The organism is Ruegeria sp. AA6 (assembly GCF_056542865.1).
Genome location: NZ_JBQGAN010000008.1, coordinates 115,343 through 156,062 on the forward strand (window position 1 = coordinate 115,343; position 40,720 = coordinate 156,062).

Sequence of the window (40,720 nt, forward strand, 5' to 3'; positions counted from 1 at the left end):
CCCACAGTCATTAAGTGGATGACGCTAAAGACCTAAAAAAATCATATTTCAAGTGCCGATCGATTTGCCAGTTTTGTTCAATCAACAGTATTCTGGCTCGTAACCACCAGACATTGCGGGTTGTCGGCTGCGTGCATATTCTACTTGTTTAGGGTCACCGATGGAGAGATCCCGTGAGAATTGTTGATTGCAGTAGTTGGTAGCAGGATGAGCGCCCAATGTAGCCAGTTGGCGTGGCGCGCTACTGGCGCTAGCGTCCACGGTGTTCTCGCGGTACCTTAACTTAGACTCAGTAGTTGGCGTGGTTCATAACTCGCTCGGCAGTCGATTTGTGATGTCGGAAGTGTCTCCGAAAATTCTTCGAAGGGCGCGCCAAGATTGAGATCATTGGTTGTCCAAATCTGCGCGGTCGATGCTCTTTTTTCGTCGATCGGAGATAATTGGCGCGAGAATCACGAGAAATGTCAGTGCCAGAATGGTTGCCGACACAGGTCGTTCAAGAAAAATGCTCCATGATCCCCGACTGATGATCAAGCTGCGGCGAAGGTTTTCCTCCATGATTGGTCCAAGGATCAGCCCAAAGACCAAAGGAGCGACCGGGATGTAAAGTCGAGTCATCACAAATCCCAAACCACCAATCAGCACCATTGCAATCATGTCGGTTATGCTGTTGCGAATGGCGTAGGCCCCGACCATGCAGAGGAGTGCAATGAGGACCATCATAAAGTGACTGGGAAGTTTCAACACCTGAACAATGCCGCGTAAAGCCAGCATCCCGACAATGAAAGTCAAAACGATTGCTAGTATCAAAGAGCCATAGATCGCGCCGACAATGTCTGGGTTTTGCATGAACATTGCCGGGCCCGGCTGAAGCCCGTGGATAATGAGCGCTCCGATCAGGATTGCCGACATCGAGTCGCCAGGTATGCCAAGGGTAATCATTGGGATTGTAGAGCCGCCTGTGACGGCGCTATTGGCGGCCTCGGGAGCGGCGATGCCCCTTGGTTCTCCTCGGCCAAATCCTTTAATCGGGCTTTTTGTGATTCTTCGCTCAAAAGCATAGGCGATTGCTACTGCTATTGCAGAGCCAGCCGCGGGGATCGCGCCTATCAGAGTGCCGATGGTGCTACCACGCAGCCAGCTTGGCCAAACGTTTCGCAATTCGGCGCGAGGCGGCAGCAACCCGTGAATTCCGGACATATTGGACGGTCGTCCGGTTTTGACCCCTGACAGATTGCAAAGTACCTCTGAGAACCCAAAAATTCCGATTGTGAGCGGGATCAGGTGAATACCGTTTTGCAGCACAGCCGTGCCGAACTCGAAGCGGGCTACTCCGGTTACTGTATCAAACCCGACCATTCCAAACATCAGCCCCATGGCACCTGCCAATATCCCAGCAAACATTGCGCCTTCAGCCGTATAGGCCAGAAGAACGATGCCAAAAATCGCAAGGACGGCAAACTCAGGACTTCGGAAACTCATCGCCGATTGGGCAATTATGGGGGCAATCAGCATAAGTGCGATGACACCCAAAAACCCACCCACGCTTGACGCGATGAGCGCGTGGCCGAGGGCGCGACCAGCCTTGCCTTGCTGGGCCATTGGATAGCCGTCAAATTGTGTCACGATAGCGCCGGGTGTGCCCGGAATATTCAGCAGGATCGCCGAGATGGAACCGCCATAAACGCTAGAGACCAGCACCATCAGCAAGAGCATGATCGCCACACTTGGCTCTAGTCCGAATGTGATGGGCAGCAAAATTGCGAGTGCCATGGTTGAACTGACGCCTGGCAACGCTCCCATCACGATACCAACTGCGACAGCAGTTGCCGCGACAAGAAACAACACGGGTTGGTCGAAAAAAATCGCAAATGACTGAAACAGTGCGTCGATCAACATTGCGCCTACTCCTTACGGCAGCGGAACTCGCAGTAATTCCGCGAAGACAAGCTCGATACCGCCGATAATTGCGGCAGAAACGAGGGCTGCAACAGCCAGCCGTTTCCAAATAGTTGACGACTTACTTGCCAGAAGAGCCAACCAAAGCGTCGCAAAGCAGAATGCAGGCAGAGTGAAGCCTGAGTAGGAAACCCAGAAGACCAGAGCGATTGCGCTGATGAGGAATACAGCGGGGATCGCAACCTCACGCAACTGGAACGAATCCAGTCCTGATCGCCTTCTGATCCAGCCGTTCACAAGAAAGTACACTCCGCCGAGTGTCAAAAACGCTGTAGAAAAAATGGGTAAGATGGCCGGACCTGGGTCTAGTCCTGGCATACTGAGGGTCGCAATAAGCGGGTCATTAGAAAGAATCCCAACCCAACCAATCATCGCCCATACAAGAAAAAACAATCCCGACGCATACCCTGCGGATGCGGTCGGGGTAACACTATCAATTTCCTGTTCTTGCATGAACTAATACCCTGAATGGAAGATGGCCCTGACGTGGGGCCACCAAAGAGCGCTGAAGTTCTATTTTGCACGGGCCGTTACCAGTCCACCCTTTTCAAGGATCGGATAGACAGTTTCATCTTGAGCTTTCAGAAAGGTGGCAAATCCCTCGCTTCCCTGAGGCGCGACGATCGAACCCGCAGTCTTTGCGGCGTCCAGGAAGTTGGGATCCGAGAGCACATTCATAACAGCCGTTTCCAGAATGGTGGCACGGTCTTCTGGTACGCCGACCGGCAGAAAATACCCAACAAAGTCTTCAAACACGAGCGGGTAGCCCTGTTCCGTAAAGGTCGGAACGTCCGGTGCGCGGAAATGGCGATTGCTCCCGGCAACGCCAAGGATGTTGACATCGCCACTTTCCGCTAAACTGATCATCAACGCCGTCGGAATTGTCGATGCATTAGTTTCGCCCGATGCAACAGCGGCGATTGCTGGTCCATAGCCCTGATAAGGAATGGTCAAAAAATCGACGCCAAGGGTTTGCTGAATTAACAATGCACTCATATTGGCAAAGCCCCCGGGGCCGTCGTTTGAGTTGAGTACTGCCTCCGGATCGGTTTTCACCACCGCAACCAATTCGTCGAGTGAAGTTATGCCGGTCTCGGTCCGGGCGCTAATTGCTGCCGGAGAGGTTTCGATCAGAGCGAGCGGGTGAATGCTGTCAAGCGCCGCTGCGTTTTCGTTCATGTAAGTCTGGGCAACGACATGCAAACCCATGACACCGATGGTATATCCGTCCGGATCTGCGCTTGCTGCGGCGCGTACGCCGGTTGTACCTGCCGCACCAGCCTGATTGATCACGACCACTGGTTGCGCTAGTTCCTCGGCAAGGTAGTCCGACATTAATCGGGCCACACGGTCATGCGATCCTCCAGCGGGCCAAGCCACTACGATATTGATGGGTTTGCTCGGGAATTCGTCCGCCAAACCAGAAGAAAGGGGTAAACCCATAACAGTGAGACCCGTAAGAATTCCCCGTACAGCACTGCCAAGGCATTTTCGTAGATTTTTCTTTGACACTTCAGCTCTCCTTTTTGTTTGGCCTGGAAATGCTCGATTCTCAAAAAATGGTTCTCCGATTATTTGTTAGCATACAAATAAATAAATCGCAATTAATCAGAAAAATGTTGAGTTTTTTGGTACAATGTGGCGATGTGCTGTGATTCTTTGTTAGATTGGACTTATTGATCTCGTGAACAAAACTGACGCAGAATACCGAATTGAACGGCATAGCCGAACCACCGACCTGATCTCCCACTTCGGCTTCCTGATCTTTGTTGAGCTGATACCAAGTTGATCAAACCGAATTGCCAAGATTTTTGCGTTGGAGCGTTGAGTAGAGGCGCTTGTGTGACTGCAACAAAAATCTAGAAAAAATATTTCGGCAAAAACCTATTGCGAAGTCAAAGACAATTCGTAGACCTTGCCGCCCAGCTGACTGATCTGTACTCTCACGATTGAGGGCCCTTCATGGCTCGTGCAATGCTGAATTCCAACTCGATTGTACTTTGTTCATCCTCCCGCGAATCAGATTGATCAGGTGAATGACAGGCGAGTCCACTCAAAGCAAAAGGGAAACTCATGTCGCTCCCCGAAGACTATCTTGAACGTGTCTACGCTGGAGTATTGGGCAAACTGATAGGCGTCTATCTTGGACGTCCGTTCGAAGGCTGGACCAATGAGCAGATCATGAAAAAGCTAGGGTTCATCACCAACTATGTACACGAAGAGTTTGGTCTTCCGCTAGTCGTAACTGACGATGATGTGGCGGGGACTTTTACTTTTCTGCGGGCGCTGGAAGATTATGATCTGACCGAGAATCTGAAAGCCGAAGATATTGGCCGGGCGTGGCTGAACTATATCGTCGAAAAACGATCGATCCTTTGGTGGGGCGGAAACGGAATTTCGACGGAACACACTGCCTGGTTGAACCTCAAACGCGGAGTCCCCGCGCCTGCCAGCGGTTCAATCGAAACCAACGGCAAGACTGTGGCAGAACAGATTGGCGCGCAGATTTTTATTGATGGCTGGGCCATGGTTGCACCAGGCAAGCCTAGGCTGGCCGCGAAACTTGCCCGCGAAGCGGGCAGTGTCAGCCATGACGGGGAAAGCGTTTATGCAGCAATGCTTTGGGCCGCGATGGAAGCCGAAGCATTTGTGTCCCGCGACGTGGATCACCTTATCGACACTGGGCTGGCGGCAATACCTAAAGACAGCCAAGTTGCAAGGCTGATTTCGGACCTGAGAACCTGGCACAAAGAGCTAGACAATTGGGAGGACTGTCTGAGGTGTATTCACAGCAACTACGGCTATGACAATTACCTAGGTCAATGCCATGTCATGCCAAACCACGCATTGATGATTATGACTCTTCTTTACGCCCCGCATGACTTTTCAAAAGCGCAAATGATCGTGAACACCTCTGGCTGGGACACGGATTGCAACGCAGGTAATATCGGCTGCCTGCAAGGGATCATGTTAGGTCTTGACGGTCTGAGTACGGAAACAGACTGGCGCGGCCCGATCGCGGACCGCATGCTAATTTCTTCAGCAGATGGTGGTAACTCTATTAATGATGCTGTCAGGGTCGCATATTACATCACAAATTTAGGCCGTCAACTAGACGGCAAGGAACCGATTCCGGCTCCAAAAGGCGGGGCACAGTTCCATTTCTCGCTACCAGGCTCGGTTCAAGGTTTTCAGATCGCCCTTGGACAGGGAACGGTAGAACCGTGCGATGGATGCCTGCGCATCATCGCGCATGAGGGCACTGCAACCGCGACGACCCCGGTCTTTGCATCGACAGATGTCCATCGTATGAAAACTTACGACCTGATGGCGTCGCCTCTGATCTATTCCGGGCAAATGGTGTCCGCAACCTTGATTGCCCCTTCGGGCAACACCGCCGCTGTGAAAGTTGAGCTCATTATAAGACACTTCGACAAGGACGACACCATGGCCGACGTCAAAAGCCATTCGATCAGCCTGCGACCAGGAGAATACGGAATACTAGATTGGAAACTACCCGACACTGGGGGACAACCGATTGCAGAACTGGGTCTGAGTTTGACGGGGGCGGCAGGCTGCAAAGTGAAGTTGGACAGCTTGGGTTGGACCGGGACGCCGGAGCTTTCCTTATTCAGGCCGACAGAGAATGGAGAATTTTGGCATCGTGCTTGGGTAAATAACGTCGACCATTTCTCCAAGGGTTACCCAAACAGCTTTCACATATCAAACGATTGTGGAGAAGGGATGATCCTGCAGGGAACACGAGATTGGCGCGACTATACCGTCGACGTGGATCTTGTTCTGCATATGGGATCAAGCGCGGGCGTCATAGTTCGATCGCAAGGCTTACGACGATACCTTTGTGCACGAATTGACCGGGCAGGCCTATTTGAAATCATTTGCCAATATGATGAAACCCGTGAAACACTGGCTGAGGCGCAGATTGAATTTGCTTTTGATGACGCCATTTCACTTCGCGTGAGGGTTGATGGACCTAACATCTGCGCTCAAACAGGGTCAGCCAAACTGTTAGCTCGGCAAGACAAGCTGACAGAAGGCGCGATCGGATTACTGGTGGAAGACGGCGCGGCATCGGCAGATAAAATTACAATCTCCGCAGTTTAAGGGGTGCACTAACAATGGTATTTCTCGGGCGGGTTGACGGGTCCATTTCTGAAGTGATTTGTAAAGCGCATTCGCGATTGTGACGAGCTTTCTGGCAGCAGCGGTGATGACAACCTTGTGAGGTTTGCTGTGGGGAATTGGGAAGAATGGTGACAGACGCGCCATTTGCCCGACACTTAGCCAGAAAAGATCAGACATGTTCGCCGTTCGTTTGAACGCGATGAAGCACGCAGCCAAACGGAAATTGATGGGTTCTGAGCTTATTGCGCCGGTTTGAAGTTTTGTGTAATCGGCGCCGCCGCCACCCTCTGTTAAGCTTGCGTAAGTCAGAAGCCGTTCCACATCGTGCTCATATCAGGCATAGCGGTGCCGCTTCGTGGATGGCCAGTGTTATTGAGCCGTGTTCGGGCTAACCGTCAGATACGTGTAAAAAACTCAGCTCTGACTCACAATCGAGGCGCCGCGTTCTGTAAATATTTTTAGATAGGCGAAAGTAGTTGCATTCTAGTCCAAAACTTGGGGAATAACTTCGGGCAGACGTCGAGCAGGTGGTGTATTGCGACTACGCATACTACGAACTTCACCATCGATAATCGTCATACCCACGCCAGGTAGGTTTCCAAGTTCAATCGATTCAAGAATGTCTTTTCCAGGTGCATGCTGTGCCTGATCCATTAGCACAAAGTCAGCAGCAAAACCTATTTCGAGCAGACCGACATCGAGCTCGCGTTGACGTGCGGTATTGCCGTTTGCGAAACAAAACGCAGTCGCTGCATCCAAATTGCCAATACTTGCCAGCATCGCAACCATGCGAAGAATTCCCAATGGTTGGACGCCAGATCCGGCAGGACCGTCGGTCCCAAGAATTATCTGATCAAGTTTGCCCAATTCGCGAGCGGTGTTCAGCGTAAGCAGCGCAGCCCGTTCATTGCCGTTGTGAACGATCTCTAAGCCCTTGGTGCAAGACTCACAGAGACAAACGATCTGATCATCTGGCAACGCAGAATGGCCGCCATTAATATGCCCAACAACATCCGTCCCGGTCTCGAGCACCATATCTGCATCAATCAGCCCTGACCCGGGAATAGATGGTCCGCCGGTGTGGATGGTGGATTGGATACCATACTTACGGGCCCAATTGACCATCTGGTTTGCTGTCTTACCATCCTTGACTGTTCCGAGACCGACCTCGCCCAAGAACTTAACACCAGCATCCGCAAGGTCTTTGAAGTCAGCTTCTTCCATGCCATGTTCGATCACCGGTGCCCCGGCTAGCACCTTTACTCCGCTAGGACGGAAGTTTTCGTACCAACGCTGCGCAGCAATTGCCATTGCCTTTAGCCCAACAATATCTTTGGGACGCCCAGGCATATGCACTTCACCCGCTGAAATCATCGTCGTGACTCCGCCATGCAGTGTGGAATCTATCCAATGGAGCTGTTGCTGGCGTGGGGTGTAATCACCGACGACCGGATGCACGTGGCTATCAATCAATCCCGGCGCCAAAGTCACACCCTTGGCATCTACAATAGTCGTGGCGCCCTCTGTATTAATGTCCTTTTCGTACCCAAATTCGGTGATCTTACCATCAACAGCGATGACGCAGTTCCCATCAGCTATTGGTTCTTCGATTTTGCCAGTAAGAAGTAAGCCAATATTATTCACCACCAGTTTCTGTGGAACTTTATCCATGCGGCTCTCCTATTCGCAGTCGTTAGCAGACTAACAAAAAAAAATGCCACCGCAACCTTGTATTTTGGTTAGTTCACATCGTATGTATTCTAACAGCTACCCAAGTCGCGGCATGTCTTAGGGCATCGCGCTAATGCAGCAATCTGTAAGAAAGAAAAGAGTGTTCTCTAATGACTCTGAAGTTTGTTGGCACTAGTGAGGCGACTTACAAATTGGAAAAGCAAGTTGGATTTCTACTTCGACTGGCAGGGCAACGACATGCGAATATTTTCCATGCTTTGAACCCGATTGACCTTACACCGACCCAGTTTTCGGCATTGGTCAAGCTGCTGCACCTTGGCAAGTGTTCGCAGAACGAGCTCGGTCGGCAAACAGCGATGGACGTTGCGACGATCAAAGGTGTGATTGATAGACTGCGGCGTCGAGGCTTTGTTGATGTCAGCACTGATCCAAACGACAAAAGGCGGTCTTTGCTGACTCCAACAGCGTCAGCGAAAGAGTTGGTGGACGAGCTTCACACGGCTGGCACAAACATTTCAGAGGCGACGCTTAAGCCACTCTCAAAAACCGAGCGCGCCAAGTTTCTCGACCTGTTGTCTAAGATTTCTTGAATATCTCTACCATGGTAATGGGGCATTAAGCCTTCCGACGTTTCAGTATTTGAATCCAGCTTTTTCGTCGGGAGGTATCAATAGCTGGGCTACAAAAAGGTACAAAACCACAAACTGTTTTGTTTTCAATAACGCGCTGAAAAATCAGAGAACTTTCGATCTGCCTTCACCCAATATGTTGTGGACCCCTAACCAATAGGCAAACACAATCTGCAGAAGCATTTCGAGGATGCGGTCATCTTTGCTTGCTTGACGCTGGAAGTGACTGGGATCAAAGAGACAAATCTAACAGTCCAGGTGACCAGAGTCAGCAGGAGCAATGCGACTGATACTTCCATGGCGCCCTGACTATGCACATCATCTTGCTGTCATTCAAGGTTGCCGCGCCTTGGAAGACAACAAACCGAGCAAACATCGTCCAAAACGAGGCAGTCTGTGCGTTGCTAGAATCAAGTGCCAAACCAGATCGACGAATGAAGCAACACCATCGCGCAACCGCTTCGAGTGCATGTCACATTGCTTCAATTATTTATGCCTCCACCTCATGGCAAACACTCCAAATGCGCAATAGGTGCGACGCTTCATTGATCTAGGAACTTCTGTCACAGTAACGGCAGGATGAGTCTGTATGTTAAGCGGAAACCACTAGCCAAGCCCGACTTTGGAAGCAGTCAATTCCTTGTCTTACTCATTGAATCGCGATGAAGCGTCTTACCCGCGAATCATAGCGCTTTTTCTGAATTATTCCTACCTAGACCAGTCTGAAACCATACCAAAAAAACCGTCTAAAAGGTTGTTAAGGTATTGTATTTTATTGCGACTACAAAGTGATCATATCGCTCACACAATATTCCTTGAAATACAAAAAATCATTAGTATGCTAGCGATAACAGTCAGGCTGTTTTGGAGTAGAATATCAATCAGAAGAATTCCAAACTTACGTCAAGTGATCGCTTCTAGGGCCAATAGTAAACCCGGTTCCACGGTACCAATCCGTGAAGTCGCCCTATTGGGAGTGCCAGATTTTTTGGCTCAAAAAGGAAAGTAATGATGTCGTTGGGCAGCGCACCCTTAACGCAACGACAGACTAAGAGAGCTATCGTCTCTGATTAAATCGAACTCACCCTTGGCAACACGCCGCGAATAGATTCAGCCCTGATTTTCGAATGCGTCGCGAGCACTTGATAATCTGGTGTGGGAAGGTCGGCCTTGCCGGACAAAAATTCTACGAGGAGGAAAACATGAAGAATACAATAAACTTGGGCATCTGGGTATCCGCTTCAATAATGCTTGCCGCAAGCACTGCAATGGCAGATGAAATTCGCGTGTTGAATTGGAAGGGTTATGGGACCGACTCACCTTGGGCGCTTGAAGCGTTCGAAGAGGCAACCGGCCACACTGTTTTGCACGACTACTTCAATTCCGAACAAGAAATGCTGACCAAACTGCGCACTAACCCCGGTGCCTATGATGTGGTTTTGATCAACGCCGCCTTTACAACTCAAGCGAGAGAAGAGGGGCTGATAAGCGAAATCGATCCGTCCAATATCTCAAATTTTGGTGACATTGCACCGAATATGGCGAGCAATGCAGACCTTGTTCCAGATGGTGCAGTCTATGGTGTGCCCTGGGTGTGGGGTCTGACTTCATTTGCCGTTAGCAACAATGCCTTTGACGAGGCACCAACCTCGCTTGAGGTATTTTGGGATGAAGCGAATGCGGGAAGCGTTGGCTGGCGAGACGATGCGCTGGAAGCAGTGCAATTCGCTGCGCTGGTGACAGGTCAAGACATCAACAATATTGAAGATATGGACGCTGTGCGCGACCGCCTTGAGCGTCTGTTGACTCAGATCAATGCATTCTGGAGTTCCGAAGGCGATTGGAATCAGTTTATGGCGGCAGGTGACTACGATCTGGCAACCTATTGGTCCGGTTCGGCTTCTCGCTCAATCTCCAAGGGCCTTCCTGTGACCTTTGTCGTCGCCGACGAAGGTGCAATTGGTTGGCTGGATGGCCTTTCAATACCGGCGACCTCATCAAAAAAGGACGCAGCTGCCCAGTTCATCGACTACATGATTGATCCAGAATTCTATTTGAAATGGTCAGAAGAAGGTGCGCCGGCCTCCGCAAATGTTGCGGCCGCCGAGCAGTTGCCAGAAGACAGCTTGAACCGTTCGGTTCTGGGTGATCCGGACGTGGTTGCGCGGGTCCAGTTCATGCAGCCCGTATCGGACGAAAAGCGCGAAGAATACCTCTCGCTTTGGCAAGAATTGAAAGCGCTTCAGTAAATCGCGCAAAAAAGGGAGGGCGAAACATGACAAGTCAATTCTTCACTAGAGACAACGGTCGATTAGTGTCTTTGGTTTCGCCCGCCTATTTATGGCTAACACTTGCGATTTTCCTTCCGCTGTCAGCCATGTTGTTTTTCAGTTTTCTTTCAGACATGCCGATGGGCGATCGCGAATGGCACGTCACAATAGAAAACTACGCAAAGTTCGCAGAGAACCGCGTTTACCCGATTTTGTTGTGGAAATCGTTAAAGCTTGGACTGGTCGTCACGTTCTTCTGTGTACTAATTGGTTATCCCTGCGCACTCGTTCTGGCGAAAACCATAAAAGGACGTTGGCGAGAGGCACTTTTTCTTTTGATCATTCTGCCTTTTTGGAGCAACTCGCTGGTGCGAATCTTCTCCTGGGCAATCGTACTACGCGGTAATGGCGTACTGGATATCACGATTAACGCGATTTTGCCATTTGACGTCACAGTCAACTTGATGTTCAGCTATCCGGCGGTCGTCATCGGTCTGGTACACTCATACCTTCCCTACGTAATCCTGACGTCCTATTTGGCGCTGCAAACAATTGATGACAATCTGATCGATGCCGCTAGGTCCATGGGCGCGCCTTTGCGAACCATATTATGGCGCATTATTCTGCCCCTTTCGTTGCCAGGACTAATCGCGGGTATGGTTCTGATCTTCGTTCCGGTTGTTGGCTCGTTCATGGAACCACGCATCCTAGGTGGCCGGCGTGGCACATACTTCGGCACCGCGATCGAGGATCAGTTCACCGCCGTGTTCAATTGGCCACTTGGAGCGGCACTTTCTTTCACGCTTTTGGCTGTAGTGTTGCTTATCCTGGCCGCCAGCTCACCAATGCTCAAGAGGGCGCAGACATGAACAGAATGAGATTTCTGAGCGGTTTTGGCCGCATTTACCTTGGGCTTGTACTGTTTTTTCTCTATATGCCGATATTCGTTATGGCAGCTATGTCATTCAACGCATCGGAATTCTACCAACTTCCCTTCCAGTTCTCTACACAATGGTACAGTCAACTGTGGCATAACACCGAAATCTTGGAAGGTGCCTGGCGATCGATCTGGATCGCGGTCGCGACTACCTTCATCTCAACAATAATGGGCACAGCCGCGTCCTTAGCGTTTTTTCGCTATGAATTCCGTGGTAAAAAAGTGTTGCAAATGCTCTTGTTCCCACCGATCGCCATACCTTGGCTGATCACAGGGACAGCAATGCTGATATTCTTCTTTTGGATCGGTCTTGGTCGTGGATCAGTATCGGTCATCATTGGGCACGTAGCGTTATCACTTCCTTATGTGATTGTTGTTGTGACTGCGCGATTGCAGACGTTCGACCGCACACTCGAGGACGCCGCCCGCTCGCTTGGAGCAACGGCCTGGCAAATAAGCCGATATGTGACTCTTCCCTGGATCGCACCCGGAGTGATCGGTGGTGCCTTGTTTGCCTTCGCCGTTTCCTTCGACCAGTTTGTGGTTTCCTACTTTCTGGCAGAACCAGGCGACAGCACGCTCCCGGTAATAATCTATTCTGCAATTCGCAAAGGATTTACTCCAGAAATCAATGCGATCTCAACCATCATCATTGTTATTTCGATGGGAATGATGCTGATCGCTGCCCGCTATCTTAAATTCGGTGGAGAACGCTGATGGCCCAAGTTGTTGTATCCAATGTAACAAAACGATACGGATCTCTGAAAGCGCTAAATAATGTGTCTATGACGTTTGAGGACTGCGGCTTTTTCGGCCTGCTTGGTCCATCCGGCAGCGGCAAAACCACGTTGCTCAGATCTATCGCCGGCTTTGTTCTCGCGGACGAAGGTACGATTCATATTGGTGATACATCTGTCGATAGAATTCCGGTCGAGAAACGCAATATAGGAATGATGTTCCAGAACTACGCTTTGTTCCCCAACATGACGGTTGCAGACAACGTAGGTTTCGGACTCCGGGTGCGGAAAGAACCGCGGGCCGATGAGATCCAGAAAGTCGGACGCGCATTGGAACTGGTGCAGCTGTCCAATCTTGGCGAACGCAAACCGCACCAGCTTTCGGGCGGTCAGCGTCAGCGCGTCGCTTTGGCACGCGCGATCGTCACCAACCCACGTGTTCTTTTGTTGGACGAACCTCTCAGCGCCTTGGACAAGTCACTCCGCGTAGACATGCAGATCGAATTGAAGCGCATTCAGCGCGAGATCGGCATCACCACAATTTTTGTTACACACGATCAAGAAGAGGCGCTGACACTCTCGGATGAGATTGGTATCCTGAAAGACGGTGCCATGGTGCAATCCGGCCCACCGCGGGACGTGTACAATAACCCAATCAACTCGTTTTCGGCAAACTTTCTTGGTGACGTGAACATATTCGATGTTCAGGCGGTCGACGGAGGTGTGTTCAGACTAACAAACGGTGATCTGATTACGGGTCCGATAAACTCGGCAGGCTGCGCTTCGGTTGCTATTCGCCCAGAGAATATCACTGTAACGCAATCGCGCCCGAAGGATGCCAATACCAATGCGATTCAAGTTCAGATGAAGCAACGTATTTTTGCCGGTGCAATGTCAACCTGTCTCACAGAATGGAATGGTCAGACGGTTAAGGTAATTGGGCGAGATCAGGATCTGGCTGAACTGCCAGAGAACGGTCCAGTTTGGTTGAATTGGGAGGCCGCGAAATCCATGCCCATCGGTACTGTGTAGAGGTTCGCCTTGAATATCAAAAAAACAGATCCATCGTTTGATGGCGAACAGGCCGCTCGCATCCACAGGCATTTGCACAGCCATTTGCCTACAGAACCGGCTTTAAGGGTCAAAGCCCTTGAAAGCCTGCTCACCGAGCGCGGGATTGTGGCATCCGAGACGCTGGATGCCTGGATAGAAGCTTATTCAGAACACATTGGACCAAAACGCGGAGCCCGCGTGGTCGCACGTGCCTGGAGTGATGCAGGGTTCCGCGAACGCCTGATGGAAAACGCAACCAAAGCAATCTCTGAATTCGGCTTTGAAGGAGCTGCGACGGGTGATCTCCGCGCCGTTGCGAATAATGATACAATCCACAATATGGTGGTCTGCACGCTATGCTCCTGCTACCCCTTTTCTCTTCTTGGGATGTCGCCAGCGTGGTACAAATCGGCGGCTTATCGATCCCGTGCAGTTCGCGAACCCAGGTGCGTTTTAGAAGAATTTGGCGTGTCTGTTTCTGATGAAGTGGTGATCCGTGTTTGGGATAGTACGGCCGAACTGCGATACTTGGTTGTCCCTGAACGGCCCGCTGGAACCGAGGGCTGGAATGAAGAACAACTTGCGGCGATTGTCACGCGAAACTCGATGATCGGAACCGAGCGTGATCTCAAGTTGGAGTAGCGGTTATGGACGGGTTACACGATATCGGTGGCAAACAAGGTTTTGGTCCGATTGCCACCAATGAAGCGGTTATCCCCTTCCACAGCGACTGGGAAGCGCGCATGTTCGCGCTGGACGTCTCTACCGCGCCTCAAGATTGGCCGGTGGACTGGTACCGTTTGATACTGGAGAAGTTGCCCGCAGAAGCGCATCTCCACATGCCGTACTTTATGAAGTGGTGCATGGTATACTACACTGGATTGGTCGATTCCGGCGTGCTGACGCTTGACGAGGCGGTTACCGGTCGTGCCCACGGCCAAAAGTACGTACCAATTTCAATGAGCCTAGAAGATGCGCTTCAAGCAGACCGAGAGTCTGTCTTCAGCTACGAAGTTGGACCCACAGCCCCTGCTCGGTTTGCAATTGGCGATAAGATCAGAACTGTCTCAAAGATATCGGCAAATCATACGCGATTGCCCGGATATGCAAGAGGTAGCGCAGGTGTCATCGTGGCTTACAATGGTGCGCATATACTCCCTGACGCATCAGCAGACGGCCAGGAAGTAGCCGATCATCTTTATACTGTAGAATTTGCCTCCAAGGACCTGTGGGGAGATAAGGGTAGCAACAAAGATTTTGTCTGCCTTGACTTATGGGAGACTTATTTTGACTAAGCCTGTATCCACGCTTTCGCCTCAAAAGGGTGCATTTGCAGAAGTCTGGCACGCCCAGACGCTTGCTATTGCTGACACAATGATTCAACTGGGTTGCATTTCGGCGACGGGCTGGGCCGAGACTCTCGGTGAGGAACTCCGGGCCGCTGAAAGAGAAGGAGCACCCGACACAGAACAAACCTATTATATGGCAGCTCTAAGGACGCTGTCGTTGCTGTTGGACCAAAAGGCGCTAGTTTCGGAAAACGATTTGGAGGAACGGGTGGCCGCTTGGGAATCCGCGTATCGCAATACAGCACATGGCGAGCAGGTTCTGTTGTCCGCCTCGACGAAATAATCTACCAAATCGAAAGTGGAATTCGGCCAAAGTAAGATGTGAGAGGCTGTTTTCAAACTCCCAAATAACGGTGAATCTTGTCGTGATCTTCGCGCAGTTCATCAGCGCCTAACGTCTCAAGATTCTTGCCGTGTTCAATAAATACAACCTGATCAGCAACCGATAAAACAGCATCAACACGCTGCTCAACGAGAATGACTGCGAGCCCTTCATTCTTCATATTGACGATAACCTGTCGAATCAGCTCGATCATCGACGGCTGCAACCCTTCGGTTGGTTCATCCAGAAGCAGGACGCGCGGGTGCAGACACAATGCACGGGCGGTGGCCAGCATCTGCTGCTCACCGCCGGACAGCGTGCGTGCCTGTTGTTTCAAACGCTCTCGCAGCCTGGGAAACATTTCCAGCACCCATTCCCGCGTATCTGGGCCTGAATCGCACGCGTACATTCCCATTTCGATGTTTTCAGACACGGTGAGTTCTGGGAATAGGCGGCGCCCTTGAGGCACATAGCCAATTCGCTTTTTTGGAATCTCGTGTGCCGGAATTCCACTGATCAACTCACCGTCCAGCGTTATCGTTCCCGAATTTAGCGGCAGCAAACCCATGATAGATTTCATCACGGTTGTCTTGCCTGCGCCATTGCGCCCGAGCAAACACAGTATCTCGCCCGGATGGGCATCCAATGATACACCAAACAGCGCCTGAACCTTGCCGTAGGACACCTGAATGTCGTTGAGTTTAAGCATCGCTTGTCGTTCCCAGATATGCAGCCTGAACAGCTTCGTTTGCTTGAACTTCTTCCGGCGTACCACTCGCGAGAATTTCGCCGAAATTCAGTACTGTGATCATCTGCGCCGTTCGCATGACCACATCCATATTGTGCTCGATCAGAAGAATGGTGGTCTGTCCGCTTAATCCATTGATCAAATTAACGAAATCTGTCACCTCTGATTCCGCAAGACCCTGAGTCGGTTCATCAAGGATCAGCAGGCGCGGTTCTTGAACCAGCCCCATCGCGATCTCCAACACCCTTTGGTGTCCGTAGCTGAGGCCGCCGGCAATTTGGTCAATCCGATCGCCGAGACCCACCTTTTCCAAGACATCAATGACCTTTTCATCGACCTCCTCCTCTGTTAGGGAGGCATCCCGCCTTGCTGCCAGGGCCACGTTCTCGTGGACATCAAGGTTTGCGAATATAGAAGTGATCTGGAATGTATACGCGATGCCCAGTTCAATGCGCTTGTGGGCGGGAAATCGGCTGATGTCTTGACCGTCGAACAACACCTGTCCACTCGTTGCCGGGATACGACCTGACAGCATGCCTACAAATGTTGACTTGCCCGCGCCGTTTGGGCCGATCAGCGCCATCGTCTGACCGTGTTCCAGCTTGAAATCCACATTGGTATTGGCCTTGATCCCACCGAACGTTTTGGTGAGAGCTTTTGTTTCCAGAATGGTCATGGCAGCCACTTAACCTTGTGCTCGCGGATCTGTCCGACAATTCCACGTGGTGCGAAAAGTGTCAGCAATAACAACGCCACACCCGCAATGAACATGTAAGCGTCGGTAATGAAGCTAGATAGGTCTATCAGATAGAACATGAACAAGGCTCCAACAAACGGCCCCAGAATCGTCCCTGCACCGCCAAGCAGTACCCAGAGCAATGGAAAGATCGAATACTGTACTGTAGCGAACGTCGATCCAATGTATCCGAACAACAATCCATATGCTGCCCCTGCGATCCCCGAGAGGACACCGGATAAAATGACTGCGATCAACTTCAGGCGATGGGTGTCATATCCCAGCATTCTTGCGCGTTCTTCGTTTTCTCGAACAGCAATCAAGGCACGTCCTAACCGAGACGTTATCAGCTTTGCCATGCCCAACAAACACGTACCAAACAAGACAAGCGCTACCCAGTAGCGAATATCCTGCGACGACAGGTCAAGCCCGAATAGAATCCGTTTCGCCTGTTGAATGACAAACCCTTCGTCTCCGCGGGTGAATTCTCCAAAGTAGAAAATGATGAGATATCCTGTCTGCGCGAACATCAAAGTCACAATCATAAATGCAACATCTCGTGTTCTGAGTGCCAGAAAGCCCACAACCGCCGAAATTATGAAGGAAAAGATAATCCCCATGATAAGAGCGAACCCGGCGGGTGCACCGAACTGGTTCACTGCAAGCCCGAAGCCATACATCCCTGCAGCGAAGAACATAGCGTGCCCGAGGCTAAGAAGCCCAGTGTAGCCGAACAGCAAGTTGTACCCCATAGCATAGACCGCCAGAACTAGCACACGTGCAATGTTGCCGAGATGATAATCGGAGAGAACAAAGTACAGCACTGCCAATAGCGCTAACGCTCCGACATGGAGCGAAAACGATTTCTGAGTATTCGTCATGTTGTGGCCTTTCCCATGAGTCCTTGCGGGCGGAACACAAGCACAAGCGCAACCGCAATGGTCGCGATAATCTTGGCCAGTGTAGGCGAAAAGAAGACAGAGATTATGCCGTCACTCATGCCAATCAGCACGGCCGCGACAACAGTGCCGGGCAGGCTGCCTAGGCCGCCGATGATGACAACGATAAATGACAATAAAAGTGGATCGTGCCCCATCAGATAATGGGCTTGCTGTACTGGGACGACCAGAACGGCACCAACGGCTGCAAGCCCGGCTCCGAGGCCAAAAACATATGCAAAAACGTTATCCACCGGTACGCCGAAGGACTGTGCCATTTCACGGTCCTGCTGGGTGGCCCTCATGACCAATCCGAACTTAGTGCGGGTCATCAATAGCCAAATGCCGGTTAGAATTGCAGCGGCGGCCACGATTATGAACAGCTTGTAACTGGTCGTACCTAACCCCCAAGGCCAAAACAGGCCAAAACCGTTGTCACTGAATTCAAACCAAGGCAAATCAATCCTATGATTGAACGGGGGTTCAACTGGCCGTGGGTCGGGACCAAACGTCATCAGTGCCGCCTGTTGAATGATGTACAGTAATCCGATAGTTGCAACGATCGTTCGCTCTGGATTGTAGTCGATCTTTTTCAGAATCACCTTGTCGGTTGCTGCAGCAATTGCACCCACAATTAGCGGGGCAAAAACTAACGCAAACACAAAGCCCAGAGCCGGATGTGCGCCCACGATTGTCGCAATCCACCATGCCAATATCGCGCCCAGCATGAAAAATTCGCCATGCGCAACATTGACGATGCGCATGACGCCAAACACGATGCTCAATCCCATGGCGGTCAAGGCCAGGATTGCAACAGACACCGCTCCCTCCAGCGAGGCCAGCAATAGGTGTGGTCCAAATTCCATTTCTGTTCCTCGCTGGTTGTTGCGTCAGAGCGACTGCTTGGTGTAATCGACGTCGGATTCGTAGATCGTGTCTTCGATCGAGGTCGTATGGACAACATTCAGCCGACCACCGGGTTCAAGCAGTGAAATGTGCTGTTGACCGAATACCTGGTGGTTTTTGCCATTAAAGACCTTGTCACCTTGGGGATGGTCGTCGGACAGCGGGAAATCAGTCATGCTTTCAACGGCTTCAATGAAACTCGCTGTGTCCGCGCGACTTTGGTAGTCTGACATTTCCATGCCCTTCTTGATCACACTTAGTGTCTCCCAGACGCCGAACATATGGGCCGCTGTGGAAACGTCCGCAGGATCGTCAACTGATGCCCCGTTTTCGTCGATTCCAACTGCTTCTCGATACATTTTCTCATGCGCATTCATGTTTGACTGCGCATAACGCGGCATGCCCTCCCAAAAATGGCTGCCTTCTAAGAATTCCAGACCCGGGCTGCCGGTGTCGACGGCTTCAAGGCTGTCGATATAGCCAAACAGCGCCGGTCCACGTCCGCCGAAGAATTCACCCATCTCACGAACAAACGTAAGAACAGCAGGTCCGACCATGACGTGGTAGATGACCTCGGTATCTCTTGGAATGCGCGGGAAATACTTTGTGAAGGACGTCTCGGCAGGCGGTACTGCAATGACCTCAAGAACCTCGCCACCCTGAGCCTTTATCGCCTCTGAAAAGAAATCTCGGTGATCATGCCCAAATGCGAAATCCGGAATGAACATCGTAACCTTCTTGCCCAGGTTCTGGCTGACAAATGGCGCCATCGCCTGCACTTGCCCACGCACGTCGGTGATGCCCGGTTGGAACGAGTAGCGATTTAGCAGGCCCCCTGCAACGTGATGTCCTTCGGATACGACAAAATACGGCATCTTCAGCTCGCCAGCACGGGGTGCGGCTCCGAAAACAACGTGGCTAAACAGAGTTCCAAAAACGGCATCGCATTCGTGCAAGTTTGCGAAACGCTCAACAACTTCGGCACCTCGACGCGGATCTGTACCATCGTCTTCAGCGATTATTTCAATTTCCCGACCGTTGATACCACCCATATCATTTAGTCTTTTGGCAGCTGCGGTCGCAACCCGATCATACCAGCGACCGTAAGACGACCCGATCCCAGTTCGGTGTACCTCGAACCCCAGCCGAATGGGGGCATTGCTTTGAGCATGGGCCATTCGCGCGACGCTAGGCATCGCAAACCCCACACCTGCTGCAGCCGAAATTGATTTCAACGCACCACGGCGCGTCAGTAGCTTCGAGTCTCTCTGTTTCATTTCTTCCTCCCTATGCAATGCACATCACATTTATGTTAGTACACAAACAATTTGTCCAGAAAAAATTCACATCCCACGTGGCGCCGCTAGCAGCCAGAGACCGAACCAAGTGTAGAAAATCATAAAAATCGAAATGGGTATTTGCCCAACAATCGCGTCCCGCGTTGATGAAAAAATACGCAGCGCATTATGATGAGATAAAACGACGGCAATCGCATGACCGGTCACGACAACACCAGCCTGAAAATACCAGATTATCTGAGCACTTGTGGAATAACTCAAAAAACCTGTTGTGACCGGAATATCAGCCAATCCAAACAGGTTCCAACCGTTGGCAATTGGATCCCCTAGAACTGCGATAAGGTACTGACCATCAATCAGAAAAGCTATGGTAAAGTGTGAGATATGATAGACTAAAGCAATTGGAAGCGTCGAAGGGGCAAAAGTCAGAAAAACTAGAATCGGAGACGGCGAATCGGACACCTGCGATACGGCTCCGACTAGCTTTACCCCACTCCAACAAAGCAGAAAGAAACACGCAAACAATCCTGCAGTAAACAGGGCTAATCCAAGAACAGAAACACCGATAACAGCCGACCGCCCTGGGAACTCCAACGGGTTCAATCCGATCACGCCGAGCCACCAGAATGTTTCCTTCAAGCCGTCAAAACTACCCCCTGCCAGCAAGATCAAAGCGACAACCGCGAGCAAGGCGGATGGTCGTAAATCATTCGCAATTTGCCAACCCGGAACACCAATACGGAGCGTATGATCCCATTTGAAGATACTGCATTTTGAGATCGCGTTGAACATGACCGAAACACCCTCTACCCGGTTCAGCCATGTTTTGCCTCCAAAGAGGATCATTCCAAAGAACTGCAGGGCCCAATAGGCACCTACTACAATTGCCAAACGGTCAGGGTCATTGGGGGCAGGGTCGGCGACCATGAAAGCGAAAAAGGACAACGAAAGTACCGCAGCAGGTAAGACCCCAAGCGCTTCTGGCAGCCGAATTAGACCGGTCGAGCCATGCCGACCCATCAAAACTCGATAGAGACCCGACCAAGGGTTGAGAGTAGCCCAGAAATTACCAACCAGTCCGCATACACTAAATAAAGTTATCCAGCAGCCAGTCCAAATCACCAGCGGCAGAATATTTGCAACCGGATCGCGTGGCCCGTTGATCCCTACAAAAACGAGACCGCAAAATACAACAAAGCTTAGTAAACTCAGAACGATTTGAATCCGGTCGTTAGGCCGCGCTGAAACAACTGTCCACGCCCTGAAAATCCAGGCTGTTGTATTGGTCGGCGCAAGTGAGATTACAAGAACCGACGCCGCAACCGCGGAGCAACCGCCGACAATGAACAGATTTGTAGGCAAGAGCAATATGAACGCCTGTTCGGACGCGTGCGCAATCGCAGGCCCGGTCCAGAAAGCCAGTGCGCCGATGATCACGATCGCCGCCGCTCCCAGTTTCAACAGTTGACTTTTTAAAGATCTCAGCATGAAATATTGTTAGTATACTATTGATAAATTAGGAAGCAAATCCGCATGAGATATCTAATTGCGCTCGTTTTGGTTGCGGGGATCGTTGCCACAATCATATGGCAGGTCACACGCATCACTGGGACATCCGTCGTAACCGGAGGCTCAGCAACGATCATCGACGCCAATGCTCGGAAAGTACATGTTTACGCGAAAGTCGAGAATGGCGAAGTTCCGGACATACTGGAAAGTGTATCCTCCCCGGTTGCCGAATCCGCTTCGCTTGATGGTCGTGTAGATGAAAACGTAATAGCGATTCCTGCCAACTCTACCCCCACATTTTCCAGCGATGGCATCTATATTGTGCTGAGTGGGGTGTCCGGAGATTTGGAGGAAGGTCGGCTTCTGCCTTTATCATTCCTGTTCAAAAAAAGCGGCGAAGTATCGACGCAAGCACGCATCGGGCCCGACGCAAATCCGCATGCCGGACATGATATGTCGATGATGAGCATCGACGATGGAATGCAATCGCCCACGCTGTCCATCACTGTTTCTGAAAACGCAGATGGCACTTATACTGTTGGGGCAGAGACCCAGAACTTCGTCTTTGATCGGGCAACAGATAATCCCGAACATGTACCAGGCCACGGGCATGGCCATCTGTATCTGAACGGCATAAAACTACAGCGCATGTATGAGCCGGTGGCCACTATCGGCACGTTACCGAAGGGCGAACACAGCGTCACCGTGGAGCTGAACAACAACATGCACCTGCCTTATGAAAACGCCGACGGCCCGGTCATCGAAACAGGTTTGATCATTGTCGATTGATGTAGAAACGTTTGCACCGTAACCAAACCCACCGACCATCGGCGTCGGTGAGTTTGTTCATAAATTGATCGACTTGATCAGGCTTCCAGATCGTTCGATGTAACCTGTGTAACGCCGCATTCATTCCAACGCGCAATCATCGGATCATAGTCTTCGTTGTCAAAACGCGCTGTGGCGTCCGTGATGACAAAAACTTCAAAACCTTCCGCGGTTCCATCTACGCCAGAGAAACCGACGCAGTACTCGGTTGCGATGCCGCAAAGGAAAACACGTTTGAATCCGTTTTGGCGCAGGTACCCGGCCATCCCGGTCGGTGTCTTACGGTCATTCTCAAAAAACGTTGAATAGGAATCGATGTCGATGTTAGTGCCCTTGCGAATAATGGCTTTTGCTTTTGTTGTATTCAGTTCGGGGTGAAACTCAGCGCCGGGTGTCCCGGCAACCGCATGTTCAGGCCACAAGATCTGCTCTCCGTACGGCATTTCGATCGTCTCGAATGGGGCTTTGCCTTCATGAGACGTGTTAAACGATTTGTGCCCGACTGGGTGCCAGTCCTGACTGATCGCAACATTCAGAAACTTGTCCATCAGTGCGTTGACAGGCCCTACTACAGCATCAGCATTCTGTACAGCAAGAGCGCCTCCTGCGCAGAAGTCCTTTTGCACATCGATCACAACAAGGACATCCTCATCGGTTAGTCTAATTTTTTTGGACATTCAGCTAACTCCTCCAACGCTGACATATATTCATTAGTATACGAACAATTTTTATGTCGATCGTCAAGCCTTTTCAAACAGCATCGGTTCCGCATGGTTCAAGTTACTGGTTTTCAATGATTTCAGGTGGCTGAAATGCTGTCAACGTCGGAACAGGCCCGGAGAAAAGTTCGACTTCAACCATACAGGTATGAGCAATCGGACCCTGCGCCAAACTTGATGTGCCTTTATCAAGCGTCAAGACATTCGGATTGCCATGTTTGCACATTCCCTGCCCCTCATCTCCGGTGTCCGGATCATACCACGCCCCGGTACTCATCTGGACAACGGAGGGCTTGAGATTGGCGTTAATCACAACGCCGGCAAGACACGCACCCCGCGCATTGTATACTCGCACAATGTCACCGTTAGCCAATCCGCGCAGCTTTGCATCATCCGGGTGAAGCGCGATCGCTTCGCGCCCGGCGATCTTGATATCCCGGCAATTTTTGCTGTGATCGAGCTGCGAATGCAACTTTCGCGTGGGCTGGTTCGAAATCAGGTGTAACGGATGGTCCTCGGTTGCTGAGCCTAACCATTCCGCTGGTTCAATCCAGACGGGGTGCCCGGGACAATCGGAATAGCCAAATCGATCAATCGTCTCGGAAAAGATTTCGATTTTGCCACTGGGTGTTCCCAAAGCATGCGTCTCGGGATCAGCACGAAACTCCTCCAGCAGGTTTCGAGGTGTTTCCGGCCTCCCGATGTTATACGTTCCCAATTCCTTCAATTTGTCAAAGCTTGGAAGATTGAAGCCTGCCGTAATCGCGCGGTCCAGTGACCGCCCATAAATATCCCGCATCCATTCATGCGCAGTTTTGCCCTCGGTGAATTCTTCCTCGACCCCCATCTTTTTGGCAATTCCGGCAAAGATCTCATAGTCGTTGCGCGCTTCGCCAACTTCGTCGATCACCTTGCTCATATAGGTGAAGTACGGATCATAGGGTGAAATCGCCAGATCCTCACGTTCAAGAGGCGTTGTGCACGGCAGCACGATGTCGGCGTGTTTTGCCAGCGCGTTCCAAGTCCATTCATTCACGACGATGGTACTGGGCTTTTGCCACGCTTTGACCATCCTGTTCAGGTCCTGATGATGGTGGAACGGATTGCCGCCGGCCCAGAATATCAAATCAATGTGCGGGTAAGTCTCCCGATCGCCGTTGTAATCAAAAGGCTGTCCCGGATTCTCCAACATTTCGGTTATCCGTGCGACCGGAATATAAGATGCAACAGGATTGTTACCCTGAGGCAACGAAGCCACATGAATGCTGTGATAGTTGTCGCCAACATTATTGCTCGCCGAGTAACCGAATCCTATGCCTCCTCCTGGTAGCCCGATCTGACCGAGCAAGGCGGCCAGCGTGATCGACATCCAGTACGGTTGTTCGCCGTGATCCTGACGGGTCAACGACCAGCTAACCGAAATCATTGTTCTCTTGGCCGCCATTTTGCGGGCGAGCGCACGGATGCGCTCTGCCGGAATATCGCAAAGCTTAGCCGCCCAATCAGCGTCTTTAGCGACCCTGTCGGACGTGCCTAACAGATACTCCTGAAACCGTTCAAAACCAACTGTGTGGCTGGCAAGAAAAGCACGGTCAGCAAGGTTTTCCACGACGAGGGTGTGTGCCAACCCCAGCATTAAAGCCGTGTCACTGTTTGGCCGAACCGCCATCCACTCCGGCGCCAGTTCGTCCTCAACATCTGATCGCAATGGGCTGACATTCACGAACTCAACGCCAGCTTTTTTCGCCGCCTTGAAACCTTCAGCTTGCCGATGCACTCCAACACCACCCGGAGTAATTTGACCGTTTTTCAGCGGAATTCCACCAAATGCCACAACCAGCTCCCCGGAATCGGCGATGATGTCCCAACTCGTTGTAGCCGCAAGCGGCCCCCAAAAATCTCCCAGAACGTGTGGAACGATAACCTCGGCGGCGGCGAAACTGTAGGTGTTATTCGACCGCGTATAACCTCCAATGCAGTTCATAAACCTGTGAATCTGGCTCTGCGCATGGTGGAAGCGACCCGCACTGGCCCAACCATAAGATCCGGCAAATATTGCCTCGTTCCCTTTGTCCCCACGAACCCGACTCAGTTCGTTGGCAACAATCTCTTCGGCTTCGTCCCACGGAACCGCTAAAAACGGCTCTTTCCCCCTGAGCTGGGTCTCCGATCCCGGTCCTTGCTCCAGCCAGCTTTTGCGAATCATAGGGCGGCGAATGCGGAGTTCATCGTCTATCGTGTCCACAAAACCTTGAGCTATTTCGGACACGTTTTGGTCATCTTCAAACCCATGCAAGGCGACTAACCGCCCATCTTGCACCTCGGCCCTGTATGTACCCCAGTGCCCGACTGTTAATGGCAATTTTCTCATCTTCATTGGGTTACACCTCTATCTTCATCTCATTTTTCGGGGAAAAGCGCGACTAAACCGCCCATTCCGAAACCAAAATCATTTTGTTGCGCCAACACGAACAAAATGCTACCGATTCATTTGCATACAAACATTAGGGAGGTACATATGTCCACAGTTGACCCAAAGAAGCGCGCCATCATCTTAATCGATATGGCTCGTGATTTCGTTGAAGAAGGCGGATTCATCGCAAACGCTGGTGGCCCGGAGTACCGCAAAGCAGCAGCCGGAATCATTCCACCGCTTCAGAAAGTGCTCGCCGCAGCTCGTAAGGCTGGCGTCACGGTCATTTTCTCGACTGATGAACACACCGAAGACGATATCGAACTGAAAAAGTGGCCTGCTCATTCCATGAAGGGCACAAAATGGGCGGAAATTCTTCCAGAGCTCGGGCCAGAGCCAGAAGATTTGGTCCTGCCAAAGACCACTTACAGCGGCTTTCTCAGCTCCGACATCGAGCAGCAGCTTAAGGATCGTGGCATCGAATCCGTTTACATGACTGGCCTGCACACGGACTGCTGCTGCCGCCATACTTCGGGTGACCTTTTCCAGCGTGGCTATGACATCGTCTGGATCACCGATGCACTTCAGGCCTTCAGCCAGGAAGCTCACGAAGGAGGTCTTGAGTATTACAAGACCTACTATGCAACCGATGAAGAACGTCAGTTCCAGACGTCCGATCAGGTAGTAGCAGAATTGAGCAGCTTTGCCGCTGCCGCGTAAGATCCTTCACGGACAGAGACGCAGGTGTAAAACCCACGCTCAACCCTTAGTGCAACACACCTTGGTGCAATGAGGTAGCAATCTCCTGATCGTTGTTATTCAACGATCAGGAGTTTTTCGTTTACGATTTCGTAGATCTGAAGTGTATCTCTTAAAGGGAATTGACTCACATTCTCATTGAATTTAATGTTAGCATACAAACGATAATAGGGAGGCTTGCTTGTCTTATCTGTCACCGACCAGACTTGATGAAGCGTGCGTGATTAGGGCGAATCAGACGCCAAAAATCATTGCTGGTTGCACGGATTACTTCCCGTCGAGATCCGTTACCGATTGTCAGGAAACCTTGCTGGATCTTACCCGCATTCCCGAACTGCGGGGAATCACAAACACCTCGGACGGCTGGCGCATTGGAGCGATGACCACGTGGACAGATGTTGTTAAGGCTGACCTCCCGGCAGCGTTTCACGCATTACAACTTGCCGGTAAAGAGGTCGGGTCTGTGCAGATCCAGAACCGTGGCACGGTGGGTGGAAACATTTGCAATGCCTCGCCCGCTGCAGACGGCGTGCCCCCTCTTGTCGCACTCGATGCCGAAGTTGAGCTTACATCCAAGTCCGGGCGTCGTCAGGTCAAGCTGACGGACTTCATCACAGGTGTGCGCCGAATCGATTTGGCTGAAGATGAAATACTGACGGCCTTTCTTATCCCAGAGATTGTCGAAAGCGCGAACAGCGCATTTCTGAAGCTGGGAAGCCGCAAGCATCTAGTGATCTCGATTGCCATGGTCGCTGCCGTTGTCGTTGTCCGCAACGGACGCATTGAGGAGGCACGGGTCTCTGTTGGCAGTTGCTCACCCGTCGCAGCAAGGCTTCCAGAATTCGAGACCCGGTTGATGGGCAAGACAATCAATGAAGTCGCAAACCTTGAAATTGATGCAACAGCTGACATGAGCCAGCTATCACCGATTTCCGATGTACGCGGAACTGCTGAATACCGACTGGATGTGGTGGCAGAAATGTGCCGTCGTGCAGTCATGAACGCTTGCGAACGGAGCGCATAATGGACGGCCATCCTGTACCCCCGAAAATTCGGTTTGATCTGAACGGCGCATCGGTTGAGACCGACGCCTTTCCAGGTGAGCGTCTGTCAGAAACCCTGCGTGAACGTCTCGGCGCGCGCGACGTCAAAATTGGGTGTAACGCCGGTGACTGCGGCGCATGCACGGTCCTTGTGAACGGCGAGATCGCTTGCGCCTGTCTCATCACAACACACCAGGCAGAAGGACAGTCGATTGAAACTGTCTCCGGACTTGTGAAAAACGATAACGTAGCAAAAGGCCTTGCCGAAAGCTTTCAGGATCATGGCGCGGCCCAATGCGGTATTTGCACACCGGGCATGATGGTGTCCGCCGTGGCGCTGTTGCGCCGCGACTCCAGTCCTGACGAAGAAACCGTTCAAGATGCGCTTGGCGGCGTGCTTTGCAGATGCACAGGGTATCGCAAAATCATAGATGCCGTGGTCGGTGCGCCAGCGAAGATTGTCGATTCCGGCAATGTAGGTTCCGCCATCCGTCGTCTGGACGGGCTGGACAAAGTCTTAGGCACAGAAAAGTTCGGCGACGATGTGGCACCAAAAGGCACACTCGAAATTGCAGTTATTCGATCCCCATATCCCCGCGCCAGTTTTGAGCTCGGGGACCTGGAAGCTTGGGCCGACGCCAACCCCGGGATCGAAGCCGTTCTGAGCGCCGATGACATTCCGGGCAAAAACTGTCATGGGGTCATTCCTGAGTTTGCGGATCAACCGGTCTTCGCTGAAACTGTCGCCCGCTTCCGAGGCGAGGCCGTCGCGGCCGTAGTGGGTACGCCTGAAGCCATCCGCAACTTCGATCCGGCCAATTTCCCGGTGACCTGGCAAGAGTTGAAAGCCGCTGTCACCGTTTCAGAAGCAAGAGCGTTGGGCGCACCGCAGGTTCACGATACGCGTGACGAGAACCTGATGTGTCGCGGCTTTGTGGCCTGTGGCGACCCAGCGAAAGCGTTGGAAGCCGCTGAATTCGTGGCGGAAGGTGAATTTCGTTCGGGCTTTGTAGAGCACGCCTATATTGAGCCAGAAGCAGGATATGCCGAAATTGTGGACGGGCGCGTGGAAATTCATGCCTGCACACAGGCGCCGGGCATGGATCTTGATGCCATGGAAATCATTCTTGGTATGGATCGCAGCCAGATCAGAATCGTCCCAACGGGTGTTGGCGGCGGCTTTGGGTCCAAGCTCGATATCTCGATGCAGCCCTATTTGGCACTGGGCGCCATGAAGACAAACAAGCCAGTACGCATCACGTATTCACGGACAGAATCGATGCAGTCGTCCACGAAACGGCATCCGTCTGAGCTCAAAGTCCGGATTGGCGCTACCAAAGACGGCAAGATTAGCGGCATGGACTTCTTCGGTGCGTTCAACACCGGAGCCTATGCTTCTTGGGGGCCAACAGTAGCCAACCGTGTGCCAGTTCATGCTTCCGGCCCCTATCGCATCCCTGATTACCGCGCCGAATCGAATGGTGTGCACACCAATTGCCCCCCAGCAGGTGCTTTCCGCGGGTTTGGCGTGCCACAATCGGCGATCGCGCAGGAAACTCTGTTCGACGAACTGGCCGAACAGATCGGCATGGACCCTCTGGATTTCCGGATCACCAATGCACTGGCAAACAATGTCCCGACGGTTTGTGGACAGGTGTTTACCAAGGGCGTTGGAGTCAAAGAGTGCCTTGAAGCATTGCGAGGTGATTGGGTCAAGGAACAGAAAGAAGCCAAGGCGTTCAACGCGGCGCAGTCGGGCTCGAAGCGGCGCGGCGTTGGTATTGCCGCGGGTTGGTATGGTTGCGGCAATACGTCGTTGCCGAACCCCTCGACGATACGCAGTGGTATTCGCCATGATGGCACGGTTGTGTTGCATCAAGGCGCAATGGACATCGGCCAGGGCGCAAATACAGTCATCACACAGATTTTTTCGTCGGCCCTCGGGATAGACTCCGCCCAGGTTGAGCGCATCGGCGCTGACACGGATCAAACGCCCGACGCAGGGAAGACCTCTGCCTCGCGGCAGACCTTCGTTTCTGGCAACGCGGCACGCCTGTCTGGCGACTCATTACGCAAATCCATCCTGCGTCATGTCAACGCATCTGAAAGTGCATCGCTTCGTTTCGGAGATGGTATGATTGACATCACCGATGGGCCCGAAAGTCACGAAATTGCACTTTCGGAATTGCCGACCGACAACCTCGGCTACGCCTTTTCGGCAGAGGAAACTTATGACCCGCCCACGAAACCGTTAGATGAGAACGGACAGGGTCATCCATACGCGCAATTCGGTTACGCCGTTCAATTGGCTGTGGTCGAAGTTGACCAGGCTCTCGGGACACTGAAGCCGATCAAATTTTACGCAGCCCACGATGTCGGAAAGGCCATAAATCCGATGCTGGTCGAAGGTCAGGTACATGGCGGCATTGCGCAAGGCCTTGGCATGGCACTGATGGAAGAATACCTGCCGGGCCGAACTGAAAACCTGCACGACTATCTGATCCCGACTGTCGGCGACATGCCACCGGTTGAAACCTATATCGTGGAAGTAGAAGACGCATTTGGGCCCTATGGCGCAAAAGGCCTCGGTGAACACGTGCTGGTTCCAACTGCACCGGCTATTTTGAATGCAATCGCCAACGCGACCGGCGTTCGTATGCGTTCAGTCCCGGTGACTCCTTCTAACCTCCGTACCGCAATCAAGGAACACAAAAATGGCAAGTGAAGACCGCGCAAAACCGGAAAAAATCCGTTGTGATGCATGTCCTGTTCTGTGCTACATCGCCGACGGCAAATCCGGCGCATGTGACAGATACGCCAATAGTGGCGGCGAATTGGTGCGACTGGATCCGCTTACCATCATCGAGAATTCTAAAGAGAGCGGGGCGAAAGCCGTGCCATTTATGAAAGGAACCGACGGGAACGATTGGGATGGCGATATAGTTCAGTCGAACCGCCCGTTTATTACGGCAGTCGGCGCCGGTACGACGTATCCGGACTACAAACCTGCTCCCTTCATCGTCAGCCAAACCGTCAACGACGCCGACATGGTGACAGTCGTGACCGAGGGGATCTTCAGTTACTGCGGTGTGAAAGTCAAAATCGACACAGATAGGTTCATCGGACATGAACGTGCGATTGTGCGCGCCGAAGGCGAACCGATTGGCCACGTGATGACCAGCGAATACGGCTCAAAGATGCTGTCGCTCGGAGGCGTTGAACACTTGACAGGCGGTACAAAGAAAGAAGGCCGCATCACATGCGATGCGCTCTTGCGCCTTTGCAACCGAGAAGCCGTCGAACTGACTATTGACGACGGTGCAACTGTCGTGGTCGAGGCAGGCAAGCCACCGATCGTAAACGGCGTGGAAGAAAAGTTGATGCGCGTCGGCTGTGGCTCGGCCACGATTGGCATGTTTGCTTCTCAATGGGCGCAACACGTGGACGAAGTTGTGGTGGTGGACGACCACATCACTGGTGTTTTGTCTGAACACCAAGCCGGAAAACTCCTGAACGTTCCGCCGACCGGCATAAAGGTGAAAGGCCGGCGTTCAACACCAGGACGGTATTTCCAGGTTGCGGAACCGGGTCTTGGTTGGGGAGGCACGGACATCGAAGATCCGTTGTCGATTCTTAATCCAGCGGACGAAAAAGTCGCGTGGCAGGGGCTTCGTCTGCTCATGGTGTCTACTACGGGTGAGCAATTCGCCTATTTCGAACTTGACGAAAACCTCGAACCACAGCCGCAGCCGCTACCGGTATCATTGCAGACTTCGGTGGAAAGGATCGCCGAGAACTGCGAACCTTCGGTCTGTTCGGTTCTGTTTATGGGGGGTGCCGGCGGCTCATTGCGGGCCGGTGTCACAGAAAACCCGGTGAAGCTGACCCATTCGGTGAAGGATTCGCTAACTTACGTGTCTTGCGGTGGCGCCAACGCTTATGTTTGGCCCGGTGGCGGGATCACGGTGATGGCAGATGTTCTGGACATGCCCTCGAACTCCTTCGGCTATGTCCCGACGCCTGCGCTGGTTGCGCCAATCGAGTTCACCATGCGCCTATCGGATTACGTGGCGCTTGGCGGACACGCCGACAGCGTTCAGCCTGTCCATGACGTCATCACTGACTCGGTCCGTCGCGTCGATCAGATCGACCCCGAAAGCGATCCTCATGATAGCCGGAATTTCCGCTGGCGGAAAGACAGTTGAAATCTTGTCCGGGCCGGTTGCTGCATATCTCGAAGGTGGGGAACGTCTGCATTTGCAGCACGGCCCCATTGACCTGATCATTGGTGCGGATTCCGACGATGAGAACGCGCGGCAAACAGCATTTCAGGTCGCAGCAAAGCGATTTGATGGATTGCTTGAAGGTCTTGTCGGGGAACTGGGTTTCCTGCGAAGCCCGATATCAGACGGAACACGGAACCCCTATAACCCTGTGGCACTCCGAATGACGTCTGCTGCAAGAACATTTTTCGACGGTCAGTTTCTGACACCCATGATTGCCGTAGCTGGCTCGGTGGCCGATGTAATCTTGGATGTCATGGTATCACAGGTGCCGCTGCGACGTGCCTATGTGAACAACGGCGGAGACATCGCGCTGCATCTGCAAACTGGAGAAGCGTTTTCCGTCGCTATAGCCGAATATGGCGGGTCTGATCTTGGCCGTATCACACTGCACCCCGAACACGGGGTCGGCGGCATCGCAACCAGCGGCACACATGGGCGCAGCCATTCCCTCGGAATAGCCGACAGCGTGACCGTTCTGGCAAAAGACGCTGCATCAGCCGATGTTGCCGCCACACTAATTGCAAATGCCGTGGATCTGCCGGATCATCCGGCCATTCAGCGTATGCCCGCCGATGATCTGTCTCCAGATAGCGATCTCGGCGACAGGCCGGTCGTAACCTCCGTCGGTGCGCTTTCACAAACCGAATGCAAGACGGCACTTTCCAGAGGGGCGTCCATCGCTCAACACATGCTCGAATCAAACAAGATTACCGGAGCCGCGTTGTTTCTTCAGGGGCGGTCGACAATTGTCGGTGCCATGGCGGACCGGAACAGACTTGGCCTAAAGGAACAATAATATGCCTGACCTGCATGTACGAAAACGAATGATCACTGTGGAAGAGATTTTCCACGAAGGCGGCCCCGCCGCTGATAAACCGCTGAAAAGAGGAGCTGCGCTTGCGGTGCTGCAGAACCCATTTGCCGGCCGCTATGTCGAGGACATTCAACCCTTCATGGACGATCTGCGTCCCTTGGGACTTGCCATGGCGATCGAGCTTGCTAAGGCGCTTGGTGGCAAGGACCTTGTAGAAGGTTACGGAAAAGCCTCGCTCGTCGGAGCTGGCGGCGAACTTGAACATGGCGCACTTTGGCACGCACCTGGTGGGTATGCCATGAGGGAGGTTCTGTCAGGAACAAAGGCCATCGTTCCGTCTGCCAAGAAGGTCGGTGGAGTCGGCACACGGTTGGACGTACCGATTACCCATATAAACGCGTCCTACGTGCGAAGCCATTTCGACTCGATGGAAATCGGTCTGAATGATTCACCCCGTGCAGACGAATTGCTGTTTGCCCTGGTTATGACAACTGGTCCACGCATCCACTCTCGCTCGGGCGGGTTGGAAGCTTGGGACATCAAAGGAGAGGACGGGCTGAAATGAGCGCCGAAATCAGAAAAATTGCGACCTGGGTTGAGGAAGTCCATACTGAAGCGGGCCAACCTATTTCACCGCCGACGCGCAAATCAGTTGCCGCTGCCGTCATCAAGAATCCGTTTGCCGGTCAGTTTGTCGAAGATCTGGCCGATCTGATGGAAATCGGGGCCGAGCTCGGCGGTTTGCTGGGGAAAAAAGCCGTAGACGCACTGGGCGTCGACCCGGCACGCATCGAAAGCTACGGCAAGGCAGCCATGGTCGGTGAAAACGGCGAAATTGAACATGCCGCAGCCATTTTGCACCCCAAACTCGGCGCACCGCTGCGCCACGCCGTCGAAAAAGGTGCCGCTCTTGTTCCGTCATCGAAAAAACGCGGCGGAATGGGTCAGGATCTTGATGTTCCGTTGGGCCACAAAGACGCGGCCTATGTCCGGTCACATTTCGACGGTGTTGAAATCCGCCTGAACGATGCCCCCCGCGCCAACGAGATATTGGTGGCAGTTGCCGTCGCCGATAGTGGCAGACCGCTGCCCCGCGTCGGTGGACTCACCCACGATGAAGCTGAGGGCAGAGACGGTCTACGCTAACCGGTGCAGCCCTTGAAACCGGACACCCGGAAAACTCATATGGAGAACATCCAGATGGAAATAATACAGTCTAGCCAGAATCAGACCGTCATGGTGACCTATGACGTTTCGTTCGGAACTTATGACGAATTGCTGAGCACGCTAACGCAGGCCTACGATGATTTCATCTGCAAGCAAAATGGGTTCATCGATGCTGCCATTCATGTGAATGACGCTAAAACGCGCGTCGCAAGTTATTCGCAATGGGAATCGCGCGAGGACTTTCTAAATGTTCTTCGTTCGGAGCACATGCAGATTGCCAACAAGAAACTAGCCGAACTGAGCAAAGGTTTCGAACCCGTTCTTTATGAAATAAAAAGTTTGATTTCAAAGAGCTAGTTCTGAAGTCGATCTGTCGAACAACCGAGTGAGAAATGGAAATTGGTGAAAACAGTTGACATATTTTCTTTCACCAATATTGTTAGCATACAAATGAATATGAGGGTTGCATGACCTACGTTGTCACAGACAGTTGCATCAACTGCAAATTCACCGATTGCGTCGAAGTTTGCCCGGTGGATTGTTTTTACGAAGGCGAAAACTTTTTGGTCATTCATCCTGATGAATGCATCGACTGTGGTGTCTGCGAACCTGAATGCCCCGTCGACGCCATTCGCGCTGATACAGAACCCGGCCTAGAACAATGGCTGAATATCAATGCGAAATTCGCTGAACTTTGGCCCAACATCGCAGAGAAAAAAGAACCGATGGAGGGAAATGTTGAGTGGGCGGAAAAAACAGACAAGCTTCAGCACCTCTCTGAAAACCCACCCGGCTAATACACCAGATTATCGAGGCCAAAATGACCGAAGTCACTCCAATTGTTCAAGGCGAAGCTGTGAGTTTTGCAATCCCAACAGGGGTTTTTGCCGAAACCGTTACTTCAGTTGAACACTACACCGACAGACTGTTCAAATTCCGCATCACGCGTCCGGCCAGCTTTCGCTTCCGCTCTGGCGAATTTGTCATGATTGGGTTGCCCAATGCAGAAAAGCCAGTCTATCGCGCGTACTCAATTGCCAGCCCGTCCTGGGACGAAGAAATTGAGTTCTTTTCAATCAAGGTTCCGGACGGACCACTGACAGAACACCTTCAGAAGATCCAGGTTGGTGACACAGTTTTGATGCGGAAGAAGCCGACAGGTACGCTCGTCAATGATGCACTCCTTCCCGGCAAACGCGTTTACATGTTCTCGACCGGAACTGGGATCGCTCCGTTTGCGTCGTTGATCCGCGATCCTGAAACATACGAAAAGTTTGACGAAGTCATCCTGACGCACACCTGTCGCGAAGTTGCAGAGCTAAAATATGGACAGGAACTGGTCAAGGAATGTCTCGAAGATCCACTTGTCGGTGAGTTCGCCAATGGCCGACTGCGTCACTATGCAACGGTAACCCGCGAGGACTTTCCAACCATGGGCCGGATCACCGACCTTATGCGTTCGGGAAAGGTGTTTGAGGATCTCGGCATACCGAAAATCAACCCAGAAGAAGATCGCGGTATGATTTGCGGTTCAATGGCAATGCTAAACGAAACCAAGGAAATTCTTGAAGAATTCGGCCTTGTTGAAGGCGCCAACAACAAACCTGCAACGTTCGTTGTTGAACGTGCGTTTGTTGATTGATCACAAGGATATCAAACCATGTCACGAGAACTGCCAAAACCCAGTCAACCTGGACTTTCTTCATTCAACTGGGAAGATGCCTTCCTCTTGGACGGTCAATTGACCGAAGAAGAACGCATGATGCGCGATAGCGCTCGTGCATACTCTGAGGAAAAGCTGCAACCGCGGATCATCGAAGCGTTCGCCGGCGAAAGCACCGATCCAGAGATTTTTCGTGAAATGGGCGATATGGGACTGTTGGGCCCAACCATCCCCGAAGAATACGGTGGGCTCGGTGCATCCTATGTCAGCTATGGGCTGATCGCGCGAGAAATTGAACGTGTTGATAGCGGCTACCGCTCGATGATGAGCGTCCAATCGAGCCTGGTGATGTATCCGATCTATGCGTATGGAACAGATGAACAACGCAAAAAATACCTGCCTAAGCTGGCGAGCGGCGAATGGATCGGTTGCTTTGGCCTGACAGAACCGGATGCAGGCTCCGATCCGTCTGGGATGAAGACCCGCGCTTTGAAAACTGAAAACGGTTATCGCCTAACAGGTTCAAAAATGTGGATCTCCAACAGCCCGATTGCGGACGTATTTGTCGTCTGGGCAAAGTCTGAAGCGCATGACGGCAAGATCCGCGGCTTTATCCTCGACAAAGGACTGAATGGTCTTTCGGCGCCGAAAATCGACGGGAAACTGTCCCTACGCGCCTCTATCACCGGTGAGATCGTTATGGACAACGTCGAGGTGGGCGAGGATGCGCTGTTGCCTCACGTGGAAGGCCTGAAAGGTCCTTTCGGCTGCCTGAATCGGGCGCGTTACGGTATCAGTTGGGGGGTTCTAGGTGCAGCGGAGTTCTGCTGGCATGCATCGCGCCAGTATGGTTTGGACCGGAAACAGTTCAGGAAGCCGCTAGCACAAACACAGCTGTTCCAATTGAAACTGGCGAATATGCAGACCGAAATCGCATTGGGCCTTCAAGGCTCGCTTCGCGTCGGTCGTCTGTTGGATGAAGGCGCAGCCGCGCCCGAAATGATCAGTCTGATGAAGCGGAACAACTGTGGCAAGGCGTTAGAAATTGCGCGTCACGCTCGCGACATGCACGGCGGCAACGGAATTAGCGAAGAATTCCAGGTCATCCGTCACATGGTTAATCTGGAAACTGTGAACACGTACGAAGGCACTCATGATGTTCACGCATTGATCCTTGGGCGAGCGCAGACTGGTCTGCAAGCGTTCTTCTAAGCCAAAAACCTCCCCGGCCAATTCCCTCCCCGGAATTGGTGCGCATGTGGGGAAAGCTAGTTAACTGGCTTTCCCCACATCAGAATAAGGAAGCCAGATGAACCGGAACTTAATCGCAGGTGAATGGGCCGACAGCGGCGATCAGACCGAGAATGTCAATCCCGCCGACACATCAGATGTGGTCGGAATATACGCTCGCGCGGACGTTGCTCAGGTCGAGGCTGCGGTCGATGCGGCTGGTGACGCACTGGATAGTTGGGCCACGGGTTCGCCGCAGACGCGTGCGGATGTATTGGAAAAGGTCGCGCAAAGCATTTTGGATCGCAAAGATGAACTGGGCCGTCTTTTGGCCCGGGAAGAAGGTAAAACTCTTACTGAAGCGATCGGAGAAACGGTACGCGCCGGGCAGATTTTTAGGTTTTTCGCCGGAGAGGCACTACGGGTTCCCGGTGACGCTATTGCGTCGGTCAGACAGGATGTTGACGTCGAAGTCCTACGTGAGCCCGTGGGCGTTGTCGGTCTGATCACACCCTGGAATTTCCCGATCGCGATCCCCGCATGGAAAATTGCTCCCGCTTTAGCCTACGGCAACACAGTTGTTATGAAACCTGCTGACCTGACACCAGGCAGCGCACATGCATTGGCGAAAATTTTGCACGACGCTGGATGTCCGCCCGGTGTTTTCAACTTGGTCATGGGTCGCGGCTCGGTTGTGGGCAAAGCCATGCTGGAAAATACCAAAGTCAACGCTGTGTCGTTCACTGGATCGGTTCCCGTTGGCGGCAAACTGGCGGTTCAGGCCGCGAAGAGCCTAAAAAAGGTTCAGCTTGAAATGGGAGGTAAGAACCCGATGATTGTGATGGAGGACGCTAATCTCGAACTGGCGGTCTCGACAGCTATCAATTCGGCGTTTTTCTCAACCGGCCAGCGCTGTACGGCGTCCAGCCGGATCATCGTCCATAAAGACATCCACGACGCCTTTGTTGAGAAGATTGTCGAACAATCCAAATCTCTGGTTGTTGGTAATCCATTGGACCCCAGGACCCAGATCGGGCCCGTCGCTTCGGAAAGCCAATTACGCAACAATCTGAGCTACGTCGCCATCGCTAGAGGCGAAGGAGCAGAGATTGTTGGGGGAGAGGTTCTGGAACGCAGTACAACCGGGTTTTTCCAGCAACCGGCATTGTTTTTGAACGCAACAAACGACATGCGATCCAGCCGTGAAGAGATCTTTGGACCCTGCGCAAGCGTTATCCGGGTCGATAATTTCGAGGAAGCCGTAAGTATCGCAAACGATACCGAATTTGGATTGTCATCAGGCATATGCACCAGATCACTGAAATATGCCCGCGCATTCCGCCAGCAGTCTCAGGCTGGCATGGTCATGATCAACTTGCCCACAGCAGGCGTCGACTATCACGTTCCGTTCGGTGGCCGTAAGGGATCATCCTATGGCTCTCGCGAGCAAGGTCGCTATGCGGCCGAGTTCTATACCAGCGTAAAAACAGCTTACACGTTTGCGGGATAACGTCATGGCACGCCGACTCATTCTATCGATCAATCCTGGCACCACAACGACTCGATGCGCGGTATTTGGAATAGAAGACGACGGGTTATCCCCCGTCGCGGAACAAAATTTGGATCATGCAGAAGCGGAATTGTCCCAGTTTCCAACAATCCCCGACCAGCTCTCGTTTCGCGCCGATTGTGTGGACCGGTTTCTGAAAGACTCGTTGCAATCCAGAGATACGCTGGTTGCTGTCGCAGGCCGGGGCGGAATGCTGACGCCAGTTCCCTCGGGTGTGATTGCTGTCAACGATGAGTTGGTGGATTTTGCGCTGCACACTCCGGTTTATGTCCATTCCAGCAACCTTGGAGCACCGCTGGCGCAAAGCATTGCTAAGCCACTTGGTGTCCCAGCGTTCGTGGTGGACCCGGTCAGCGTGGATGAGTTGCCACCTGTGGCCCGCGTTTCAGGTTTCCCTGAAATCCCGCGCTTCAGCTTTGTTCATGCCCTCAACATCCGCGCCTGCGCCCGGCGATTGGCCCGACAACTGGACAAACGCTTTGATGATCTGCGTGTCGTCGTTGCTCACCTCGGTGCAGGCTTTTCAATTGCAACCATCCTTGGTGGGAAAATCGTCGAAAGTTCAAACCGGATGGAAGCTTCCCCCTTTTCACCCGAACGCTGTGGCGGGCTGCCTCCCCTGCCCCTGATCGAATTGTGCTATTCCGGGAAATATGAAAAACCTGAGTTGCTGAAAAAACTCTACGGTGATGGTGGCGTTTTCGCTTACCTAGGAACAAAAGACATTCGCAAAGTCGAACAGATGATCACCGAAGGCGATCAGCAGGCGCAGCTAGTCTATGACGCGATGCTGTACCAGGTGACAAAAACCATCGGTTCGATGGCTGCAGTCGCGTCATTTGATCTGGACGGGATCATTCTGACCGGTGGGTTGGTTAATTCTCCAATAATTACTGAGCGTTTGACAAAGGCCGTACAACGAGTTGCACCAGTTTCGATTTTCCCAGGCAGTGACGAATGCCTGGCGCTGGCTGAAGGGGCAGCAAGGGCGATTTCAAGCCGAGAGAAACCGATGCAATGGCCCGTTTCAACGAGCGGAACAACAGCATGACCCCGATCACCACCTTTGATCAATTGCGCGAACGTGTGCAACAGTCGGAACCTTCAAGCCTCGTCGTGGCAGGTGGAAACGATGAAAACGTTATCGCTGCGACCGTTCAGGCGGTACGCGAAAATCTGGTTTCCGTGGTTCATGTGACCGGAGACAGCGCGCTTATTGCTAAACATCTCCCAGGAGAAATTCTCGAGCGGTTCTCGTTGATCAATGCCACAGATGCAGCTGATTGTGCTGAGAAGGCAGTTTCGCTTGTACGCGACGGGGCTGGCGACCTCTTGATGAAGGGCCATTTGGACAGCACCGCTTATTTACGTGCCATCGTAAGCCGCGACACTGGTATACGTGTCGATGGAGCGGCACTTTCAAATCTGACAATTGCCGAAATGCCTTCGCTTCCTCGTTTGATCGGTGTCACTGACAATGGTATCATTCCCGCTCCCGATCTAGACCAAAAACGTAAGATCATCCTGAACGCCCGCAATCTCTTTCGCGGGTTGGGGATCGACCCGGTCAGGGTCGCCGCGGTTGCCGCTACCGAAAAAGTGTCGAAAAAACTGCCGGCAACGACGGATGCGGCTACGCTCACTGAAGATGCGAAAGCAGGCAAGCTGCCCGGCACGATCGTGGACGGTCCATTCGGCTATGACGTTGCGATCAGTGCCAAGTCCGCCGCGATCAAGAAGCTTAGTCAATCCGATGTTGCCGGTCGGGCTGACCTTTTGCTGTTCCCAACAATCGAATCTGGGAATGCGGTGGCAAAGGCCTGGAAATTCCATGGGCAGGCGAAAACCGGCTCAGTAGTGGCAGGTGCGCAAGTGCCGGTGATGCTGAATTCCAGATCTGACAATTCCGAGCGTCGTGTCAACGCTCTGCTTCTGGCGATTGCAATGAAACTCGGTGCCACCCGTGCTCTGTGATGTAACCCTCCGTTTGGATCCAGCCACCACGGGCGCGGTTTGCCATCCCTCTGCAACCGGGTTGTCAGTGCGAAATCGCCAAACTGAATCGCGATCATCAAAACAGAATGCCATCGGGGGACGAAGCGGCTCTTTTGGCATTGGGCATTTCAACATGCGACATGCAGGAGGGTAAGAAATGAAGGTGCTTGTGCCCGTTAAGCGGGTAATAGACTATAATGTGAAGGTCCGCGTGAAAGCGGATGGCAGCGGCGTTGATCTCGCCAATGTAAAAATGTCGATGAACCCGTTCGACGAAATTGCCGTGGAAGAGGCGATCCGCCTGAAAGAGGCGGGCAAGGCCGATGAGGTTGTTGCCGTTTCGATCGGTGTGAAACAGTCGCAGGAAACCCTGCGGACCGCACTGGCCATGGGCGCCGACCGCGCCATTCTGGTTGTCGCGGCGGATGACGTGCATCAGGACATCGAACCGCTTGCCGTTGCCAAGATCCTCGCCAAAGTGGTTGAAGAAGAGCAGCCGGGCATCGTTCTGGCGGGCAAACAGGCGATCGACAACGACATGAACGCCACCGGTCAGATGCTGTCGGCCCTGCTGGGCTGGAGCCAAGGCACTTTCGCGTCCGAGCTGGACATCGAAGGCGACACCGCCAAGATCACCCGCGAGGTGGATGGCGGTCTGCAGACCATCTCCGTCAAGATGCCAACCATCGTGACCGTAGACCTGCGCCTGAACGAGCCGCGTTATGCATCGCTGCCGAACATCATGAAGGCGAAGAAAAAGCCGCTGGATGAAAAAACCGCCGCCGACTATGGCGTCGACGTCACTCCGCGTCTGGAAGTCGTCAAGACCGAAGAGCCGCCGGCACGTGCTGCTGGTATCATCGTGGGCTCGGTTGATGAGCTGGTCGAGAAACTCAAAGAAGCGGGGGCTGTATAATGGCTGTTCTTCTTCTCGCAGAGGTTAACAATGGTGAGCTGTCGGTTGACGCCACAGCCAAGACCGTTGCCGCCGTCAAATCGCTGGG

At 52.5% G+C, this 40,720-nt stretch carries 37 protein-coding genes; 25 read left to right on the forward strand and 12 right to left on the reverse strand.

What is annotated here, in order from left to right:
• Positions 1-384: 384 nt before the first annotated feature.
• From ACR0LN_RS12155 to ACR0LN_RS12165, 3 genes are read right to left on the reverse strand one after another with little or no spacing between them, the layout of a single operon-like run.
• Positions 385-1,899, reverse strand: coding sequence for a tripartite tricarboxylate transporter permease (locus ACR0LN_RS12155; protein ID WP_480429978.1), 1,515 nt, complete (start codon positions 1,897-1,899; stop codon positions 385-387).
• 12 nt (positions 1,900-1,911) lie between these two features.
• Positions 1,912-2,412 (reverse strand): tripartite tricarboxylate transporter TctB family protein, encoded by a 501-nt coding sequence (locus ACR0LN_RS12160; protein WP_480429979.1) that lies wholly within the window; start codon positions 2,410-2,412, stop codon positions 1,912-1,914.
• 60 nt (positions 2,413-2,472) lie between these two features.
• Positions 2,473-3,471, reverse strand: coding sequence for a Bug family tripartite tricarboxylate transporter substrate binding protein (locus ACR0LN_RS12165; protein WP_480429980.1), 999 nt, complete (start codon positions 3,469-3,471; stop codon positions 2,473-2,475).
• A 561-nt stretch (positions 3,472-4,032) separates the two neighbouring features.
• On the opposite strand from ACR0LN_RS12165, the gene ACR0LN_RS12170 reads away from it, so the two are divergent.
• Positions 4,033-6,084, forward strand: coding sequence for an ADP-ribosylglycohydrolase family protein (locus ACR0LN_RS12170; RefSeq protein WP_480429981.1), 2,052 nt, complete (start codon positions 4,033-4,035; stop codon positions 6,082-6,084).
• Between the two features lie 504 nt (positions 6,085-6,588).
• On the opposite strand, the gene ACR0LN_RS12175 is transcribed toward ACR0LN_RS12170, so the two are convergent.
• The gene (locus tag ACR0LN_RS12175; protein WP_480429982.1) at positions 6,589-7,776 is read right to left on the reverse strand and encodes an amidohydrolase family protein; all 1,188 of its coding nucleotides are present in this window, start codon (positions 7,774-7,776) and stop codon (positions 6,589-6,591) included.
• A 170-nt stretch (positions 7,777-7,946) separates the two neighbouring features.
• Here ACR0LN_RS12175 and ACR0LN_RS12180 point away from each other — a divergent pair, with 170 nt between their 5' ends.
• From ACR0LN_RS12180 to ACR0LN_RS12215, 8 genes are all read left to right on the forward strand, one after another.
• Positions 7,947-8,387, forward strand: coding sequence for a MarR family winged helix-turn-helix transcriptional regulator (locus ACR0LN_RS12180; protein WP_480429983.1), 441 nt, complete (start codon positions 7,947-7,949; stop codon positions 8,385-8,387).
• 1,241 nt (positions 8,388-9,628) lie between these two features.
• On the forward strand, positions 9,629-10,675 hold the full coding sequence (locus ACR0LN_RS12185) for an ABC transporter substrate-binding protein (RefSeq protein ID WP_480429984.1): 1,047 nt from the start codon (positions 9,629-9,631) through the stop codon (positions 10,673-10,675).
• Positions 10,648-11,565: an ABC transporter permease gene (locus tag ACR0LN_RS12190; RefSeq protein ID WP_480429985.1), complete on the forward strand. Its 918-nt coding sequence runs from the start codon at positions 10,648-10,650 to the stop codon at positions 11,563-11,565. Before ACR0LN_RS12185 ends, ACR0LN_RS12190 begins: the two co-directional genes overlap by 28 nt.
• Complete coding sequence (locus tag ACR0LN_RS12195) at positions 11,562-12,350, forward strand: ABC transporter permease (protein ID WP_480429986.1); 789 nt, start codon at positions 11,562-11,564, stop codon at positions 12,348-12,350. Before ACR0LN_RS12190 ends, ACR0LN_RS12195 begins: the two co-directional genes overlap by 4 nt.
• Positions 12,350-13,402, forward strand: a complete 1,053-nt coding sequence (locus ACR0LN_RS12200; RefSeq protein WP_480429987.1) for an ABC transporter ATP-binding protein — start codon at positions 12,350-12,352, stop codon at positions 13,400-13,402. The genes ACR0LN_RS12195 and ACR0LN_RS12200 overlap by 1 nt, the downstream gene beginning before the upstream one ends.
• A 15-nt stretch (positions 13,403-13,417) precedes the next feature.
• Positions 13,418-14,065, forward strand: a complete 648-nt coding sequence (gene nthA / locus ACR0LN_RS12205; RefSeq protein WP_480430013.1) for a nitrile hydratase subunit alpha — start codon at positions 13,418-13,420, stop codon at positions 14,063-14,065.
• Between the two features lie 5 nt (positions 14,066-14,070).
• Positions 14,071-14,718, forward strand: coding sequence for a nitrile hydratase subunit beta (nthB, locus tag ACR0LN_RS12210; RefSeq protein WP_480429988.1), 648 nt, complete (start codon positions 14,071-14,073; stop codon positions 14,716-14,718).
• Positions 14,711-15,055, forward strand: a complete 345-nt coding sequence (locus ACR0LN_RS12215; RefSeq protein ID WP_480429989.1) for a hypothetical protein — start codon at positions 14,711-14,713, stop codon at positions 15,053-15,055. Before nthB ends, ACR0LN_RS12215 begins: the two co-directional genes overlap by 8 nt.
• A gap of 52 nt (positions 15,056-15,107) precedes the next feature.
• Here ACR0LN_RS12215 and ACR0LN_RS12220 read toward each other — a convergent pair whose 3' ends face one another.
• From ACR0LN_RS12220 to ACR0LN_RS12245, 6 genes are all read right to left on the reverse strand, one after another.
• The gene (locus ACR0LN_RS12220; RefSeq protein ID WP_480430014.1) at positions 15,108-15,803 is read right to left on the reverse strand and encodes an ABC transporter ATP-binding protein; all 696 of its coding nucleotides are present in this window, start codon (positions 15,801-15,803) and stop codon (positions 15,108-15,110) included.
• Positions 15,796-16,518 (reverse strand): ABC transporter ATP-binding protein, encoded by a 723-nt coding sequence (locus ACR0LN_RS12225; protein WP_480429990.1) that lies wholly within the window; start codon positions 16,516-16,518, stop codon positions 15,796-15,798. Before ACR0LN_RS12225 ends, ACR0LN_RS12220 begins: the two co-directional genes overlap by 8 nt.
• On the reverse strand, positions 16,515-17,459 hold the full coding sequence (locus ACR0LN_RS12230; protein ID WP_480429991.1) for a branched-chain amino acid ABC transporter permease: 945 nt from the start codon (positions 17,457-17,459) through the stop codon (positions 16,515-16,517). The genes ACR0LN_RS12225 and ACR0LN_RS12230 overlap by 4 nt, the downstream gene beginning before the upstream one ends.
• A complete protein-coding gene (locus ACR0LN_RS12235) occupies positions 17,456-18,382 on the reverse strand; it encodes a branched-chain amino acid ABC transporter permease (RefSeq protein ID WP_480429992.1) in 927 nt (308 codons plus the stop codon). The genes ACR0LN_RS12230 and ACR0LN_RS12235 overlap by 4 nt, the downstream gene beginning before the upstream one ends.
• A 24-nt stretch (positions 18,383-18,406) precedes the next feature.
• Positions 18,407-19,699, reverse strand: coding sequence for an ABC transporter substrate-binding protein (locus ACR0LN_RS12240; protein WP_480429993.1), 1,293 nt, complete (start codon positions 19,697-19,699; stop codon positions 18,407-18,409).
• Between the two features lie 66 nt (positions 19,700-19,765).
• Positions 19,766-21,181 carry a hypothetical protein gene (locus ACR0LN_RS12245; RefSeq protein ID WP_480429994.1) on the reverse strand — a complete coding sequence of 472 codons (1,416 nt, stop codon included), beginning with the start codon at positions 21,179-21,181 and terminating at the stop codon, positions 19,766-19,768.
• Between the two features lie 72 nt (positions 21,182-21,253).
• Here ACR0LN_RS12245 and ACR0LN_RS12250 point away from each other — a divergent pair, with 72 nt between their 5' ends.
• Entirely contained in the window at positions 21,254-22,018 is a 765-nt protein-coding gene (locus tag ACR0LN_RS12250; protein WP_480429995.1) for a copper chaperone PCu(A)C, read from the forward strand.
• 77 nt (positions 22,019-22,095) lie between these two features.
• Here the strand turns inward: ACR0LN_RS12250 and pncA are convergent, their stop codons facing one another.
• Both pncA and ACR0LN_RS12260 read right to left on the reverse strand, forming a co-directional pair.
• Positions 22,096-22,734 carry a bifunctional nicotinamidase/pyrazinamidase gene (gene pncA, locus ACR0LN_RS12255; protein ID WP_480429996.1) on the reverse strand — a complete coding sequence of 213 codons (639 nt, stop codon included), beginning with the start codon at positions 22,732-22,734 and terminating at the stop codon, positions 22,096-22,098.
• A 103-nt stretch (positions 22,735-22,837) separates the two neighbouring features.
• Positions 22,838-25,153, reverse strand: a complete 2,316-nt coding sequence (locus ACR0LN_RS12260; RefSeq protein WP_480429997.1) for a molybdopterin-dependent oxidoreductase — start codon at positions 25,151-25,153, stop codon at positions 22,838-22,840.
• A gap of 141 nt (positions 25,154-25,294) precedes the next feature.
• Between ACR0LN_RS12260 and ACR0LN_RS12265 the strand changes: the two genes are divergently transcribed.
• The 15 genes from ACR0LN_RS12265 to ACR0LN_RS12335 all read left to right on the forward strand — a co-directional run bounded on the left by ACR0LN_RS12265 (position 25,295) and on the right by ACR0LN_RS12335 (position 40,632).
• Positions 25,295-25,909, forward strand: coding sequence for a cysteine hydrolase family protein (locus ACR0LN_RS12265; RefSeq protein WP_480429998.1), 615 nt, complete (start codon positions 25,295-25,297; stop codon positions 25,907-25,909).
• Positions 25,910-26,129: 220 nt separating this feature from the next.
• The gene (locus tag ACR0LN_RS12270; RefSeq protein WP_480429999.1) at positions 26,130-26,972 is read left to right on the forward strand and encodes an FAD binding domain-containing protein; all 843 of its coding nucleotides are present in this window, start codon (positions 26,130-26,132) and stop codon (positions 26,970-26,972) included.
• The gene (locus ACR0LN_RS12275) at positions 26,972-29,716 is read left to right on the forward strand and encodes a molybdopterin-dependent oxidoreductase (RefSeq protein WP_480430000.1); all 2,745 of its coding nucleotides are present in this window, start codon (positions 26,972-26,974) and stop codon (positions 29,714-29,716) included. The genes ACR0LN_RS12270 and ACR0LN_RS12275 overlap by 1 nt, the downstream gene beginning before the upstream one ends.
• Positions 29,706-31,196, forward strand: coding sequence for a 6-hydroxynicotinate reductase (locus tag ACR0LN_RS12280; protein WP_480430001.1), 1,491 nt, complete (start codon positions 29,706-29,708; stop codon positions 31,194-31,196). Before ACR0LN_RS12275 ends, ACR0LN_RS12280 begins: the two co-directional genes overlap by 11 nt.
• Positions 31,159-32,073, forward strand: a complete 915-nt coding sequence (locus ACR0LN_RS12285) for a UPF0280 family protein (protein WP_480430002.1) — start codon at positions 31,159-31,161, stop codon at positions 32,071-32,073. The genes ACR0LN_RS12280 and ACR0LN_RS12285 overlap by 38 nt, the downstream gene beginning before the upstream one ends.
• Before the next feature lies 1 nt (position 32,074).
• Positions 32,075-32,656 (forward strand): amino acid synthesis family protein, encoded by a 582-nt coding sequence (locus ACR0LN_RS12290; protein ID WP_480430003.1) that lies wholly within the window; start codon positions 32,075-32,077, stop codon positions 32,654-32,656.
• Entirely contained in the window at positions 32,653-33,237 is a 585-nt protein-coding gene (locus ACR0LN_RS12295; protein ID WP_480430004.1) for an amino acid synthesis family protein, read from the forward strand. The genes ACR0LN_RS12290 and ACR0LN_RS12295 overlap by 4 nt, the downstream gene beginning before the upstream one ends.
• 39 nt (positions 33,238-33,276) lie before the next feature.
• Complete coding sequence (locus ACR0LN_RS12300) at positions 33,277-33,615, forward strand: antibiotic biosynthesis monooxygenase family protein (protein ID WP_480430005.1); 339 nt, start codon at positions 33,277-33,279, stop codon at positions 33,613-33,615.
• A gap of 110 nt (positions 33,616-33,725) precedes the next feature.
• Entirely contained in the window at positions 33,726-34,055 is a 330-nt protein-coding gene (fdxA, locus tag ACR0LN_RS12305; protein ID WP_480430006.1) for a ferredoxin FdxA, read from the forward strand.
• 23 nt (positions 34,056-34,078) lie between these two features.
• On the forward strand, positions 34,079-34,900 hold the full coding sequence (locus tag ACR0LN_RS12310) for a ferredoxin--NADP reductase (RefSeq protein ID WP_480430007.1): 822 nt from the start codon (positions 34,079-34,081) through the stop codon (positions 34,898-34,900).
• A gap of 18 nt (positions 34,901-34,918) precedes the next feature.
• Positions 34,919-36,133 (forward strand): acyl-CoA dehydrogenase, encoded by a 1,215-nt coding sequence (locus ACR0LN_RS12315; protein WP_480430008.1) that lies wholly within the window; start codon positions 34,919-34,921, stop codon positions 36,131-36,133.
• Between the two features lie 97 nt (positions 36,134-36,230).
• Complete coding sequence (locus ACR0LN_RS12320; RefSeq protein ID WP_480430009.1) at positions 36,231-37,661, forward strand: aldehyde dehydrogenase family protein; 1,431 nt, start codon at positions 36,231-36,233, stop codon at positions 37,659-37,661.
• A gap of 4 nt (positions 37,662-37,665) precedes the next feature.
• Positions 37,666-38,772 (forward strand): butyrate kinase, encoded by a 1,107-nt coding sequence (gene buk / locus ACR0LN_RS12325; protein WP_480430010.1) that lies wholly within the window; start codon positions 37,666-37,668, stop codon positions 38,770-38,772.
• Positions 38,769-39,695: a phosphate acyltransferase gene (locus ACR0LN_RS12330; protein WP_480430011.1), complete on the forward strand. Its 927-nt coding sequence runs from the start codon at positions 38,769-38,771 to the stop codon at positions 39,693-39,695. The genes buk and ACR0LN_RS12330 overlap by 4 nt, the downstream gene beginning before the upstream one ends.
• Before the next feature lie 178 nt (positions 39,696-39,873).
• The gene (locus ACR0LN_RS12335; protein WP_170392589.1) at positions 39,874-40,632 is read left to right on the forward strand and encodes an electron transfer flavoprotein subunit beta/FixA family protein; all 759 of its coding nucleotides are present in this window, start codon (positions 39,874-39,876) and stop codon (positions 40,630-40,632) included.
• The last annotated feature ends 88 nt before the right edge of the window (positions 40,633-40,720 follow it).

What these genes read in the sequence shown, in the direction of transcription:
- ACR0LN_RS12155 (WP_480429978.1), bottom strand. Translation starts at nt 1,899, where the DNA reads ATGTTGATCGACGCACTGTTTCAGTCATTTGCGATTTTTTTCGACCAA.
- ACR0LN_RS12160 (WP_480429979.1), bottom strand. Translation starts at nt 2,412, where the DNA reads ATGCAAGAACAGGAAATTGATAGTGTTACCCCGACCGCATCCGCAGGG.
- ACR0LN_RS12170 (WP_480429981.1), top strand. Translation starts at nt 4,033, where the DNA reads ATGTCGCTCCCCGAAGACTATCTTGAACGTGTCTACGCTGGAGTATTG.
- ACR0LN_RS12175 (WP_480429982.1), bottom strand. Translation starts at nt 7,776, where the DNA reads ATGGATAAAGTTCCACAGAAACTGGTGGTGAATAATATTGGCTTACTT.
- ACR0LN_RS12180 (WP_480429983.1), top strand. Translation starts at nt 7,947, where the DNA reads ATGACTCTGAAGTTTGTTGGCACTAGTGAGGCGACTTACAAATTGGAA.
- ACR0LN_RS12185 (WP_480429984.1), top strand. Translation starts at nt 9,629, where the DNA reads ATGAAGAATACAATAAACTTGGGCATCTGGGTATCCGCTTCAATAATG.
- ACR0LN_RS12195 (WP_480429986.1), top strand. Translation starts at nt 11,562, where the DNA reads ATGAACAGAATGAGATTTCTGAGCGGTTTTGGCCGCATTTACCTTGGG.
- ACR0LN_RS12200 (WP_480429987.1), top strand. Translation starts at nt 12,350, where the DNA reads ATGGCCCAAGTTGTTGTATCCAATGTAACAAAACGATACGGATCTCTG.
- nthB (WP_480429988.1), top strand. Translation starts at nt 14,071, where the DNA reads ATGGACGGGTTACACGATATCGGTGGCAAACAAGGTTTTGGTCCGATT.
- ACR0LN_RS12220 (WP_480430014.1), bottom strand. Translation starts at nt 15,803, where the DNA reads ATGCTTAAACTCAACGACATTCAGGTGTCCTACGGCAAGGTTCAGGCG.
- ACR0LN_RS12225 (WP_480429990.1), bottom strand. Translation starts at nt 16,518, where the DNA reads ATGACCATTCTGGAAACAAAAGCTCTCACCAAAACGTTCGGTGGGATC.
- ACR0LN_RS12230 (WP_480429991.1), bottom strand. Translation starts at nt 17,459, where the DNA reads ATGACGAATACTCAGAAATCGTTTTCGCTCCATGTCGGAGCGTTAGCG.
- ACR0LN_RS12235 (WP_480429992.1), bottom strand. Translation starts at nt 18,382, where the DNA reads ATGGAATTTGGACCACACCTATTGCTGGCCTCGCTGGAGGGAGCGGTG.
- ACR0LN_RS12240 (WP_480429993.1), bottom strand. Translation starts at nt 19,699, where the DNA reads ATGAAACAGAGAGACTCGAAGCTACTGACGCGCCGTGGTGCGTTGAAA.
- ACR0LN_RS12250 (WP_480429995.1), top strand. Translation starts at nt 21,254, where the DNA reads ATGAGATATCTAATTGCGCTCGTTTTGGTTGCGGGGATCGTTGCCACA.
- pncA (WP_480429996.1), bottom strand. Translation starts at nt 22,734, where the DNA reads ATGTCCAAAAAAATTAGACTAACCGATGAGGATGTCCTTGTTGTGATC.
- ACR0LN_RS12260 (WP_480429997.1), bottom strand. Translation starts at nt 25,153, where the DNA reads ATGAAGATGAGAAAATTGCCATTAACAGTCGGGCACTGGGGTACATAC.
- ACR0LN_RS12265 (WP_480429998.1), top strand. Translation starts at nt 25,295, where the DNA reads ATGTCCACAGTTGACCCAAAGAAGCGCGCCATCATCTTAATCGATATG.
- ACR0LN_RS12275 (WP_480430000.1), top strand. Translation starts at nt 26,972, where the DNA reads ATGGACGGCCATCCTGTACCCCCGAAAATTCGGTTTGATCTGAACGGC.
- ACR0LN_RS12280 (WP_480430001.1), top strand. Translation starts at nt 29,706, where the DNA reads ATGGCAAGTGAAGACCGCGCAAAACCGGAAAAAATCCGTTGTGATGCA.
- ACR0LN_RS12285 (WP_480430002.1), top strand. Translation starts at nt 31,159, where the DNA reads ATGATAGCCGGAATTTCCGCTGGCGGAAAGACAGTTGAAATCTTGTCC.
- ACR0LN_RS12290 (WP_480430003.1), top strand. Translation starts at nt 32,075, where the DNA reads ATGCCTGACCTGCATGTACGAAAACGAATGATCACTGTGGAAGAGATT.
- ACR0LN_RS12295 (WP_480430004.1), top strand. Translation starts at nt 32,653, where the DNA reads ATGAGCGCCGAAATCAGAAAAATTGCGACCTGGGTTGAGGAAGTCCAT.
- ACR0LN_RS12300 (WP_480430005.1), top strand. Translation starts at nt 33,277, where the DNA reads ATGGAGAACATCCAGATGGAAATAATACAGTCTAGCCAGAATCAGACC.
- fdxA (WP_480430006.1), top strand. Translation starts at nt 33,726, where the DNA reads ATGACCTACGTTGTCACAGACAGTTGCATCAACTGCAAATTCACCGAT.
- ACR0LN_RS12310 (WP_480430007.1), top strand. Translation starts at nt 34,079, where the DNA reads ATGACCGAAGTCACTCCAATTGTTCAAGGCGAAGCTGTGAGTTTTGCA.
- ACR0LN_RS12315 (WP_480430008.1), top strand. Translation starts at nt 34,919, where the DNA reads ATGTCACGAGAACTGCCAAAACCCAGTCAACCTGGACTTTCTTCATTC.
- ACR0LN_RS12320 (WP_480430009.1), top strand. Translation starts at nt 36,231, where the DNA reads ATGAACCGGAACTTAATCGCAGGTGAATGGGCCGACAGCGGCGATCAG.
- buk (WP_480430010.1), top strand. Translation starts at nt 37,666, where the DNA reads ATGGCACGCCGACTCATTCTATCGATCAATCCTGGCACCACAACGACT.
- ACR0LN_RS12330 (WP_480430011.1), top strand. Translation starts at nt 38,769, where the DNA reads ATGACCCCGATCACCACCTTTGATCAATTGCGCGAACGTGTGCAACAG.
- ACR0LN_RS12335 (WP_170392589.1), top strand. Translation starts at nt 39,874, where the DNA reads ATGAAGGTGCTTGTGCCCGTTAAGCGGGTAATAGACTATAATGTGAAG.